At 46.0% G+C, this 57671-nt stretch carries 58 protein-coding genes (2 of these 58 running past the window's edge); 32 read left to right on the top strand and 26 right to left on the bottom strand.

Annotated elements, in window-relative coordinates:
- On the top strand, nt 1–694 hold the 3' portion of the coding sequence (locus tag KNQ18_RS13945; RefSeq protein WP_064300693.1) for a LacI family DNA-binding transcriptional regulator. The gene continues 260 nt to the left of window position 1, outside the view; 694 of the gene's 954 nt are visible here — the last part of the coding sequence; its start codon lies off the left edge, out of view; its stop codon occupies nt 692–694.
- Nucleotides 695–748: 54 nt separating this feature from the next.
- On the opposite strand, the gene KNQ18_RS13940 is transcribed toward KNQ18_RS13945, so the two are convergent.
- The 5 genes from KNQ18_RS13940 to cbpA all read right to left on the bottom strand — a co-directional run bounded on the left by KNQ18_RS13940 (nt 749) and on the right by cbpA (nt 7098).
- Nucleotides 749–1402 carry a C40 family peptidase gene (locus KNQ18_RS13940; RefSeq protein ID WP_050678422.1) on the bottom strand — a complete coding sequence of 218 codons (654 nt, stop codon included), beginning with the start codon at nt 1400–1402 and terminating at the stop codon, nt 749–751.
- A gap of 219 nt (nt 1403–1621) precedes the next feature.
- Nucleotides 1622–4846, bottom strand: a complete 3225-nt coding sequence (locus KNQ18_RS13935; RefSeq protein WP_215085208.1) for an efflux RND transporter permease subunit — start codon at nt 4844–4846, stop codon at nt 1622–1624.
- A gap of 14 nt (nt 4847–4860) precedes the next feature.
- A complete protein-coding gene (locus tag KNQ18_RS13930; protein WP_087681646.1) occupies nt 4861–5418 on the bottom strand; it encodes a TetR/AcrR family transcriptional regulator in 558 nt (185 codons plus the stop codon).
- 210 nt (nt 5419–5628) lie between these two features.
- Nucleotides 5629–6399, bottom strand: a complete 771-nt coding sequence (locus tag KNQ18_RS13925; protein WP_215085206.1) for a pyrroline-5-carboxylate reductase family protein — start codon at nt 6397–6399, stop codon at nt 5629–5631.
- 60 nt (nt 6400–6459) lie between these two features.
- Nucleotides 6460–7098 carry a cyclic di-AMP binding protein CbpA gene (gene cbpA, locus KNQ18_RS13920; protein ID WP_023469717.1) on the bottom strand — a complete coding sequence of 213 codons (639 nt, stop codon included), beginning with the start codon at nt 7096–7098 and terminating at the stop codon, nt 6460–6462.
- A 341-nt stretch (nt 7099–7439) separates the two neighbouring features.
- Here cbpA and KNQ18_RS13915 point away from each other — a divergent pair, with 341 nt between their 5' ends.
- The 9 genes from KNQ18_RS13915 to queF all read left to right on the top strand — a co-directional run bounded on the left by KNQ18_RS13915 (nt 7440) and on the right by queF (nt 13597).
- Nucleotides 7440–8057 (top strand): DUF47 domain-containing protein, encoded by a 618-nt coding sequence (locus KNQ18_RS13915; RefSeq protein WP_023469718.1) that lies wholly within the window; start codon nt 7440–7442, stop codon nt 8055–8057.
- 16 nt (nt 8058–8073) lie between these two features.
- Nucleotides 8074–9078: an inorganic phosphate transporter gene (locus KNQ18_RS13910; protein WP_023469719.1), complete on the top strand. Its 1005-nt coding sequence runs from the start codon at nt 8074–8076 to the stop codon at nt 9076–9078.
- A gap of 131 nt (nt 9079–9209) precedes the next feature.
- Complete coding sequence (gene pdxK / locus KNQ18_RS13905; protein WP_023469720.1) at nt 9210–10025, top strand: pyridoxine/pyridoxal/pyridoxamine kinase; 816 nt, start codon at nt 9210–9212, stop codon at nt 10023–10025.
- Nucleotides 10026–10086: 61 nt separating this feature from the next.
- Complete coding sequence (locus KNQ18_RS13900; protein WP_029342921.1) at nt 10087–10455, top strand: YojF family protein; 369 nt, start codon at nt 10087–10089, stop codon at nt 10453–10455.
- Nucleotides 10452–11102 (top strand): bacillithiol biosynthesis deacetylase BshB2, encoded by a 651-nt coding sequence (bshB2, locus tag KNQ18_RS13895; protein WP_215085204.1) that lies wholly within the window; start codon nt 10452–10454, stop codon nt 11100–11102. The genes KNQ18_RS13900 and bshB2 overlap by 4 nt, the downstream gene beginning before the upstream one ends.
- A 171-nt stretch (nt 11103–11273) precedes the next feature.
- Nucleotides 11274–11930: a 7-cyano-7-deazaguanine synthase QueC gene (queC, locus tag KNQ18_RS13890; RefSeq protein WP_023469723.1), complete on the top strand. Its 657-nt coding sequence runs from the start codon at nt 11274–11276 to the stop codon at nt 11928–11930.
- On the top strand, nt 11927–12382 hold the full coding sequence (queD, locus tag KNQ18_RS13885; RefSeq protein WP_023469724.1) for a 6-carboxytetrahydropterin synthase QueD: 456 nt from the start codon (nt 11927–11929) through the stop codon (nt 12380–12382). The genes queC and queD overlap by 4 nt, the downstream gene beginning before the upstream one ends.
- Nucleotides 12379–13095 carry a 7-carboxy-7-deazaguanine synthase QueE gene (gene queE, locus KNQ18_RS13880; RefSeq protein ID WP_023469725.1) on the top strand — a complete coding sequence of 239 codons (717 nt, stop codon included), beginning with the start codon at nt 12379–12381 and terminating at the stop codon, nt 13093–13095. Before queD ends, queE begins: the two co-directional genes overlap by 4 nt.
- A gap of 13 nt (nt 13096–13108) precedes the next feature.
- Nucleotides 13109–13597 (top strand): preQ(1) synthase, encoded by a 489-nt coding sequence (queF, locus tag KNQ18_RS13875; protein ID WP_023469726.1) that lies wholly within the window; start codon nt 13109–13111, stop codon nt 13595–13597.
- 435 nt (nt 13598–14032) lie between these two features.
- Here the strand turns inward: queF and KNQ18_RS13870 are convergent, their stop codons facing one another.
- The gene (locus KNQ18_RS13870; RefSeq protein WP_023469727.1) at nt 14033–14314 is read right to left on the bottom strand and encodes a helix-turn-helix domain-containing protein; all 282 of its coding nucleotides are present in this window, start codon (nt 14312–14314) and stop codon (nt 14033–14035) included.
- Nucleotides 14315–14628: 314 nt separating this feature from the next.
- Here KNQ18_RS13870 and KNQ18_RS13865 point away from each other — a divergent pair, with 314 nt between their 5' ends.
- The 5 genes from KNQ18_RS13865 to KNQ18_RS13845 all read left to right on the top strand — a co-directional run bounded on the left by KNQ18_RS13865 (nt 14629) and on the right by KNQ18_RS13845 (nt 20603).
- On the top strand, nt 14629–16239 hold the full coding sequence (locus KNQ18_RS13865; protein ID WP_244150235.1) for a PTS transporter subunit IIBC: 1611 nt from the start codon (nt 14629–14631) through the stop codon (nt 16237–16239).
- A gap of 86 nt (nt 16240–16325) precedes the next feature.
- Nucleotides 16326–17129, top strand: a complete 804-nt coding sequence (locus KNQ18_RS13860) for an endonuclease/exonuclease/phosphatase family protein (protein WP_215085202.1) — start codon at nt 16326–16328, stop codon at nt 17127–17129.
- A 169-nt stretch (nt 17130–17298) separates the two neighbouring features.
- Nucleotides 17299–18711 carry a sucrose-specific PTS transporter subunit IIBC gene (locus tag KNQ18_RS13855; protein WP_023469730.1) on the top strand — a complete coding sequence of 471 codons (1413 nt, stop codon included), beginning with the start codon at nt 17299–17301 and terminating at the stop codon, nt 18709–18711.
- A gap of 76 nt (nt 18712–18787) precedes the next feature.
- Nucleotides 18788–19681, top strand: a complete 894-nt coding sequence (locus KNQ18_RS13850) for a PRD domain-containing protein (RefSeq protein ID WP_323679827.1) — start codon at nt 18788–18790, stop codon at nt 19679–19681.
- Nucleotides 19668–20603: a carbohydrate kinase family protein gene (locus KNQ18_RS13845; protein ID WP_050677176.1), complete on the top strand. Its 936-nt coding sequence runs from the start codon at nt 19668–19670 to the stop codon at nt 20601–20603. Before KNQ18_RS13850 ends, KNQ18_RS13845 begins: the two co-directional genes overlap by 14 nt.
- Nucleotides 20604–20709: 106 nt before the next feature.
- Here the strand turns inward: KNQ18_RS13845 and KNQ18_RS13840 are convergent, their stop codons facing one another.
- Nucleotides 20710–21405 carry an alpha/beta hydrolase gene (locus KNQ18_RS13840; protein WP_064300700.1) on the bottom strand — a complete coding sequence of 232 codons (696 nt, stop codon included), beginning with the start codon at nt 21403–21405 and terminating at the stop codon, nt 20710–20712.
- 158 nt (nt 21406–21563) lie between these two features.
- On the opposite strand from KNQ18_RS13840, the gene KNQ18_RS13835 reads away from it, so the two are divergent.
- Nucleotides 21564–22835, top strand: coding sequence for a purine/pyrimidine permease (locus tag KNQ18_RS13835; protein ID WP_023469734.1), 1272 nt, complete (start codon nt 21564–21566; stop codon nt 22833–22835).
- 44 nt (nt 22836–22879) lie between these two features.
- On the opposite strand, the gene KNQ18_RS13830 is transcribed toward KNQ18_RS13835, so the two are convergent.
- The 4 genes from KNQ18_RS13830 to KNQ18_RS13815 all read right to left on the bottom strand — a co-directional run bounded on the left by KNQ18_RS13830 (nt 22880) and on the right by KNQ18_RS13815 (nt 26794).
- Complete coding sequence (locus tag KNQ18_RS13830; protein ID WP_215085200.1) at nt 22880–24373, bottom strand: peptide MFS transporter; 1494 nt, start codon at nt 24371–24373, stop codon at nt 22880–22882.
- Between the two features lie 239 nt (nt 24374–24612).
- Nucleotides 24613–25248: a Rossmann-fold NAD(P)-binding domain-containing protein gene (locus KNQ18_RS13825; protein WP_149428020.1), complete on the bottom strand. Its 636-nt coding sequence runs from the start codon at nt 25246–25248 to the stop codon at nt 24613–24615.
- The gene (locus tag KNQ18_RS13820; protein ID WP_149428021.1) at nt 25245–26468 is read right to left on the bottom strand and encodes a glutathionylspermidine synthase family protein; all 1224 of its coding nucleotides are present in this window, start codon (nt 26466–26468) and stop codon (nt 25245–25247) included. The genes KNQ18_RS13825 and KNQ18_RS13820 overlap by 4 nt, the downstream gene beginning before the upstream one ends.
- Nucleotides 26465–26794 carry a hypothetical protein gene (locus KNQ18_RS13815; protein WP_035395686.1) on the bottom strand — a complete coding sequence of 110 codons (330 nt, stop codon included), beginning with the start codon at nt 26792–26794 and terminating at the stop codon, nt 26465–26467. Before KNQ18_RS13815 ends, KNQ18_RS13820 begins: the two co-directional genes overlap by 4 nt.
- A gap of 147 nt (nt 26795–26941) precedes the next feature.
- Here KNQ18_RS13815 and KNQ18_RS13810 point away from each other — a divergent pair, with 147 nt between their 5' ends.
- The 4 genes from KNQ18_RS13810 (at nt 26942) to KNQ18_RS13795 (ending at nt 30151) form a co-directional block, all read left to right on the top strand.
- Nucleotides 26942–27385: a hypothetical protein gene (locus KNQ18_RS13810; protein ID WP_058704372.1), complete on the top strand. Its 444-nt coding sequence runs from the start codon at nt 26942–26944 to the stop codon at nt 27383–27385.
- Between the two features lie 86 nt (nt 27386–27471).
- Nucleotides 27472–27645, top strand: coding sequence for a hypothetical protein (locus KNQ18_RS13805; protein ID WP_023469740.1), 174 nt, complete (start codon nt 27472–27474; stop codon nt 27643–27645).
- A 31-nt stretch (nt 27646–27676) separates the two neighbouring features.
- A complete protein-coding gene (locus tag KNQ18_RS13800) occupies nt 27677–29233 on the top strand; it encodes an ABC-F family ATP-binding cassette domain-containing protein (RefSeq protein ID WP_023469741.1) in 1557 nt (518 codons plus the stop codon).
- 132 nt (nt 29234–29365) lie between these two features.
- Complete coding sequence (locus tag KNQ18_RS13795; protein WP_215085198.1) at nt 29366–30151, top strand: alpha/beta hydrolase family protein; 786 nt, start codon at nt 29366–29368, stop codon at nt 30149–30151.
- A gap of 9 nt (nt 30152–30160) precedes the next feature.
- Here KNQ18_RS13795 and KNQ18_RS13790 read toward each other — a convergent pair whose 3' ends face one another.
- The 3 genes from KNQ18_RS13790 to KNQ18_RS13780 are packed head-to-tail and all read right to left on the bottom strand — an operon-like array spanning nt 30161 to nt 31937.
- Complete coding sequence (locus KNQ18_RS13790; RefSeq protein ID WP_215085196.1) at nt 30161–30739, bottom strand: ferric reductase-like transmembrane domain-containing protein; 579 nt, start codon at nt 30737–30739, stop codon at nt 30161–30163.
- Complete coding sequence (locus KNQ18_RS13785) at nt 30727–31617, bottom strand: FAD:protein FMN transferase (RefSeq protein ID WP_064300705.1); 891 nt, start codon at nt 31615–31617, stop codon at nt 30727–30729. The genes KNQ18_RS13790 and KNQ18_RS13785 overlap by 13 nt, the downstream gene beginning before the upstream one ends.
- 11 nt (nt 31618–31628) lie before the next feature.
- Nucleotides 31629–31937 (bottom strand): hypothetical protein, encoded by a 309-nt coding sequence (locus KNQ18_RS13780; protein ID WP_215085194.1) that lies wholly within the window; start codon nt 31935–31937, stop codon nt 31629–31631.
- Nucleotides 31938–32038: 101 nt separating this feature from the next.
- Here KNQ18_RS13780 and KNQ18_RS13775 point away from each other — a divergent pair, with 101 nt between their 5' ends.
- The 3 genes from KNQ18_RS13775 (at nt 32039) to KNQ18_RS13765 (ending at nt 34371) form a co-directional block, all read left to right on the top strand.
- Entirely contained in the window at nt 32039–32716 is a 678-nt protein-coding gene (locus KNQ18_RS13775; protein WP_149428024.1) for a response regulator transcription factor, read from the top strand.
- On the top strand, nt 32709–33878 hold the full coding sequence (locus KNQ18_RS13770) for a sensor histidine kinase (RefSeq protein WP_215085192.1): 1170 nt from the start codon (nt 32709–32711) through the stop codon (nt 33876–33878). Before KNQ18_RS13775 ends, KNQ18_RS13770 begins: the two co-directional genes overlap by 8 nt.
- Before the next feature lie 79 nt (nt 33879–33957).
- Nucleotides 33958–34371, top strand: a complete 414-nt coding sequence (locus KNQ18_RS13765; RefSeq protein WP_149428026.1) for a DUF2231 domain-containing protein — start codon at nt 33958–33960, stop codon at nt 34369–34371.
- Nucleotides 34372–34438: 67 nt separating this feature from the next.
- Here the strand turns inward: KNQ18_RS13765 and KNQ18_RS13760 are convergent, their stop codons facing one another.
- From KNQ18_RS13760 to KNQ18_RS13740, 5 genes are all read right to left on the bottom strand, one after another.
- On the bottom strand, nt 34439–35671 hold the full coding sequence (locus KNQ18_RS13760) for a DEAD/DEAH box helicase (protein WP_050677187.1): 1233 nt from the start codon (nt 35669–35671) through the stop codon (nt 34439–34441).
- Between the two features lie 105 nt (nt 35672–35776).
- Entirely contained in the window at nt 35777–36076 is a 300-nt protein-coding gene (locus KNQ18_RS13755; RefSeq protein WP_050677188.1) for a DUF3817 domain-containing protein, read from the bottom strand.
- Nucleotides 36077–36154: 78 nt separating this feature from the next.
- Nucleotides 36155–37120 carry a ring-cleaving dioxygenase gene (locus KNQ18_RS13750; RefSeq protein WP_050677189.1) on the bottom strand — a complete coding sequence of 322 codons (966 nt, stop codon included), beginning with the start codon at nt 37118–37120 and terminating at the stop codon, nt 36155–36157.
- Nucleotides 37121–37239: 119 nt separating this feature from the next.
- Nucleotides 37240–37440, bottom strand: a complete 201-nt coding sequence (locus KNQ18_RS13745; protein ID WP_023469752.1) for a cold-shock protein — start codon at nt 37438–37440, stop codon at nt 37240–37242.
- Between the two features lie 275 nt (nt 37441–37715).
- Nucleotides 37716–40106 carry an immune inhibitor A domain-containing protein gene (locus KNQ18_RS13740; protein WP_149428028.1) on the bottom strand — a complete coding sequence of 797 codons (2391 nt, stop codon included), beginning with the start codon at nt 40104–40106 and terminating at the stop codon, nt 37716–37718.
- Between the two features lie 255 nt (nt 40107–40361).
- On the opposite strand from KNQ18_RS13740, the gene KNQ18_RS13735 reads away from it, so the two are divergent.
- The 3 genes from KNQ18_RS13735 (at nt 40362) to KNQ18_RS13725 (ending at nt 43969) form a co-directional block, all read left to right on the top strand.
- On the top strand, nt 40362–41849 hold the full coding sequence (locus KNQ18_RS13735) for an HD domain-containing phosphohydrolase (protein ID WP_215085190.1): 1488 nt from the start codon (nt 40362–40364) through the stop codon (nt 41847–41849).
- An 18-nt stretch (nt 41850–41867) separates the two neighbouring features.
- The gene (locus KNQ18_RS13730) at nt 41868–42299 is read left to right on the top strand and encodes a GyrI-like domain-containing protein (RefSeq protein WP_050677192.1); all 432 of its coding nucleotides are present in this window, start codon (nt 41868–41870) and stop codon (nt 42297–42299) included.
- A 173-nt stretch (nt 42300–42472) separates the two neighbouring features.
- Entirely contained in the window at nt 42473–43969 is a 1497-nt protein-coding gene (locus KNQ18_RS13725) for a M4 family metallopeptidase (RefSeq protein ID WP_149428030.1), read from the top strand.
- Nucleotides 43970–44076: 107 nt separating this feature from the next.
- Here KNQ18_RS13725 and KNQ18_RS13720 read toward each other — a convergent pair whose 3' ends face one another.
- From KNQ18_RS13720 to KNQ18_RS13705, 4 genes are all read right to left on the bottom strand, one after another.
- Nucleotides 44077–44943, bottom strand: a complete 867-nt coding sequence (locus KNQ18_RS13720) for a hypothetical protein (RefSeq protein ID WP_214772281.1) — start codon at nt 44941–44943, stop codon at nt 44077–44079.
- A 68-nt stretch (nt 44944–45011) separates the two neighbouring features.
- Complete coding sequence (locus tag KNQ18_RS13715) at nt 45012–45995, bottom strand: YhdH/YhfP family quinone oxidoreductase (RefSeq protein WP_215085187.1); 984 nt, start codon at nt 45993–45995, stop codon at nt 45012–45014.
- A gap of 256 nt (nt 45996–46251) precedes the next feature.
- Nucleotides 46252–46758 carry a hypothetical protein gene (locus KNQ18_RS13710; RefSeq protein ID WP_149428168.1) on the bottom strand — a complete coding sequence of 169 codons (507 nt, stop codon included), beginning with the start codon at nt 46756–46758 and terminating at the stop codon, nt 46252–46254.
- 49 nt (nt 46759–46807) lie between these two features.
- Nucleotides 46808–47581, bottom strand: a complete 774-nt coding sequence (locus KNQ18_RS13705) for a hypothetical protein (RefSeq protein ID WP_214772286.1) — start codon at nt 47579–47581, stop codon at nt 46808–46810.
- Between the two features lie 141 nt (nt 47582–47722).
- Here KNQ18_RS13705 and KNQ18_RS13700 point away from each other — a divergent pair, with 141 nt between their 5' ends.
- Nucleotides 47723–49360 (top strand): glycosyl hydrolase family 28-related protein, encoded by a 1638-nt coding sequence (locus KNQ18_RS13700; RefSeq protein ID WP_214725153.1) that lies wholly within the window; start codon nt 47723–47725, stop codon nt 49358–49360.
- 41 nt (nt 49361–49401) lie between these two features.
- On the opposite strand, the gene KNQ18_RS13695 is transcribed toward KNQ18_RS13700, so the two are convergent.
- From KNQ18_RS13695 to KNQ18_RS13685, 3 genes are all read right to left on the bottom strand, one after another.
- A complete protein-coding gene (locus tag KNQ18_RS13695) occupies nt 49402–50223 on the bottom strand; it encodes a DUF1028 domain-containing protein (protein ID WP_050677198.1) in 822 nt (273 codons plus the stop codon).
- A 99-nt stretch (nt 50224–50322) separates the two neighbouring features.
- Nucleotides 50323–51726: a YfcC family protein gene (locus KNQ18_RS13690; protein WP_149428035.1), complete on the bottom strand. Its 1404-nt coding sequence runs from the start codon at nt 51724–51726 to the stop codon at nt 50323–50325.
- Nucleotides 51727–51961: 235 nt separating this feature from the next.
- The gene (locus KNQ18_RS13685; RefSeq protein WP_087681678.1) at nt 51962–52243 is read right to left on the bottom strand and encodes a putative quinol monooxygenase; all 282 of its coding nucleotides are present in this window, start codon (nt 52241–52243) and stop codon (nt 51962–51964) included.
- 156 nt (nt 52244–52399) lie between these two features.
- On the opposite strand from KNQ18_RS13685, the gene KNQ18_RS13680 reads away from it, so the two are divergent.
- The 5 genes from KNQ18_RS13680 to KNQ18_RS13660 all read left to right on the top strand — a co-directional run.
- A complete protein-coding gene (locus tag KNQ18_RS13680; protein ID WP_023469764.1) occupies nt 52400–52885 on the top strand; it encodes a cupin domain-containing protein in 486 nt (161 codons plus the stop codon).
- 86 nt (nt 52886–52971) lie between these two features.
- Nucleotides 52972–53862 carry an aldo/keto reductase gene (locus KNQ18_RS13675; protein WP_215085185.1) on the top strand — a complete coding sequence of 297 codons (891 nt, stop codon included), beginning with the start codon at nt 52972–52974 and terminating at the stop codon, nt 53860–53862.
- Nucleotides 53863–53875: 13 nt separating this feature from the next.
- The gene (locus KNQ18_RS13670) at nt 53876–54808 is read left to right on the top strand and encodes an aldo/keto reductase (RefSeq protein WP_133208435.1); all 933 of its coding nucleotides are present in this window, start codon (nt 53876–53878) and stop codon (nt 54806–54808) included.
- A gap of 80 nt (nt 54809–54888) precedes the next feature.
- Entirely contained in the window at nt 54889–55341 is a 453-nt protein-coding gene (locus KNQ18_RS13665) for an OsmC family protein (RefSeq protein ID WP_149428169.1), read from the top strand.
- 127 nt (nt 55342–55468) lie between these two features.
- Nucleotides 55469–57671, top strand: the 5' portion of a protein-coding gene (locus KNQ18_RS13660) for a DEAD/DEAH box helicase (RefSeq protein WP_215085183.1). Its footprint extends 962 nt past the window's final position; the window shows 2203 of its 3165 coding nt (coding positions 1–2203); the start codon lies at nt 55469–55471; the stop codon falls past the right edge of the window.

Raw genomic sequence — 57671 nt, 5'->3', positions numbered from 1 at the left:
CGCGAGCTATCGGTTCTTGACGTGGCAAACGAATTATGTGGAAACGCATGAGCAACTGGCACTGGATGCGCTGGCGCAACAGGAAATCGACGCACTCATCGTCGTGTCGCACAGTCTTCCCTTATCAGCGATTTTATCGTATGAACGTTATGGACCGATCGTCTTTTGTGAACATCATGAAGATGTCGCTGCCGTCTATATCGATCACTATACGGCCTTTCAACAAGGACTTGCACATCTGCGACAACAGGGACATACGAGCATCGGCATCTGTCTCGGACGACCGGACAGTACGAATAGCTTGGCGCGTAAACACGCGTATCAAGAGGTCGTACGTGACGAATTCGTCTATGAACAGACCTTGACGATTGAAGACGGTGCGACCGTCGCAAGACGCTGGATGCAACAAAAACAACGACCGACCGCTATCTTGACCGCAAGTGATCACGTGGCAGCGGGTCTGATCTTGGAACTCCGAAAACAAGGCTATCAGGTTCCTGGAGACCTGTCTGTCATTGGTTTTGATGGAAGTGAACTCGCTGAAGTCTTAGCGATGACGACGATCGCGATCCCTTATGCCACGATCGGGCGACATGCTTTTCAATTAACCGTCCGCGAAGATCTCGTTGCTCGTCCACAAATCGAAGTACCTTCGGCGTTCATTGCTGGAACGACCGTTCTTCCTCATACCTGAATCCATATAAAAAAGCGACGAGTTCATCGATTTGAATTCGTCGCTTCATTTCGTTTACAGAGTTCCTGCCGCTACATAACGTGATCCCCAGTAGCCGCCACGGAACGATTCTTTGACGACTCTTCCATAATACGAGTTCGCATTGATCATCGTACCGCCATCGACAGCGATTCCAACGTGTTGAATTCCACTTCCATGTGTAAAGAAGACGAGATCCCCAGCGCCAGGTGCCGTACGTTTTGTTGCTGAGTATTGAGCCGCTGCCGTACGTGGGAGTGATTTTCCTAGTGCTTGATAGACGTAACGTGTAAATCCAGAGCAATCAAAGCTAACTGGACCCGTCGCACCAAAAACATAAGGACGTCCTTTGAGACCTTCTGCTACCGAAACGATTGTTGATCCTGTTTTACTAAGACCTTTCGTCGCTTTAGCGTTATATGCTTTCGTGTATGTAGAGGCGATGTATGCTGATTTTCCTTGATGACGAATTTGATACCATTCTTTGACCTGACCTACGACGGTTACAGCTTGTCCAAGTTTCAATTGCCCGACTCGTTTACTTGATACAGCAGCTTTTGCACGAATATTCAGCACATCCACTGACACCACTACTTTTTTACTTGTTGCAGCTTGCGTTGATGCTGGGACGAGTGTCCAACTACTGATGAGTAACGTTAAGGTTAACAAAACACGAGTGACAGCTTTCATCGATTCATTCTCCTCTTATGTATGAAGGTATTGTACGTCTGAATTGTCAGATAATTTCTGTATTTATCCTATCATGTTCCAGATTTTCATCATATTACAGTTCTTTAACGCGCATTCTTTTTCGTAATACTTTTGTAACAAAATAAAAAAACAGGTTGTAGAACGGCTTAGGATAGCCATTTCTACATACCTGTCAGTTTGAGTCACTTAATCATTTTTTCAAGAATCAATTGACTTCTTTTTACGGAAACGTGCTAAGAATTCATAGACGATCGGCACGATAAGGAGTGTCAACAACGTCGAACTTGTCAGTCCACCGATGACCGTCACACCTAACCCTTTTGAAATCAATGCGCCACCTTCGAGTCCAAGCGCAAGTGGTGCAAGTGCGCCAATCGTCGCAAGCGCCGTCATCAAGATTGGACGTAAACGTGTACCTGCTGCATCGAGTAGTGCTTCACGCGTCGGTAACCCTTCCGCTTCTTTATGAATGACACGGTCGATCAAGACGATCGCATTCGTCACGACGATTCCGATCAACATCAAAGCACCAATCAAGGATGATACAGAAATCGTCTCTCCTGTAATCAACAGGGCAACCAGTCCACCGATGATGGCGAATGGAAGTGAGAACAAGATGACGAGTGGTGTCAATGCTCCTCCAAACGTAATGACGAGGACAAGATAGACGATCGCTACAGCTGCTGCCATTGCTAGACCAAGTTGTGTGAACGACTCTTGGATCTGCTCTGTGACTCCACCTTGCTCATACGAGACGCCTGTCGGACGATCAATGTTTTTAACGGACTTTTCAATCGCTTGAGAAGCCTCTGTTGCTTTATCCGTTTTTAGTTCTGCTGTAACGGTAGCGACGAGTTTTCCATCACGTTCGTTGAGCGAATCAGGAGTCGTTCCTTTCTTCACTTCAACGAAATCGGACAATTTGCGAACGCCAAGCGGTGTCACGACATCCGTCTCTTCCAAATCTTGAACGGAATCGTATGTCGTTTGTTCGTTTGGAACGATGACATCGAGTTCCTTCCCATCTACCTTAATAGTAGAAAGTGGTTTTTCTTCTCCTTGGACATTAGCAATGCCTTGCGCAAGTTGTGCTGTTGAAACGCCGAATTCAGCCGCTTTTTGCTGATCGACTTCGAACGTATATTGCGTATACGCTTCTTTTAAATCTTTCGTTACTTTTCGAACATACTTCGATTCACCTTCGATCGCATCAACGAATTTCGGTGTTACTGCTTCTAAATCTTCAATATTATTCGCAAAGATCGAGTACGAGACGCCTGACGAAGCTGCGCCACCACTAAAGTCTTGCTCTTTCCATTCTCCTGTCGGAATGTCAGCATTCAGCTGTTTGATGGCTGTCTGTTTAACATCTGCGAAATCTTCCGTGTCTGGATCGTATTGGACGATGAAGACCCCTTGTTTCGTATTCCCTGGATTCAATGGATTTTCTCCACCGACGGTAAACTGAAGATTATCGATATTTTTTTGTTTGTTGAAATAATCTTCTGCTTGATCAGCTGCTTTTAACGAATCATCCAACGTTTGACCTGGTTTTGGATTGTACGTGACGTAGAGTGTCTTTTCTCCTTCTTGATTCAAGAAGTTGACACCAATCGTTGGTACGAGAGCAAAACTACCGATCAACAGCAAGACTGAAAGACCAAAGACGATGAGTTTATGGTTGAGAGACCAATTCAGCATACGGCGATACCCATTCGCCAACTTTCCGCCCTCTTCTTTTTCCGGTTTTGGTGCTTTACCACGCTTAAAGAGCGAATCCGCGAACATCGGAACGACCGTAACCGCAACGATCAAGGACGCGAACAGTGCAAAGACGACTGTCAAAGCGAATGGTAAGAAGAGCTCACCAACGAATCCCGTAACGAATCCGAGTGGCAAGAAGACAGCGATCGTAACGACTGTCGACGAAGCGATTGGAATGAAGACCTCTCGTGTTGCACTGATGATCAGTTCTTTTCCTTTTAATTTTTCCGTCGGATCCGTTAAACGGCGATAAATATTTTCGATGACGACGATGGAATCATCAACGACTCGACCAATCGCGACCGTCATCGCTCCGAGTGTCATGATATTCAAGGAAATATCCATCTGCTTCAGCACAAGAATTGCCATTAGAAGCGATAACGGAATCGAAATAACAGCGATGATCGTTGATTTGATGTTTCGCAAGAACAGCAATATGATGACGATTGCAAATAACGCACCAATCAATGCTTTACTGATCATCGTCGAAACGGATTCCTCAATTGGTTTTCCTTGATCAAGTGTCACAGATGCCTTGACCGAACCGTTTTCTTTTTCAAAGTCTTTGATCGTCTGCTTCACTGCATTGACGACATCGACCGTATTCGCATCTTGCGACTTCGTCACTTGAACACCGATCGATCGTTCACCATTCGAACGCGAGATCGATTCCTCGATCCCTTTATCTTCAATCGTCGCGACTTGCGACAACGTGACAGTTGGTACTTGCGTTGGCGCCGTCTGTGTTGCCTGACTTGACGCCGCACCTGTCGCTGGTGTCGTTTGAGATGCCGCAGGAGCTGACGATGGAGCTTGTCCTGCTTGTCCTGCTTGTCCTGCTTGTCCTGCTTGTCCTGCTTGTCCTGCTTGTCCTGCTTGTCCTGCTTGTCCTGCTTCAGGAGTATTCGATGCTGGTGGTGTATAGGGAAGACGAAGATCTTTTAATTCCTTGACCGTCGTTGCTTTTCCATCTAATACGACCGCTTGTTCTTTATCTCCTAACTCGTACAAGCCAAGCGCTAAACGTGAATCATTAGCTTGAATCAATTGTTTCGCATTCTCTTCGGTTAGACCGTAACGTTCGAGTTTTTTCTCATCGAAACGAATTTCGATCCGGCGAATCTCTTGACCCGCGACTTGAACCGTCTGCGCTCCTTCAATTCCTTCAAGCTTCGGTTGAAGTTCGTTTTCAACGAGTTTCGTCAACTCAGACAGGGAACGTTCCTTATCCGAAACGGCAAAACCGATGACCGGGAATGCATCAAAGGAAATCCGTGATACTTGTGGTTCCTGAACACCTTCCGGTAATTCGACGTTTGAAAGAGCTTCTTTTACTTTTTGCTCGGCTTCTTCCATATCCGTACTGAAGTTATAGTCGATTTGTAGGTTCGATGCATTTTGGAAGGACGTCGAACGTACAGTATCGACTCCTGATAAATTTTCGACCTTACTTTCAAGTTCTCGACTGACTTCATCTAGAACTTGTTCTGGTGTAGCACCTGGATAAATCGTCGTCACCGACACGGTCGGTGTCGTGATGTCTGGCAATGTCTCGAGCTTCATCGATGTTCCCGCATAAATACCGGCAACCGTGATGATGATCGTCATGAGCCAGAGGGCAAACTTATTGTTCACCGAAAACTGGATGATCTTTTTCATCGTATGGTTCTCCCTCACTCTTCAATTTGTTTATCTAGTCGTCGTGCACGTTCTATTAATTGCTGAATTAATCGTTGTCGCACATCTGGAGACGGTGCGCCGAACTGAAAATGCTCCGACAATTTCAAACCGTCTAATGTAAAGCGAATCGACAATACTTCAACCGGATCCATCTGTTCTGTCAGTTGGCGGAAGAACTGCTCCGCTTGTCGCTTTCGTTCCTCGACGAACGTCGCATGATCCTTTAACAAGGACAACAAGTAAAGAAGCGCATCCATGTCGAGATGGAACTCCTCTTGTTGCTGGATTTGCAACGTCACGAACGCTTCCATCGGTCCCATCGTCAACTGATGCTGTTCATATAGTTCAAATTGTCGTGCTTCTTGCGCCTCGATGACCCCCATTAATAAAGCTTCTTTCGAAGCGAAATGATACAATAGTCCACCTTTTGAGACATTCGCTTGTTTCGCTACTTCTTCAAGCGTCAATTGGGTGAATCCTTGTTGCAAAATGATCGTCGTCGTTGCTTCAAGAATCCGACGCCGTGTCTCTTGCGCTTTTGCACTGGCCAATAGTCTCCCCCTTCCCTCATATTTACTGTACCGTCTGGACGGTTTCTTTTTACAGTGTACGAATTCTTATTTCAAGATGCAATCGCTTTGTTTATGTTTCACGTGAAACTTTCGTGAACGAAAAAAAAAGACTGACTCAAATGTCAGTCTCTACAAATAAGGACGTGAAAAGACGCGTCATTCTTTTTGAGTCAGCCTCTTTTGAATCCATTATTCGTCTGCTTCGCGTGCACTCTCTCGTAGTGCCGCTTGCATCGTATCGAATAAGTGATGCTCCCGTAGCACTTGGACGCCACGATCTGTCGGTCCACCAGGTGCCGCAACATCAGCAATCAGACGATCCGTACTTGCGTCGGAGCGCATGAGAATTTCAGCCGAACCTTTCATCGCTTGAGCAACGATTCGGCGTGCATTTTCTTCTTCAAAACCAGAATCCGTCAAAACCGGCACCATGCCAGCTACGATTTCATAGAAGAAAGCAGGACTACATCCAGCTGCCGCCATGAATGCAGGCATCGTCGATTCATTTGCTTCCGCAATTTCTCCGACACGTCCAAATAATGCCTCGACTACACTTCGGATCTCTTCATTCACGCGTGAGCCGAACCATAGTCCAGTCATTCCTAAACGGTGTGCGACTGGGGTATTTGGCATGGCAGCAACTGTCGGACGTTTTGCCAACTGTTCGATTTCATATGGTGTAATATGTGCAGCAATCGAAACGATCGTCTGATTCGTCCATTGTTGATTCGCTACATAGTCGAGTACACCATCGGGTTGCATGCCCAGCATGACGATATCGTATAAGGAGACGTCCTCCTGCTCGACCGTTTGAACACCGTGTCGTGCTGCGACTTCTGTCAAGCGTGCCCCACCACTCCGATTCGTCATCGTGATATCTTCTCGTGCAAATCCAGAAGCGACCCATCCTTGAACGAGTGCCTCACTCATCGCACCGGCTCCTACTATTAATAGTTTCATCATCTATCCTTCCTTTCCCTCAAAAAAAGACCAGTCATGAACTGGTCTTGTGCGGGTCCATTATACACGAACGGCTAAATCTTCGACAGCAACGACACGAAGTCCCTTGTCGTCAAGTTTCTTGACGATTTTTTTCTTCGTCTTCTCGTCACAATCCGTCGGTAATGTAATCAATACACGACGCATGACGCTACTCTTCGCATCGAGTGTCATCAGACTCGCGACCGTTGAATATTTGTTGACGATCTTCGAGATTTTCTCAAGTGCCCCTTTTTGTTCACTTAGGGCTACTGTCAAGACATAACTTCCAGAATCACGGTTCCACGCTTCTTCAAGCATTCCAAGCATTTTTCCGTGAGGTAGGATACCGAAGAAATGACCATCGTCATTTAAGACAGCGATATACGGTAATTCCTTGATTGAGAAGAAGACTTCAAAGAAATTACTTCCTGTATAGATGTATTTGGATGTATTCTTAATCAGCGACATGACGTTGTCGTCTAAGCTGCCACCATTCATCCCATGCCGATAGATGTGCATCTTATAGATGTTGCCCTTGAAGTCCTGTCCTGATTGATCAAGGACCGGGACACAGCGGTATCCGGTTTTTTCAAGTGTGTCGAGTGCTTCACGAATCGTCGCTGTCTCGGAAATCGTGACACATTGATGCTTCGGAATACATAAACTTTGTACGAGCATAATAAAATCCTCCTCTTTTACCTGATTACGCAGACTTAATCATATCATTCGATTTTCATGCGCCATATCCTCTTTTCCCACTTCTGATGCGCTTTTATTCTTACAATCACAAGACAATCTCTTGCAATTACAACGTAATCCAACTCATTTCAATCAAGTACACTTCACTTTTTACATTGTCAGACAATTTATTAAATCTACAATCGCCTTCATATTAAGATTTATTAAGATTTCGTAAAGACGCTTCATAAATGTATTCTTTTACAATACCGTCTGCTACAATCGAACTCGTGAAGTTACTTCACTATTCTATTCTTGTTCTTAATATGGAGGCAGAAGAAATGTTTAGTAAAAAACAAGATCCATTCGCAGTGAAATTATCCGAAATCGCAGGACACTTAAAAACGACTTCGCAATTCTTCGTTGACTTTAAAATCAACGGCATCGCGGATGTAAAAGAATTTGCACATAAAGTAAAAGACTTCGAAACAGCTGGGGACGATTTGATGCACCAGTTGATCATCGACTTGAACAATGCGTTCATCACGCCGATCGACCGTGAAGACTTACTCGCACTTGCTAACGCACTTGATGACGTCTTAGACGGCTTTGAAGAATGTTCAGCGATCTTCGAAATCTACAATATCGTTCAAGCAGACGAGCACATGATCAAGTTCGTCGATGAAATCAACATCGCTGTCACAGAACTCGCGATGTCAATGGATCTTCTTGTTGCACGTAAATTGCAACCGATGCGTGAACACGTCATCAAAATCAAAGAACAAGAGACGATTTGTGACAACCTACGCCGTAAATCGATCAAAGCATTGTTCGCAACAGAAACAGATCCAATCAAAATCATCCAATATAAAGAAATCTATGAATCGCTCGAATCAATCGCGGACTACTGCCAAGATGCAGCTAACGTCATTGAAACGATCATCATGAAAAACGCTTAAGTGAGGAGCTAACGAGATGGATAGCCTGTTTATCATCACCGCCATAATCGTGATTCTCGCACTTAGCTTCGACTTCATCAACGGTTTCCACGATACAGCGAACTCGATCGCGACTTCGGTGTCGACTCGTGCTTTGAAACCACGTCATGCCATCATCTTGGCTGCATCGATGAACTTCCTAGGTGCAATCACGTTCACTGGAGTCGCAAAAACGATCTCTGGTGACATCGTTGACCCGTCAACACTTGAACATGGTAGCTACGTCGTCATCGCTGCCTTGATTTCAGCCATTGCCTGGAACCTTTTGACTTGGTACTTCGGTATTCCGTCAAGTTCTTCGCATACACTGATCGGTTCGATTGCTGGTGCCGCTGTTGCCTCTGTCGGATTCGGAGGAATCGAAGCAAAAGGCTTCTTGAAAATCGTTCAAGCCTTGCTCATTTCACCAGTGCTCGCATTCACACTCGGTTTCATCGTTTATGCAATCTTTAAAGTCATCTTCAAAAAAGGGAACTTGGCGAAGACGAATCGTCGCTTCCGTCATGTTCAAATTGCAACCGCTGCTTTGCAGTCGTATACACACGGTACGAACGACGCACAAAAAGCGATGGGGATCATCACGCTTGCTTTGATCTCATCTGGTTATCAAACAGATCACGAAGTTGCGACTTGGGTTAAACTCTCGTGTGCGATCGCGATGGGTCTCGGAACATCTGTCGGTGGATGGCGGATCATCAAGACCGTCGGTGGTCAAATCATGAAAATCCGTCCAGTCAACGGGGTTGCAGCTGACTTAACATCAGCAGCAATCATCTTTGGAGCGACAGCGATTCATCTTCCGGTTTCGACGACACACGTCATCTCTTCTGCCATCTTGGGTGTAGGTACATCACACCGTAAGAAAGGTGTAAAGTGGGGAACAGCACAACGTATGCTCATTACATGGGTCATCACATTGCCAATTTCGATGGCTTTCGCTGCCTTGATCTACTATATTCTCGACTTCTTATTCATTAAATAAGTACTTGCCCCGCCTACTCAAAAGAGGTGGGGTTTTGTGTACGTCAGAAGCGTCGATAGTTGTTGTTTTTCCCATAATTCGCTATGATGAAGAACAAGAAGGATTGTCTATTTCTTTAGGAGGAATGCCCCATGACAAAACGTAAAGCCTTAACGATTGCTGGTTCCGACACGAGCGGTGGAGCTGGTATTCAAGCTGATTTGAAAACATTCCAAGAACTTGGTGTCTATGGAATGAATGCTTTGACGGTCATCGTCGCCCAAGACCCTGATCACTCTTGGCACCATGCGGTTTACCCAATCGACACAGAACTCGTCCGGACACAAATCCACACGGTCCTTGGAGGTATTGGTGTTGATGCGATGAAGACGGGTATGCTCCCGACTGTCGAAATCATTGAAGCCGTTGCTGAGAAAATCAAATCATCCGGCGTTCAAAACGTCGTCATCGATCCTGTCATGGTCTGTAAAGGCGAAGACGAAGTGCTGAACCCTGATACAGCAAACGCACTTCGTGATGTCTTGACACCACTTGCGACGGTCGTCACACCGAACGTCTTCGAAGCCGGACAACTGTCGGGTCTTGGTAAAACACCAGCAACGATCGACGAGATGAAACTTGCAGCAGCGCGGATTCATGAAAAAGGTGCGCAATACGTTCTTGTCAAAGGTGGCAGCAAGATTGACCATCCACAAGCAGTTGACGTGCTTTATGACGGAAAAGAGTTTATCCTGATTGAGGACGAACGAATCGAGACACCGTACACGCACGGTGCTGGCTGCACGTACTCTGCAGCAATCACGGCCGAACTCGCAAAAGGTGCATCGGTAGAAGCTGCTGTCCGTACAGCAAAATCTTTCATCACTTCCGCGATTCGTCATTCATTCCGTTTGAATGAATACGTCGGACCAACTGACCACGCTGCACATCGTACAGTCCAGTCTTGATCCGCTTAAGAAGTCCGCGATATCCGCGGACTTCTTTCTGTATAGGAGAGGAGAAAAGTTTATGCAAGCCATTGATTTACAAGAAATACAGCGTTATATCGACGAACATGCGAATACACCGTTATATGTACACGTCGAGACGACGAACGGTGCCTACGCGACGCACCAAGATCCAACTTTCCATAGCGCAGGGATGTTTTTCCGTAATGCGGAAATCACTTACGAACGTGGTCTGATCACAGGAAACGGACCTTACCGGATTGGTTTGAAACTTGCACACGGCTGGTTATACGGTGAAGGATTGACTGACTTCGAATTTGCTGGGGATCAATTGTTGATTGCCGGTCACGATATCGAAGGACGTCTTGCGATTGCTTTTGAACTTAGCCCGACACCATTCGCTCAAGGCGCAGAGGAGGTAGACGCATGACACACGAAGATCATTTACTCGTCGTCTTCCCTCACCCGGATGATGAAGCCTTCAGTTCTGCCGGTACGATCATCGAGCACGCTGAAAACCGTGGTCCTGTCACATACGCTTGTTTGACGCTTGGTGAGATGGGACGTAACATGGGACGCCCTGTCTTTACGAACCGGGAACAGCTCGCAACGATTCGTAAACGTGAGTTGATCGATGCTGCTGCAAAAATGAAGATTTCGGATCTCCAAATGTGGGGACTTCGTGATAAGACCGTTGAATTCGAGGATGAAGCGGCACTTGCTGACCGTATTCTTTCCTTGATTCAACAGACACGACCAACTCGTTTGATTTCGTTCTATCCGGGTTACGCGGTCCATCCCGATCATGAAGCGACAGCTCGTGCCGTCGTTCGTGCCCTTCGGATGATGGATCCTGCTGATCGCCCAGAGTTTCTTGCGGTCGCTTTCGCGAACAATACGAAAGAAGAGCTCGGGGAAGGAACGTTCATTCATGATGTCAGTGCCTATACGGATCAAAAGATCAAGGCACTCGAAGCGCACGCTTCACAAACAGGTGGTCTGATGAAAGTCATCTCGGAAGATTCGAACATTCGAGATCTACTCGTCAAAGAACGCTACTATCACTATCCACTTTAATCTTCTTACAAGAGATGCGTACCGTCCGATCGACGATACGCATCTCTTTTTTTGTCTTCATCAGAAAACGTCGACTTTTTCAATGGCTTCTGCTAGTGTGAATAGTTGAGACTATGTCTCCGGAGTTCGTAACCTCCTCCGTTACAAAAACTAGGAATGGAAGTGTACATTATGAAAAACGAACGTGCTCTTGTCGTCTTTAGTGGCGGCCAAGACTCAACGACTTGTTTGTTTCAGGCACTGAAACAATACGAAGAAGTCGAAGTCGTGACGTTTAATTACGGACAACGTCATGCACAAGAACTCGAAGTCGCACGCGACATCGCCTCTGAGCTTGGTGTCAAACACCATGAGCTTGATCTCTCTCTTCTCAGTCAACTGACGAGTAACGCTTTGACTGACCACAGCCAAACCATCACGACGAATGAAGATGGTCTTCCTTCTACTTTTGTAGATGGACGAAATCACCTGTTTCTTTCGTTCGCAGCCGTCCTTGCGAAAGGACGCGGAATCCGTCATATCGTCACTGGCGTATGTGAAACGGACTTTTCCGGTTATCCTGACTGCCGTGATGCCTTCATCAAGTCACTCAACGTGACATTGAACCTTGCGATGGACTATCCATTCGTACTTCATACGCCACTCATGTGGCTCGACAAAAAAGAGACGTGGGCGCTTGCCGATTCGCTCGGTGCGTTTGATTTCGTTCGAAATCGCACGTTGACGTGTTACAACGGCGTCATTGGAGATGGTTGTGGCGAATGCCCAGCCTGTGAATTACGGAAAAATGGCTTAGATGCATACATCAAGGAGGTTCAACACACATGACATTCAATTACGAAGCACCTGAAACGGTCGAGCGCCCGACTGGCGACTCGCTTATCTATACGAAATCTCGCGTCATGATCGTTAAAAAACTGACGTTCGACGCAGCGCACCACCTATATGATTATGATGGAAAATGCCGTGCCCTTCATGGTCACACGTACCATGTCGATATGGGAATCAGCGGTTTTCTGGATCACCGCGGTATGACACTCGATTTTGGTGACCTCAAAAAAATCTTCAAAACACATCTCGAACCACTGTTGGATCACCGCTACCTGAATGAATCGTTACCATACATGAATACGACAGCTGAAAACATGGCAGCCTGGATTTTCGAGACGCTCGGACAACACCTTCCGGACGAGCGTGGACTTCGTGTCGAATTCGTTAAGCTCTATGAGACACCGACTGCTTTTGCTGAAGTCCGTCGTGAGTGGATGAACGAAGCATGAGTGCCTTAACAAAAACACCAAAAATTCCGGTTCTCGAGATTTTCGGACCAACATTTCAAGGAGAAGGACGATCGATTGGTCAAAAGACGATGTTCGTCCGGACCGGTGGTTGCGATTACTCTTGTTCGTGGTGTGATTCCGCCTTCACATGGGATGGTTCTGAAAAACCTGAACTCTTGACGGCAGAGACGATTATAGAACGTCTTGATGCACTCGGCTCTTACGGACATGTCACGATTTCTGGTGGGAACCCGTTACTTCATGCTTCGATCGGCACACTGGTTGCGGCACTAAAAGAACGAAACATCACGATGTCCGTCGAGACACAAGGCTCCTACTGGCAAAATTGGTTGCTTGATATCGATGACGTCACACTTAGCCCTAAACCACCTTCAAGTGGGATGAAGATTGATTTCGATCGCTTGGATGTCTTTTTTAAACGTTTACCGGAACAACAGCGTGCTGTTAAAATCGTCATCTTTAATGAGGAAGACCTCGACTTCGCAGCGATGATTTCAGAACGATATGCGCTAAAGACACTTTATCTATCGCTCGGTAATCCTGATCCGCATGAAGAAGGAACGATCGCTCCACGCATGCTACACGATTTAAAAACACTTTGGGAACGCGTCGCCCGTGATGAACGCTTCAATCATGCGCGCGTCCTACCACAACTACACGCCCTCGTTTTCGCGAACGATCGTGGCGTCTAAGGAGAAATGATTTATGCGCCCTGAAGATTTAAACGACTTATCGTTACTTGGCCAAAAAGCCGTTCCATACATTTTTGAATACCAACCCGAAGTACTCGAAGCATTCCCGAACCGTCACCCGGAAAATGATTACTTCGTGAAATTCAATGCACCAGAATTTACGAGTCTTTGCCCGATCACGAATCAACCGGACTTCGCGACGATTTACATCTCGTACATCCCGGACGAAAAACTCGTCGAATCAAAATCACTGAAGTTGTACTTGTTCAGCTTCCGTAACCACGGTGATTTTCATGAGAACTGCATCAACGTTATCGGAAAGGATCTCGTGAAATTGATGGAACCTCGCTATCTTGAAGTATGGGGCAAATTCACGCCACGCGGTGGAATTTCAATTGATCCGTACTACAATTATGGGAAGCCTGGTACAAAATACGAACAAATGGCAGAGCATCGTCTATTCAATCACGATCTCTATCCTGAAACGATCGATAATCGTTAAGACGACTAAAAGAGGGACAAGGGGAAATCCCTTTGAGACTGAAGGCAAAGTGCAATTTTTCTCTAACGAGAAGGATTGCGCTTTTTTGTTCGTCTCGAATCGTTTTCCTGGGACAAGCATCGCACCGCTTCACTTCGCTGCAGGGTCGCTCTTGCTTGTTTTTCCCAAGGAATCGATGCCGAGTGAACAAAGCGCTTCTCTGATTGTTCTTTCGATATAAAAAAATGACGCGTTACACGCCACTCCTACAGGAAAAAGCGCGATTTTGCGCTGTCAGAGACAAACAAGACCCGTTTTTCTGCTCGAATAGAGCGGGAAAACTGGCTTGTGTCTCGCCTGAGGAAAGGGCGTGAAAAGACGCGTCATTTTTTGAGTCAGCCCATTTGTCTACAATCTACAAGAAGAAATCCCCTTGTTCCTCTTTTTTGATTCTCATCAACTAGATGGAAGGTCGATCAAGGACGGGCTATCATGCTGACGGATGACCTCAGGTGGCCAGATATGCCGAATTAAGTGATCCGAAGGGACATGTAAGACACGGGCCAGTCGCTCAATCATTGAAAATGAGGGATGGGCAATGCTACTTTCAATACGCTGGATCATCTCAGGTGTCGTCTCAGTTAACTCTGCTAATGTATTTTGATCTAACTGATGACGTTCTCGTAATGTACGAATCCGCTGTCCGTACTGTCCGATCGGTTGAATCCCTTCTTTCATCCGCTTCAAACATCCTTTCTTCTTTTAAAACTAAACAACGTTCACTGTAGTCTTATTCCCACTTTTTTAAAATCTGAATACCTTTCCGAACTATCAATTTCTAATCAAAATAAAATTTCAAATATTTTTCTTGTAAAACACTAGCTTTTTAAAAAGTTATCGCTTACAATTCTATATGCAAACGGTTGCATTAATCGCTTACATTATTGCACTGTTCTTACACACATATTAGAGAAAAAGAGATACAAAAGGAGTGAATGATCTTGAAAAATGCTATTTCGTTCGATTTTTGGCAAAAACTCGGTAAAGCCTTGATGGTCGTCATCGCGGTTATGCCTGCTGCAGGAATCATGATCTCGGTCGGGAAACTGATCGGCATGTATGGAGGCGATATCGCGTTAATGCAAACGATTGCTCGAATCGTTGAAGATTTAGGTTGGGCTATCATTACGAACCTTCATGTCTTATTCGCCGTCGCGATTGGTGGGTCATGGGCAAAAGAACGTGCTGGTGGTGCGTTCGCAGCGTTACTCGCCTTCATTTTGATCAACCGTGTCACAGGAGCTATCTTCGGTGTCAACGCTGACATGATCGCGGACCCAAAAGCAACGGTCGATTCATTGCTTGGTTCTGAGCTCATCGTAAAAGATTATTTCACTTCAGTTTTAGGGGCACCTGCTCTCAACATGGGAGTGTTCGTCGGAATCATCTCTGGTTTCCTTGGTGCCGTTCTCTTTAATAAATTTTATAACTTCAGTAAATTGCCAGATGCGCTTGCATTCTTCAACGGAAAACGTTTTGTACCATTCGTCGTCATTGGTGGATCAGTCGTTGCAGCATTCGCCTTATCACTCGTTTGGCCGTTCGTTCAAGGCTTATTGAATGACTTCGGTCGCTGGATTGCCTCTTCACGTGATTCTGCACCGATCATTGCACCGTTCGTATACGGTACACTCGAGCGTCTATTACTTCCGTTCGGTCTTCATCACATGTTGACTGTCCCGATGAACTACACGGAACTCGGTGGAACGTACAAAATCCTGACAGGTGCTGCTCAAGGATCGACGGTTGCTGGTCAAGATCCGCTTTGGTTAGCTTGGATCACTGACCTCGTTAATTTAAAACAAGCCGGTAACACACAAGGATACAATGACTTGATCAACAGTGTCGTTCCTGCTCGTTTTAAAGAAGGACAAGTCGTCACATCACTTGCTTCATTGATCGGTATCGCTGTCGCAATGTACATGTCAGTTGATGAAGATAAGAAGAAAGCATACAAACCTGTCTTCTTATCTGCTGGACTTGCAGTTTTCTTGACAGGTGTCACGGAGCCAATCGAATTCATGTTCATGTTCATCGCTCCTGTTCTTTACGTCATCTATGCTGTGCTCACGGGTGTTGCTTTCGCACTAGCAGATGTCATGCATCTTCGGATTCACGCATTCGGTGCGATCGAACTCTTGACGCGGATTCCATTGATTGCAAAAGCTGGATTAATTGGTGATTTAATTCGTTTCATCGGTGTCTGTGTGTTCTTCTTCTTCTTGAACTTCTTCACGTTCCGTTTCGTCATCAAGAAGTTCAACTATGCGACACCAGGTCGTAACGGGAACTATCTTGACGATATCAACGTATCTACAACTGAAGCTTCAGGTGAGGCTGCTGCGACATCAGCTCCTGCCGACGGTTCGCAAGCTTCACAAATCATCGATTTGCTTGGTGGACAGCAAAACATCGAGGACGTCGATGCCTGCATGACGCGTCTTCGTGTCACTGTCAAAGATCCAGCGCTTGTTGCAAAAGAAGCAGACTGGAAAGCAAACGGTGCACTTGGTCTGATCCTTAAGAACAATGGCGTGCAAGCCATCTACGGTCCAAAAGCCGATATCTTAAAATCAGATATCCAAGACCGGATCGGCGCATAAACCTGCGAGATTAGGGAACTACCTAAAGGTGAAGCTCTTTTATAAGAGTTTCACCTTTCTTATTTGAAAAATCAGGAGGACCACTCATGCGTCTACTCACACTAAACTGTCATTCGTGGCAGGAAGAACAGCCACTCGAAAAATTAAACCAGATCGTTCAACAAATTCTCGCTCAAGATTATGATGTCGTCGCACTGCAAGAAGTGAGTCAATTGATGGATACACCCATCGCCTATGATGATGTGCGCAACGATAACTTTGCCTATTTAATCCAGCAAGCGTTAAAAGAACAAGGTCAAACCTACTCCCTCGTCTGGGATTTTGCTCATATCGGCTATGATAAGTATGAAGAAGGACTCGCTCTTTTGACGAAACACCCAATCTTAAAATCGGACAGTTATTATGTCAGCCGCAGTCAAGATACATTCGATTGGAAATCGCGAAAAATCGTCCGTGCGACGATCCAAGTCGACGGTACACCGATTACGTTCAATACATGCCATCTTGGCTGGTGGGCAGATGAAGTCGAACCGTTCCAGGAACAATTCAATCATTTGATGGCCCGGATGGATCCACTCGAATGGACATTCTTCCTCGGTGATTTCAACAACGATGCCTTAGAACGAAATACAGGTTATGACTATATGATGCAACGAGGATTACACGACGTCTTCCTGCTAGCTAAGGAAACGGTCGGAATTGAGACGATCAATGGCAACATCGATGGATGGGAAGACAATCAACAAGGATTGCGGATCGATCTCGTCTTATCGAATCGGAAAATTGACGTCGAACGCGTCGGGGTCGTATTCGATGGGATTCACGGTCCCGTCGTTTCCGATCACTACGGTGTTGAGGTCGATATTCAGATTCAAAAAAATGAACATTAAGTATTGACAACGCTTTCTTTTCTCCTTTAAGATGAAATCAAATCAATAGTGCGGATTGTGACAGTACGGCTGGCAAGACCGAAATGACACCTCGTTAGGAGAGGTGTTGTTCGGTCTTGCCTTTTTTTGTCTCATTCAGCACGTTTCATGAAAAAGGAGGACTTTTCCGATGGATTATCAACAAACTGCTAAACGTGTGCTCGAACTCGTCGGTGGACGCGAGAACATCATCACTGCTGCTCATTGCGCGACGCGTTTACGTCTTGTCTTGCATGATGAATCAAAGGTCGATCAAGCAGCACTTGAAGACTTAGATGGTGTCAGCGGTGCCTTCTCAAGTTCTGGTCAATACCAAATCATCTTTGGAACCGGTACCGTCAACAAGGTATTTGCTGCGTTTGCACCACTTGCCGGTGTAAAGGTCGATGGAGAAGAACCACTCGACGTTAAAAAGGCTGCATCGCAAAAATTAAATCCGTTCGCCCGTCTTGCCCGCTCGCTCTCGAACGTCTTCGTTCCACTCATTCCGGCAATCGTCGCAGCCGGTCTCTTGATGGGATTACTCGGTATGATCAAGGCCTTCGGTTGGGTTGACGGTGATTCACCGATCGTCCAACTACTGGATATGTTCTCGTCTTCTGCCTTCATCATCCTACCGATCCTGATCGGTTTCTCGGCAGCCCGTGAATTCGGTGCGAACCCGTACCTCGGTGCCGTCATCGGGGGGATCATGACACACCCGTCCCTCTTAAACCCTTGGACGCTCGGTAATAGTGATCCGGAAGTCATGAAGTTCCTCGGAATGAACATCGAGTTGATCGGTTATCAAGGAACGGTCTTCCCGGTTCTCTTAACCGTTTGGGTCATGGCAAAGATTGAACAACAAGTCCGGAAACGGACACCCGAAACGCTTGACTTACTCGTGACACCGTTCGTTACGGTTCTCGTCACTGGATTCCTGGCATTGATCGTCATTGGTCCGATCGGAACGTTACTCGGAAAAGGCATTTCATTCGTACTCGTCTTCTTCTATGAACAGTTCTCAGTCGTCGCCGGTCTTCTCTTCGGTGGACTTTATTCGACAATCGTCATCACAGGGATGCACCATAGTTTCCATGCTATTGAAGCAGGATTACTTGCAGATAAGAGTATCGGAAAGAACTTCCTCTTACCGATTTGGTCGATGGCGAATGTCGCTCAAGGTGGTGCCGGACTTGCCGTTTACTTCTTGACGAAGAACGTTAAACTCAAAGCACTCGCCCTACCGTCTGCGTTCTCAGCATTTCTCGGAATCACAGAACCCGTCATCTACGGTGTCAACTTACGTCTTGGAAAACCATTCATCGGTGGTGCCATTGGTGGTGCGATCGGTGGCGGTTATGTCGTCTTGACACAAGTCGCTGCGAACGCTTATGGATTAACTGGAATTCCGATGATTGCGATCGTCGCGCCACTCGGTGCGTCAAACTTGATCAACTATCTCGTCGGGTTCGCCATTGCAGTCGTCACTGCTTTCATCTCGACTGTCGTCTTGATGCGTCTCGATGCACGGAAACAAAAAGAAACGGACGTTGCTGCTTAATCCTTCATGCGACCAAACCGAGTCCTCGGGCTCGGTGGTCGCATTTGTCGGTTCGCAAAGCGCTGAAGTTCGCTTTATAATAAAAGAAAAGATCGGAAAGGAGGACGTCAGGCTGATTATTCATAAGATCCTCAATAACAACGCTGTTGTCGTCAAAGAAAATGGACAGGAACGCATCGTCATGGGACCAGGCATTGCTTTTGGAAAAAAGAAAAAAGATCCGATTCAAGCGACGAAGATCGAAAAAATGTTCATCCCTTCATTTGAAAATGCAGAACAGTTCAAAGAGATTCTGACAACGACACCACTTGAGATCATTGATTTATCGGAACGCATCATCTCACATGCAGAAGGTGAGCTCCAAACGCCGTTTCATGACTATATTCACGTCAGTCTGACGGACCACCTTGCTCATGCCGTACGATTAGCACGTGAACAACTCGTCGTGCATAATCGATTGGCAGAAGAGATTCGCCTTTTGTATGGACCGGAGTATGCGATTGGAGAATGGGCAGTTCTTGAGATCGAGCGTGCCTTACAGGTCACGCTACCGAAAGAAGAAGCTGCGAACATCGCGCTTCACTTATACAATGCACGCCAAACGCATCCGAATATGGCCACTGCGTTGCAGACGGTTACGTTACTCAATGAACTACGTGAACAGATCGAAGTCTTTTTTGGACAAACGATCGAGACCTCATCGATGACGTATTATCGTTTCTTTACGCACATGAAATTGGTCCTCGCCCGGATTGAACAAGGAGAAACCTTACACGACATGGATGATGTGATTTTATCTGCCGTCAAAACACGTTATGCTGAGGCTTATGCCTGTGCGAGTCAAATGGGCAATTGGTTGACTGTCGAACTCGATACACGTGTACCTGAATCAGAAATCGGCTATATGGCTTTACACATCGAACGGATTCGTCCGGATCTTGAAAGGAGTTCTACGTATGAAAATCTTTAGTTTAGGGGAAGCATTGATTGATTTGATTCCTCTTGATGCTGAAAACATGACGTTTCAAAAAAATCCTGGAGGTGCTCCTGCCAATGTCTCTGTCGGACTCGCTCGATTAGGCGCTGATAGTTATTTTCTTGGAGCTGTCGGTGATGATTCGATGGGACACTTCTTGAAAGATACGTTACATCATTATGGTGTTCGTACCGATCATCTCGTCCACGATTCGACGCAAAAAACAGGACTTGTGCTCGTTACGAACGGTCAGGATGGAGAGCGGTCGTTCGAGTTCATCAACGCGGAGCGCGCTGATATGCAATTCCACGAAACACATGTACCGGAGGATTTCACGTCCGTCGATTTATTACACATCGGTTCGATCTCTTTGATCACTGGAGAATCCGTCAACGCGACACGAAAAGCCATCGCACGTGCAAAAGCGCACCAAGTACCAGTCTCTTACGATCCGAACTTACGAGAGTCGCTATGGCCGAATCTTGACGAAGCGCGGACGACGATCCGGTCTGTCCTACCGGATGCACAAATCGTCAAACTTGCTGAGGAAGAATTGACGTTTCTAACTGGACAAACGAATCTTGATGACGGGGCTGCTGAATTGTTAGCTGAATATCCGATTCGTCTTCTTGCCATCACGCGAGGAAGTGAAGGATCGATTCTCTATACGGATCGTGCGATGGCTGTCATCGATGCGATTACGGTCGACGCAATCGATACGACAGGAGCTGGAGATGCCTTCATGTCCGGTTTACTCTACCAGTGCGCGTTACGCGATTTTTCGTTTGATTGGTCTGAAGATGAACTTCGCGACATCGGTCGATTCGCAGCGATTTCAGGCGGACTTGCTGCTTCCGTCAAAGGAGCGATGGCTGCTTTGCCAACGCTCGACGAAGTCGCTCATCGCTTGAATTGAATCGATGACTCAGTAGAAATAAGGATGGAGAGATTCCGGACCCAGTGCCAGAATCTCTCCATCCTTTTCATTTGATTGATGAGTCGTTTATTCACTAGAGAATTGATTAAGGTGTATCGATAAATCGTTTGATTTCATCTAACGACTCGTCCTGTTGTTCTTTTGGCGTTAATGGGCTGCTGTTATCCCCTTTTTGTCGACCGTACATACCAAAGTTCGCATGGTTCCCTTGCTTGATTTCATGGAATACGGCATCTTTTCGAACGTCCTGTTTACTTTTTTCGATATCAGCGACTGGTAAGACACCATCTCGTCCACCATAAATCGTCAACGAGGGCACATCAATCGAATCAATCGGATAGGACGCGAGGAAAACGATTCCTTTAATTTTCGGATGTTGTTCGACGATCGTCGAAGCTGCGCTTCCACCGAGCGAATGCCCGATCAGATACCACTTTTTGACCTGTGGATACTCCTCGATGACATCGAGTCCTTCGCTTGAGTCAAGCAACGCAATCCGAAACGGTAGCTTCGGGATGACGACGAAGTGCCCGTCTTTCGCTAGTTGCTTGCCGTAATAACTGTAGGCCGCTGCATCGACTTTTGCCCCTTGATAAAAGATGAATCCGACGTCACTCGTCTTTTTTCCAAATGTCACTTCACGTGGTGTAGCTGTCTCCACGTAAGATATCGCTTGGGGAGATGCATCATAATCGAACTGCGCCCAGATCATGAATGCAAATACGAGCAGTGCCAACAGCGCAGCAATCGTTCCAATGATTCTTATACTCCATTTTTTCATTTCATTCCCTCCCGTTACCGTTATACCCCACATTATGTGTTAAATCACATATGAAAACAAATATTAGAATTTTCAGTCATTGTAAGCATCCCTATCGCTTTTTCATGAATTGGTTTAAGATGAAACCAATATTGTTTTTTCGAAAGGAGATTCACGTTTTGCCGCGTACCCTTGTGTCTACGATTCAATGGTTTTTATTCATCATCTGTACTAACATTGCCCCGCCCCTTGCCATCGCAGCATCGTTTGAACTCTCGGGTGCCGAGACGCTTTCCTTCTTATCTCGTTGTCTATTCGTATTTGCCATCTTAAGTCTCTTTCAAGTCCTGCTAGGACACCGTCTACCGATCATGGAAGGTCCTGCTGGAATTTGGTGGGGTGTATTTGCTCTTTATTCGTCGATTGGTGTCACATTGTATGGCAGTTATTCAAACACGTTACAGTCGCTTGGATTCTTACTTCTACTCAGCGGTATCATCTGTATCGTATTGACGATGACAGGTGTCTTACGGCGCTTAGTCCCTCTTTTTACACCGCAAGTCATCGGTGTCTATATGCTGTTGCTGTCGGCACAGCTGTCCGGATCCGTCATGAAAGGATTACTCAATATCGAGGATGGACGAATTCAAGTATTACCTGCCGTCATCTCGATTCTGACGGTCTTGATCTCGCTTTATTTAGAACGAAGTGATCGCTTACGCCAGTACGCTTTATTAATCACGCTACTCGTCGGTTGGAGCATGTTTGCATTGATCGGTCGTGCCGAGATGCCAAGTTTCGATGGTCCACTGTTCACTTTACCGAGTTTATTGCCGTTCGGCGGTATTCATGTCGACTGGAGCTTATTACCGACAGCTCTCATCATCTCGTTGTTGTTAATGACGAACGTCTTAGCGAACATCAAGGTCATCGAACGGATCATCAGTGCCAAGCGTGGTGAAACCGTCAAAGGACAAGTCGGAACAGCTGGTATCACGGCTGGTATCGGACAACTCTTCGCTGGTCTGTTCGGTACGGTGGGTCCTGTCGCCATTTCCGGAACGGCTGGGTTTATTGCTTCAACAGATAACACGGACCGCAAAGCGTTCGTCTATGCGAATATCACGTGTCTCTTCCTCAGTATCGTGACACCATTCGTCGGATTGATCGCTAAAATCCCCGTCGCTGTCGGTTATGCGATGGTCGCACCGATCGTTGCCGGAATGGCAATCATCGGCGTCACGGAAGCAGCCCGCGACTTGAATCGTCAAACGGCGATGATCACGGTCGGTCTCCCGGTCCTTGTCGGCATCGGTGCGTTGTTACTACCAAAAGGAGCAACGGCCGATTTACCGCCACTCGTGACGACCCTGATGTCAAACGGTCTCGTCCTCGGAACATTGGTCGCCTTGCTCGCAGAAGGGTTACGCCATATCCGGACGAATGATTAATAAAAAGACGCTTTCTCGATTGAGAAAGCGTCTTTTTTCATGCATCAGCGAATACCGCGCATGTATTTTTGAAGTTTTGGTGCGAAAGCGAACAAGAGTAATCCGAAGATGACGGCAACGATACCTGTGATACCGAAGTACAAAATCTCCGTGTCATTCGTGTAGTATTTAACGATTTGTGCGTTGACCGCTTGACCTGTTGCGTTCGTCAAGAACCACAGACTCATCGTTTGCGCTGAGAAGGCTGCCGGCGCCAGTTTTGTTGTTGCCGATAGACCTACTGGTGACAAGAAGAGCTCACCGATGACGACGAGGAAGAAGCTCAGTGCAAGCCAGAGTGGACTAACTGACCTCTCCACACCGAACAGGATACCTGGTAGTGTCATGACGATGAACGAAAGTCCTGCGAACAGAAGACCAAACGAGAACTTTTGCATCGTCGTTGGTTGACGGTCACCGAGTTTGACCCAGAAGCTCGCAAACACAGGTGCTAGCACAATGATGAAGAGCGGATTCAACGATTGGAAGAATGCCGGTTGAATCTCGAATCCTAAGAATGAAAGGTTCGTCCGTTCACTTGCGAAGATGGAGAGGACGTATGAACCTTGTTCTTGGATTGCCCAGAAAATCGCTGCTGCGATGAACAACGGAATATACGCAATCAAACGTGAGCGCTCATCATCCGTGATCTTTGGACTACGAAGCATGACTGTGAAGTAAGCGATCGGAATCAAGATCCCGAGAATCGTGACCATTAAAGTAAAACGAGAAATCGTCAACAGTCCTGTCATCGATGCAACGACACCGAGTACAGCAATCACTACGACAACGATTGATGCGATCGTGATGAAACGTTTTTTCTCGTCCCCTTTTAATGGGTTCAAGACGTACGTACCCGCTTGACCAAGGTTTTTCTTTTTCGTCAAGACGAAGACGACAAGTCCTGCGAACATCCCGATGGCAGCGAGTGCGAAACCAGCGTGATATCCACCGCGGTCAGCCACTTCACCAACGACGAGTGGTGAGAGGAATGCACCAGCGTTGATTCCCATGTAGAAGATACTAAAACCAGCATCGCGGCGGTTATCCGTCTTGCTGTACAAATCACCGACGATATTCGATACGTTCGGTTTCAAGAAACCAGTACCGATGACGATGAGTCCCATCGAGATGAAGAGGGCTGTAATGCCTGCTGGTAAAGCAAGGACGATATGTCCTAGCATGATCAAAATACCACCATAGAAGACGGTCCGTGACGTACCGAGTAAACGGTCAGCTACCCATCCCCCAATGATCCCTGACATGTAGACGAGCGAACCATAAACGGCCATGATTGACGCAGCTGTCGTCTTATCGATACCTAGACCACCGTTGGCAACTGAATCGTACATGTAAAAGATAAGGATGGCACGCATGCCATAGTAGGAGAAACGCTCCCAAAACTCAGTGAAGAAGAGGGTGAACAACCCTTTCGGATTCCCGAAGAATCCTTTTTGCGGAACGGTCTTATAGACCTGATCGCGATCAAACTCTGCCATATGATCGGCTCCTTTCATCAATCCTAAATAAGTGCATAATCCATCATCTTTTCCCGCTTTCCCCAAACGATAAGCGTGACGAAACAGATAGGATACGAATACACTGTTTTGCCTGAATTGTCTCACTTCTTTTTTTATATATGAGACAGCACTTTACCATTCAACCGCAAATCATTTGACGAGTCAAATATTATTTACGTTACAAGAATAACAAAAAGAGCAGTCGACTACTCGACTGCTCAGGATTGCATCTGTTTCGATTCGATGATTGTAATTCCAGGCGGTGCATGTAATGTTTCACGGATCATCGCCGCAGCGACTTGACCAGCTTCGATCGGAGCAATGGCGCTCCGCTTCAACAAGGGGCGTAAGACCGTCGAAATTTTCGCAGCCGCTTGTTCGCCTAAGCGGAATTCATCTCGATCCCCTAATAACAAGGATGGTCTAAAAATCAATAACGCGTCATACCCCAGTACACGTAATCCGTTTTCCGTGTCCCCTTTTACGCGATTGTAGAAGGTTTTGGCATTCGGATGGGCACCGAGCGCCGAAATTAAGGCAAATCGTGTCGCCCCGAGGTCTAACAATTCACGGCCAAGTTCAATCGGATATGTGTAGTCAACCTGACGAAATGCCTCTTGTGATCCTGCTTGTTTGATCGTCGTGCCCAGTGCACAATAGACATGGTCAACGACAGGTAGTTCAATTTCTGTCACACGATCAAAATCAATCACCCATTCTTCCAATTTCGGATGAAAACGGCGCATCGGGCGGCGAACGAGAACATGTACCTCGCTATACGTATCTTCTGCCAACAAACGATCGACGAGTTCTTGTCCGACTAGACCAGATGCTCCTAAAATTGCTGCTCTCATACGTTTCTCCCTCCTTCATGCTGTCGACCAATTGGTACGAAATAGGAACGGTTTCCAGTAATCCGTTCTCCGGCACGTACACCAATCGCACTTGGTCTTCCTCCTAAAATAAAGACACCATACATATACGCGACTTCTCCCTCTTCCTGAAGTGAGTACGTCGGTAATTCTTGATACGCTTGATAAACAGCCGGTTGATCACGAAACGTATGCTGTTCATTCTTTAGCATGATATGTCCTTGTCCATCATGGACCGTCACGGTATCTCCTTCACGCCCGAAGATTGGTTTTTTAACGAATAATCGCTGGCTTGAAATGAATGGATCAGCGGATAAGTACGTCGGTAAAAAGTAACGCGTAATCGTCATATGGTCCGTTTCGCTCAAGTACGGATGATTGGCTTCATGCAACATCCAGATCAATGCAAGAACCGACTTAGCTTGCATTAAAAAGGCAGACGGCGGGTTGATGATTTCGAGTCGACCCGTCTCGACGAGTTGCAGGAGTAATTGTCCTAAATTTCTTCCGTCCTCATCCCGGTCAAGTAAGGCCATCTCGATCGGAAAGGTTTGACGATATAAGATATCGATTCTTTTACCAGCCTCATCGTACAGACCTTCTTCCGGACGAATCTCTAATGCATGAAGTGGACAATAGGTCGCATCACTCCAAAACGACTGCAAATACTCAGCCGTCAATCGATCCTCGATGTGGTCACCATGTGAGGTGAAGACGACATGCGGATGCTGTTTCGTCCGATGTATCGCGGCTTCGATCGCACGACGGACAGTTGCCTTCAGCCATTTGTTTTCCCCATCGTTGACCCGTTCAAAACCTTGTTTTTCCGCTACGACATCATTGACTTCAAATACTTCTTTAATGAAAGTCGGCGTATCCGCGTTCCATTCCATGAGTGAGATACGATCTGCCGTCGCAATGAAATCAAAGCGTCCGATGACGGTCAACGGTCGCATCGTCTCGAGTCGCAAAAAAGCGAGACTTTCAACTGGAAAGCCCAGCTCGAGCAGTGCCTCATCATCCATCGATCGAAGAATCGGAAGTACTTTTTCAAATATCTTGTAAACTTCTTGCGCCGCGATATGCAGTTGGTCGATTCGTTCGTCCGAGATGGGCATGATTTCCGTCACAGCGTACGGTTCCCCGTCTAGCACATCCCAAAAACGATCGATGTCTCCGTAAAAGGTTTGTCGTCTATTCATCCGCCGAAAAAGCCGGAAGATGAGCCTGTTCCGAATCCCTTTGTCTTCGTGTTATAACTCTTTACTTCTTTTGATTTCGGCGTATACCCTTTTGTTCGCATCGCACTATGCATCAAGGCACGTGATGCGAAATAACTACCGCCCCAGTAATAGTATCCTGAATGGGTTGATGAACTATCATCACAGTACCAAACGCCTTCATCATTATCATACTCATAGTCATCACAATCCGGATCATCTGGTCGTTCCGCTCGTGCATCATCCGATCCACACCCACTCAGTGTCGTTCCGATCAACAGTGTTGCAGCTAGTGTCGCTTGTTTCATCCAATTCACCGTCTCAGTCCCCTTTCCTTTTACTCTCGTTATGGATAGTATACGCTTTTTTGGAGAGAAAAGTTTCTTTGTTCTGTCGGAACTTTTTTTCCTTCAATGTGGTAATAGTATCTATAGAACGAAAAGGAGGATTTACGCATGTCACTTGCCTACTACGTTGAAGAAAATGGTGAATTCCATCCGATCTATCAATATGATCGTTATGCGATCGAACCGGAAGAGATCATTGCCCACCAACTCTGCGAATTTCATATCATCGAAGGACATCAATACGAGCTTCGTTCCAATGAGATGGCAGGTGAATATGATCAATTGATCGTCGACCACATTAAAGCATCACCACGTGCGACAGAAGAACGCGTTTATCCACCGCATCAAATTCATATCGAGTTCAGACAGTATTTATCTGACAGCGCGCAACCGCTCTTAAAGACATCAACGGTTCCGAATCACGTCCAAGCGATGCGTTTTTTGATCAAGGACAAGATCGAAGTCGAAGGCCACGGTGTGTTTGAGCGTGACAGCTGTGAAATCGATATCGACCGGAATTGTTACGTCGTCTATCTTGCCGATACACTTTGAGATGTAAAATCAGGTCTCTTCATTTCCAAGAGACGTTTTTTTTGGCATACTAGAAAGTAAGAACGAATCAATCGAGGTGAACGAACATGAGTGAACAACCAAAAAAACTATCATTGCAAGAGGCAATGATTGAACGCTTGAAAGCAAAAAAACAAGCGCAAACAAAACGTCCGACTGGCTTACAAGGAACACAAACGAAACAATTGACGAGCCAACAGACGAAAAAAGCAAACAACCAGAAAAAACGGACAGGCGTCTAAGTCACAGGAATTCATGAAATAAGGAGTAATTATGAGTATTTTAACGGTATCTAACTTAAGTCACGGATTCGGTGACCGCGCCATTTTCGAAAATGTCTCCTTCCGCCTGTTAAAAGGCGAGCACATCGGTCTCGTCGGTGCGAACGGTGAAGGAAAATCGACGTTCATGAACATCATTACGTCGCAACTTGAGCCGGATGAAGGAAAAGTCGAATGGGCGAAGCATGTACGCGTTGGTTATTTGGATCAGCACGCTGTCCTTGAAAAAGGATTAACCATCCGCGATGCACTTAAAGGTGCATTCCAGTACATGTTCGACATCGAACAGGAAATCAATGATTTGTACGGTAAAATGGGCGAAGTCGAGCCAGAGGAACTGGAAAAAATGCTCGAAGAAGTCGGCGTCTTGCAGGACATTCTGACGAATAACGACTTCTATACGATCGATGCAAAAGTCGAAGAAATCGCGCGCGGTCTTGGGCTCGATGAGATCGGACTCGACCGGGATGTACAAGAGCTCAGTGGTGGACAGCGGACGAAAATCCTGCTCGCCAAACTCCTTCTTGAAAAACCGGACATTCTCTTACTTGATGAGCCGACCAACTATCTCGATGTCCAGCATATCGAATGGTTGAAACGCTACTTGAATGAATATGAGAATGCGTTCATCTTGATTTCGCACGACATTCCATTCCTCAATAGCGTCATCAACTTGATTTATCATATGGAAAATCAAGAATTGAATCGTTATGTCGGTGATTACGACAACTTCGTTACGATCCATGAAGCGAAGAAAAAGCAACTCGAGTCTGCGTTCAAGCGTCAACAGCAGGAAATCTCTGAGTTGAAGGACTTCGTTGCCCGGAACAAGGCACGTGTCTCGACACGGAACATGGCGATGTCACGTCAGAAGAAGCTCGATAAGATGGATGTCATCGAACTTGCGCAAGAGCGTCCAAAACCAGAGTTCCACTTCCTCCAAGCACGGACACCAAGTAAATTGATGTTCGAAGCAAAAGGTCTCGTCATCGGATACGATGAGCCACTTTCGCGCCCTCTTGATCTGACGATCGAACGTGGGCAGAAGATTGCGTTGCACGGTGCGAACGGAATCGGGAAATCGACGTTGCTCAAGAGTTTGCTCGGTGAAATTCCAGCTGTCTCGGGTGTCGTTGAGCGAGGCGAGAACTTGCATATCGGGTACTTCGAACAAGAAGTTAAAGAGAAGAACTCGAATACGTGTATCGAAGAGATTTGGAATACGTTCCCGTCTCTGACACAACAACAAGTCCGTGCTATGCTCGCGAAGTGTGGTTTGATGACGAAACACATCGAATCGAAAATCGAAGTGCTCAGCGGTGGGGAAAAAGCGAAAGTCCGTCTTTGTAAATTGATGAATACGGAATCGAACATCCTCGTACTCGATGAGCCGACGAACCACTTGGACGTCGAAGCCAAAGAAGAATTAAAACGTGCGTTACAAGAGTACAAAGGAACAGTCCTGTTGATCTCACACGAACCAGAATTCTATGAAGCTGTTGCGACAGACTTATGGAACTGTGAATCATGGACGACAAAAGTATTCTAAGCTACATCATACAAAAGATGGGATGCCCAGAAGGGTATCCCATCTTTTTAGTTCATACACTTAATCATTGCATGATCGTGCATCTTCACGCACACTAAGACTTAGAAAATGATTATGAAGGAGCGTGTTTTTTTGGAAACGATCACGAAAAAGGCAACACTATCCTATCTCCATGTTCCAAGCGGTGGTTCAGAACAGTTGATTGCCCGTCTCTATTCACCTGAACATACAGCGGATGCTCCACTGATTGTACTCTTCCACGGATTTCCCGGGAAACAGTTGAACATGGACTGGGCAGTTCAACTTCAAAGTGCAGGGTACCATGTACTCGTCACGTCGTATCGTGGAACGATCGGTAGTCCTGGAACCTTTCGATTCCAACATGTTTTGGAAGATGCGACCGCGACACTACAGCACGTCTGCTCAGAGCCTTTCACTGCCGAACATGGCATCAAGGCGGATCAGATTACCGTCGTTGGTCATAGCATGGGTGGATTCGCCGGTCTACATGCTTTTGCTGAGACACCGGAGGTTGCACATTATGTCGGGATCTCTCCGTTTAATTTTGGTCTCGTCGGTCAGCTCGTCCTCGAACACCCGGAATACGAAGCTGCGCTACACGGTGTACTCGAACGAGGAGCTGGTTTCCTAAATGGTGCCGTTGCTGACGCGTTACTCGATGAGTTAAAGCACCATCATACGACTTGGAACTTACTGACGCTAAAAGAACGTCTAGCCGATCGCTCGATGTTGCTTATGACGTCAGAACGAGACGAAACTTCGATCAAAGCACTCCATCATGACTTATTGCTATCCGGCAGTCCGTTCGAGGAAGCGATCGTCGATAGTGATCACAACTATATCGAAAATCGGGACGCTGCCTTTAACGAATGGACGTCTTGGCTCGCCCGACAATAAAAAGAGCGCTCAGCGTACGACTGAGCGCTCTTTTGCTGAAGTTCGAGTCCGTTGCACAGGACGGATCCGCATCCGGTATAGGACGAGCGTAAACATCGTCAGTGTTGAGACAGCGTACCAGATCGTCGTAAACAGGGTTCCGGTATCCGTACCGATGAATAGACCGTGTGCCGTCATTAATAGCCAAGCAGGTAAGACGAGCCAGTGTGTCAATTTCCAAAGCGTCTTGCCTAACGTCTCCTTTAAGAAATCCGAAGTCACGAGAACGAACCCGAATAAGTAGAGACTGATCGTTCCTAGCGCATTCCAGAGTGGTTCATAAGAAGCTTGGCCTGGAATCAGGACCTCAAAGATTGTCAGTGGCGCGTATGAATCGACGATGATGAGCGTCGCATGAAGGACGATTGCGAGCAAACCTGCCCAGCCACTATATAAATGCACGTGATACAGTCGTGCTTTTTGTTTTTTGAGTACCGGGTAGGAACCGAGCAATCCCGCTAAGACAGAAATCGTCATGAAGAAGTGCCCACTTAATCCACTCAACCGGATCATCGTCCATGTTGAGAACAACCATTTCATCCAGTCCATGTCTCACTCACTCCTTTCTGTTCACTTCGCCATTCCCCAGCAGTATCCAAAATCAATAATCGTCCTTTTGGAAACCAACGAAACAGCTTTTCTTGACGTTCTGTCTCTGTCATCTGAAAGGCAAGTTTCGTCATGACTTCGGCTTCATAGAGTTGTGGCGCAGATGCGGTTACTTGAAGAATCGGACTTTTCGTCGGACGTCCTGTTCGTCCATCTAACAAATGATGATGCGTCTGTCCGTCCGTCTTCCACGATCGATAGACACGGTTCGATGTCGCGACCGCGCCTTGTCGCAACTGCACATCAGCGACGCGTTGTTCGGTCTCGGGATGCGTGATCGTGATATTCCATGGTTCCTCATCGGACCAGACGATGACGTCGCCTCCCGCTTCAATCAATCCACGATTCCAGCTTTTTCGTAGTCGTTGCGCTGCAATCATCGCGGCAGCTCCTTTTCCGATGCCACCTAGGTCGATAAAACCGCCTCCGACTCGCGTCACGTCACATCCTTCAATGATGAATGGAGCGATCTCTGGTGGAGCAACCTCTTCATAAGCGACAGCTTGTGTGAAAGGAAATGATTGCCGATAGCCATTGGCTTGTTGTTGCGCCAGCAGGAATGGGGAAAAATAACGTTCGGTCTGCTCGAAATATCGAGTAGCGCGGGCAAGCAAGCGGGCTAACGGTAAGGACACCGATAACGTGTCGCCGATCCGTAAGCGATTCAATCGACTGACTTCACTTTGCTCATCAAAGCGTGACCACTGCCGATCCACATAATGAAAGAATCGGACAAGTTCCTCCCATTCTGCTTCATCGATCGGCTGATCCGTTACGAACCGCACCTGATTATGCATCGCATACAATTGTCGCTCCATCTTCCTCCTCCTTACCTCGAATGGCTAGACTGACCGTCACTCGATCCACCGGGTTGACTGAAGCCAGATGATTCATCACCTTGCCATTGATCATCATCGTCTTCTTCGTAATATCCATCATCCCCTTCGTATTCGCCTTCATCATCGCTATATTGATTCCCTTGAGATGGTAATGTCGTATCGTTCGAATACGTATCGCCTGTCGAAACAGGTGTCGTCGAGGGATCGTTCGAACTGACACTCAACTGACCAATGGCGAGTCCGATGAAGACGGAACTACTAAGCCCGACAAGCCATTTCGCAAATGGTTTGGGTTTCATCTGTTTCCTCTCCCTTCTTGTTACGTTTACTGTATCGAAAAAAACTGACAACTAACTGACGGCAACTATGGGATAATGAGAAAAAAAGAGGAGCGATGTGCATGCGCGTTTTGGTAGCAGAAGATGATCAGCGTCTTGCAAAGATGTTACGCCTCCATTTGGAGCGGGCAGGATATCAGGTAGATGTTGCGCAGGATGGAGTGGAAGCGCTCCTCCAATGTCAGACGTATCGCTATGACTTACTCGTTCTCGATTGGATGATGCCTCGCAAGAGCGGAGTCGAAGTCGCCGCTACCTTACGGAAAGAACAGTTTGAAGGCGGCATCTTGATGCTGACTGCTCGCGATACGGAAATCGATCTCGTTCATGGTCTCGATAGTGGAGCCGATGACTATCTCGTTAAACCGTTTCAATCGAATGAATTACTGGCACGTTTGCGCGCGCTCAGTCGTCGTCAACAAAAGGCATTCGTGTCAACGGTCTCTTTCAATGGACTAGTCCTCGATCTGTCCTCACAAACGATTTCCTACAAACATCATCCGATTGATTTAACACGACGTGAATTTGAATTCCTTTCTTTGCTCTTAAGACGACCTGAACAGGTGATGAGTCGTGAATTAATCATCGAAGTCGTATGGGGGATCGGAGCGGATATTACGGATAACGCGCTCGATGCGCTCGTCCGACTCGTTCGGAAAAAATTAGATGCGGTCGGAGCTCCTAATTTGATCCGGACAGTTCGCGGATTCGGTTATCGTTTAGGTGATCCGCATGCTTGAATCGATTCGAAAACGACTAACCTTGTTATTCAGTGGTTCGTTTTTTCTTGTACTAGTCCTCATCCTGATCGGAGTGTATGTCACAAACGCCCAATTGCTGAATCGGATGGAATTGAATCAATTGAAGGGCGTATCTGATCGAGATATCTTCGAACGGATCGAGCATGGGGAAGATCAATTCATTCGAAATCCGATCTACTTCCAGTTACTCGATGGTTCAGGAAACGAACGCTATGAAAGTCTGCCGCCAGACGTCGAGTCTAAAACACTACGCCGTTTTTTAAGCTCGAATGATACGACGAAACAAGTGGAATGGGATGATCGACACTTCTTGCTGTATCAACGGAGTACCGAAGAAGGACGACTACTACTGATGAAGGACATCTCTCCGACCGAAGACACCTTACAGCGATTGATTGCCGTTCTGGCGGGGATCGCGGTGCTCGCAACGATTGTCCTGACGCTAGTCGGATACATTCTTGCTGGTCGAGCCGTCATTCCGGTGCAACAAGCATTCGATCGCCAACGTCGTTTTACGTCCGATGCTTCACATGAACTACGGACACCTCTGACAATCGTCTATAGCGGAATTGAATTGCTAGAAGCGGAATCACTTTCGAATGAAGGGCGTACGATTCTAGAGGACATTAAAGCAGAAACGGCAGGCATGCAGTATTTAGTCTCTGATTTATTATTACTTGCGCGAGAAGGACAACCTTCACCGAAACAGGAAGTTGACCTTAGTTCACTCGTTCAAAAGACCGTCGAACGTTTTCAGCATGCCTACTCGGATCGCGTCATTCACGCCTCGATAATGCCTGACTTACGCATGAAAGGGGATGCCCATCAATTGAACCGCTTATTGACGGTCTTTCTTGAAAATGCTCTTGTCTACAGCGATGAAGCCATTGATGTCTCCCTCGAAGAAACTGCTACAGAACGCCAGTTGACGATACAGGACCGTGGAATCGGTATCGCTTCCAATCAACAAACTAAAATATTCGAGCGTTTTTACCGGGGGGACCATTCGCGTCACGGAACAGGAACCGGTCTTGGGCTATCGATTTCTCAATCCATTGTGGAGCAACATGGCGGAACGATTTCCATTGATTCCACATTAGGTGAGGGCACACGGTTCATCATTCATTTCCCCACTCTTTAAAACGGTGTCAGTTAACCGTCAGATAAGCAGGGTAAAGTGAAATTATGCTTTACCATACTTATCCAAGGAGGTCTTTGATATGTTGGGGAACGTACCGCTTCATCCACTTCTTGTTCATGCACCGATTGCACTTTTATTATTTGCGACGATCTTATTACTCGTCAGTCTGAAATGGACGCAATTCAAACTGTTTGCTCTTTTTACGTTAGTCGTCGGTCTGATTTCCGGAGTCGTCGCCTATTTGTCTGGAGACGGAGCAGAAGAGTATGCGGAAGCGAACTTAAGCAGTGTTACTCATGCTGCTATCGAAAATCATGAACATTTCGCGTTGTTCAGTCTTCTTGCCTTTGGTGTCTCGCTGTTATTTCTGTTATTGGGTTACCGCTCAAACAAAAAAATGTTTTTGTTACTTAGTTTCGTTGTTGCGATCGTCGGTAGCGGGTTGCTTGCTTATACCGGACATCTCGGTGGTCAGATGGTCTATGCCAAATAAAAACAAGAGCCGGTCTATTTTCTCTTTTTATGAGAGAAGTAGACCGGCTCTTTTATCTTGTTTCTGTTTATTTACGATGTGCACGTCCCGGGCGACGGTTATTCGAACGACGTGTGTTTCCACGTCCTTCTGTCGTCTTCCGTGATCCTTTGCTTTGGTCGTGCTGTGCGCGAATCGCTTCTTCAGATAATTCGACGACGATTGGCGTGACCGAGATGTTCAATTCCCGCTCCATATCACGGAACGTCCGACCATCTTTTGGTGTCACGATCGAAACAGCAATTCCGTCGTTCCCGGCACGTCCTGTCCGACCGATCCGGTGAACATAACTTTCCGCATCGTCCGGTAAATCGTAGTTGAAGACGTGTGTCACACCTGTCACATCGAGTCCACGCGAAGCGACGTCTGTTGCGATCAGGAATTGTGTTTTTCCTTGATAGAACTTCGCCATCGCCTTTTCTCGTTTCCCTTGCGTCAACCCACCATGCAATTCATCCGTCGGATACCCTTGCATCTGCATTTCTTCATTCAATTTACTGACGCGACGTTGCGTACGGCAGAAAATGATTGCTGCGTACGGACGCATCTCGTCAAGCATCGTCCGCAGTGTCGCTTGTTTGCGGCGATCCGTCGTCTCGACGACGAACTGTTCGATCGCTTCAACAGTGATGCTTTCCGCTTCCACCTGTACTTCGACTGGATTACGCAAATACGTTTTCGCCAGTTCCTCTACTTTCGGTGGCATCGTTGCAGATAACATGACGAATTGACGATCAACCGGTGCTGCTTCAATGATGTCTTCGATTTCTGGCAAGAAACCGATTTGCAGCATTTGGTCCGCCTCATCCAAGACAAGCGTCCGTAATTCACTTAAATCAAGTGTGCCGCGACCGACATGGTCAAGAATCCGTCCTGGTGTCCCGATGATGATTTGTGGCATCCGACCGAGTCGTTGAATTTGTTTAAAGACGTCTTGTCCACCGTATACAGCGAGTGCACGATACTGTTCCATGTTCCGAATCAGTTTATGCGTCTCATCGGCAATTTGACGCGCAAGTTCACGTGTTGGTGCAACAATCAATGCTTGAACCGTTTGTGATTCGACATCGATTTGCTCAAGGATTGGTAAGAGAAACGCTAACGTTTTTCCTGTTCCCGTTTGCGCCTGCCCAATCAAGTCACGTCCGTCGAGTAATGACGGAATCGCTTGTTCTTGAATCGGTGTTGGCTCCTTGATGCCTTGTTTTTGTAATTTTTTTATCCACAGATCGCTGATGTGTAATGTTTCAAATGTTGACATGATATATCCTCCTAAAAATTATCCACAGAAAAAAAGCTGTGGATAACCTGCTTCGCATAGACAAAAACAGTTATCCACAGCCGTGCTCTATTCAGTATACACAATTTACGCGTTTGTTGCTTCCTGTTTTAGCTTCCAGTCGAGCACGAATGTACCAAACGGGATGAATGATGCGATGAACGCAATCCCAGCCTTGATAATCGACCAATCGTATTTGAATTTCACGACCGCGAGCCAGAGTGCATACATGACGAACAAGACACCATGAAGTGCGCCAACGACCGAAACAGCTTGCGGAATATCCGCCATATACTTTAACGGCATCGCAATCAACAGTAAAACTAAAAACGAGATTCCTTCTAGTATCGCAATCATTCGGAATTGCCCAAGCGTAGTTCTTAACATCCCGTCACTCCTTTTTCTTGATTCCTGTTCTTAGTATACGGGATGGACGATCCTTCTGTGACCTGTGTCACAGGATTGTCAGATTTCGAGTGGACGTAATCGTGCTTCGATGGCAGCTCGCTTTGGTTCAAGAAACGGTGGTAACGCAAGCGTCTCTCCTAATGTTTCAACGGACTCATCCGTCGCGAACCCTGGTGTGTCTGTTGAAAGCTCAAACAAGATATGGTTCGGTTCCCGGAAGTAAAGAGCTTGGAAATAGTGACGATCGACTTTACCGGAGTTCGGTAAGTGATAAGAATTCAAGCGTTCGACCCACTTTTCATATTCATCACTGTTCGGCACTCGGAACGCGACGTGATGCACACCACCACGACCGAGACGTTCTCGGTCGAGATCTGGACGTGCCTCAATATGAACCTCTGCTCCGATACCACCTTCTCCAGTTGCATAGACTTCAATCGGTTCAAAGTCACCTGCTAAAGATGGATAAGAACCTACTTTTCGGAATCCCATGACTTCCGTCAGAACACGAATCGTCAACGTCGGATCGTTGACCGTTAATGTGACAGCTCCCAGTCCAACAATGGCATGCTCCGATGGAATCTCTTCTTGCGGCCATGGTACACCACCTGCGACACCTGCCTCACCATCTTCCGCGACGAGAATCAAGCGTGTTCCTTCCTGATCACGAAAGGCTAGTGTTTGGCGCCCTGCTCGCTCGACGATTTCATCGTGATCCACACCTTTCGCTTCAAAACGTCGTTTCCAAAAATGAAGTGCAGCCGTTGTTTTGACACGAAGCGATGTCGAAGAGATACTCGATGCCCCCGGTACACCCGTTCCAAGATGCGGAATATCAAAAAACGTCAAGTCCGTTCCTGGATTCCCTTCCGCATCTCCATAAAACAGATGATACGATGTCGTGTCATCTTGATTGACAGTCTTTTTGATCAGACGCATGCCAAGTATTTGTGTGTAGAATTGATAATTGCGTTCCGCCATGCCTGTTAAGATCGATACATGATGAATTCCGAGTAATTCCATCTTCCTCACTCCTTATCAATGATTTGGTAATTGGAGTATATCTCACATTTATCTTGAATTCAAGATATTAGTCTAATAAAAAACCGCCCCTCCGAAAAGGGACGATTGAATAGTTGAAATTAAAGTTTTACGACGTTAGCAGCTTGTGCTCCACGTGCGCCTTCAGTGATTTCGAACTCAACTTCTTGACCTTCGTCAAGAGTTTTGAAGCCTTCACCAGTGATTGCTGAGAAATGTACGAATACGTCTTCTCCGCCTTCAACTTCGATGAAACCGAAACCTTTTTCTGCGTTAAACCATTTTACTTTACCTGTGTTCATGGGAACAACCTCCAAAAATAAATTACTTAATACATATGCTGGGCATATGAAAAGAATTCATTATTGTCCCGAAATACATGGAGCAACGAAAAGATTGTTCGTGACACGATGTGAATCCGTAATGACAATAACAATATTAAGCTAACGTAAGTATAGAATGGATGCGCTTTAAAAGTCAAGTTGTCAGACCAATGTTTTTTCCAATTGATTCCACTTCTTCTACATAACTAAAATAAAAAACAGGTTCAGCCGAAACTGAACCTGTTCTTCTGTTTTTAACGGTGGATCCAGACTGCTCCAGCAGAGTTGTCTTTCGCTTCACCGATGACTTGAATCTTCAGCCCGTTGTTCGGAAGCAATTTCCCTGCGTCCGGAATCAACTGGTTGATGTACGATTTCGAATCATCAAACTTCGTCACACCTGGGAGACCTTTGTAGTCATAGAGTCCACGTGATGGCGAATCGATGAGCCATGCAGGTGCTTTATCATAACTGAAAGCAGCATCTGCGATCTGGTAACGTGTGCTTCCTGTCGTAACCGGCTTACCGTTGAGTGTTCCAACGATTGCTTCAGGATGTGAGTCGACGACTCCGAGGAATCCTTCACCTGGGTGTACGCCAACCCAGTTATCGTTGAAGCTTGAATCGCCATACCAGACGACAAGACCTGTGTTGTACTTAACGCCTCGTGCATGCTCGAGTGCTTTATCCGAGCCTGCATAGTTACGCCATTCGAGGTAGTACGCGTTATCGGCATAAGAGAAACCGTCTGAAGCAACGAAACCATCTAGAGTGAACTTAGGAGTACCCTCTGCATCATCTTCAAAGACGACTTTACCGTCAACTGTCAACTTCGCGTTATCAAGTGCAAATCCGTCTAGTGCAAGTCCACCATCTGTCACGTATTCAAATTTCAACGTGACTTTTTTACCCGCAAATTCGCTCAGGTCATATGATTTATCGACCCATGCTCCTTTTGTTGATTCAGCACGCTGATCACCATCTGTATCTTGATCCCCGATTTTATCGATGACTTTCGATTGACCGTCAGCAGTAGCTGTGACTGTCAAGTAATCGTAATCAAATTCAACATCGTAAAAGGCTTTGAAGTCGAACTTCGCTTCTTTTGCATTCGTCAAATCGAACTCTGGTGAAGTCATCGACGTATGAAGATCATCACCTTTCGTACTGTAGTAATACTTCTTACCGTAAGCCGGCGTGATACCTTTCACTGGTTTTTTCGGTAGATTTACTTTGATGATTCCTGGATTTTTTGATTTCGTTACACTCTGGTCGAGGTACGATGCCGTTCCTGCCTTAGTGAGTGAATCAAAATCAATCTGTTGGATGTTCGCCCAGTTTCCACCCATCACGTTTTGGAAGAACTCTTTGTTTTGTGGCGAGAAACTTGTTGGTTCTGTTCCAGCAACTTTACCATTCCAGCTACCACCACTCATGATAGACCAAGATGCAACTGGTTCACCTTGACCTGTGTACTGTGTATCGTACTCATCAGGAAGTCCAAGATCATGACCAAATTCGTGCGCGAAGACGCCGACTGCGCCATCTTCTGGTTGAACTGTGTAATCATAAGCAGCCATTTTTCCGCCCCAGTAATTGACGCTTGCCGTCGTATCCGCTACAGGATACACGCTACCAAGTGTCCAGCGGTGTGACCAGATCGCGTCGTCACCGAGCTTACCGCCGCCTGCTTCTTGTCCTGTACCAGCATGAATGATCATCAAGTGATCGACGAGACCATCTGGCTCATTCAAGTCGCCATCGCCGTCCATATCGTACTGGTCGAACTTATCGTAATCTGCTAAGTTAATGCCGGCTTTAACAGCTGCATTCAAGGAATCCTTGACGAGACCACGTGGTCCTTTTGCGCCAGGCAAGTTATCGTTTCCACCTGCAGGATTATCCGAACCATAATCTTTTGCTGTTCCAGGAACAGTCAACCAATTGGACACCGTACCATCTACCGAGTAACTACCACCTGATTGTTCTTCATAGAACTGTTTGAACGTTTTTACTTTGTCTCCGTTGAAGAGTTCGAACTCTTGATCACCAAACATTAAATCTTGATAATGTTTTTGGTTGAAGTCATCTGAATACATATATCCAGGCTCTTGAACGACGTTGTTGTGCTTGAAGTCGCTGTACTCGACGAGAAGGACGAGGACTTTGTCCGTCCGTGTCGCACCGTTATAGGCTGCCTGTTTTGCTTTATCCACTTTGACGAAGCCATTCGGATTACCTTTTTTGTAGTTGTCGTGTTTTTTCTTTAATTGTTTAGCAAGTTGTTCCTTTTGTTTTGTTAAGAAGTCTTTTGTTTTCTTATCAAACGCGGCTTCTTTACTTGATTCATGATCGTGGTCATGATCGACGGCCGGTTTTCCGTTCGCCTTTTTGTCCAGATACTTTTGAACGGCTTTTTGTTTTGCTTCTGCTGAAGCTGCTTTTGAGATGACCCCACGTTTTTCAAGCACTTTTGCTAATCGATCCTGATCGACCGTGTTCAAATCCATCGGTGCACCAGGTGCTACTTTTTCTGCTGCTTGTACGGACGTTACCTGCCCACCAGGTAAGACCGGACCAACAGCAAATGCAGCTGCCGTAATTCCAGAAAGAACGGCTAGGCTAAGCTGTTTCTTTTTTCCCACGTGAATTGACCCCCTATGTAGTAGTGAAAAGCATCTGATTACTATACTTTTCTGAATATTCAAATCATAGATTATTTTATTTCGTTAATCAATTGCTTTTAAGACAATTAGTGCTTTGTAACCATACCTATTTTTGGGGATTATTTTCAAAAGATTTTCAAAGGATTCTTTCACCTCTTTTTCAAAAAAATACGTTCTTATTATTTTAGAAAACGGTACGCTGAAAGCACTCTAATTCACTTAAGGGAGGATACAATGAGCGCTATACAACGTTTTGAACGTCACTTACTAAGGAACTATCTAATCGGTTCATTCGTCGCTGTCTTCGGCGTCGGATGTCTGTTTATTTTTGAGACCCTCACCTTCACTAGAACCGAACAATTGATGTTGATGGGGCTCATGGCCGTATCTGTCAGTCTGATGTTTTTACTCGAATACACAGTCTATTCGCGACATATTCACCCTTTACGTCGTTTCTTCCAAAACGATATTCCGTCTCTCGTCTCGTTTCAGGAGGCTTATCAAACGGTACATCGTTTTCCGGTACTGACTGTCCAGCGCATCATGGGACCTCATTTTTTAGGACTTTCTGTTCCCGCTTCACTTCTGACAGCACTAGCGATCTCTCAAGGATGGTTACAGATGCCGTACTATTTGATTGGTCTTGCTTGTTTTGGTGCGGTCCTCGTCGCCATTCTGCATGCGCTGATTGAGTTTTTTCTAACCTATCGTGTCACGGAGCACATGCTTCTGACGTTAGAGAAGTATGCTTTTGAACATGGATTTGATTTTCCTAAAAAAACGACAGTTGTCACGCTAAGACAAAAAATGCTCATCAGCATACTCATCATCGGTGTTTTCCCGATCATGCTGTTCGTTCTCGCCTCAGCTGTCCAGTTAACGGAAAATGAGAGCCTTCGCTCTTACTGGAGTTGGGCGACACTTATTTTAATCGTCATCTTATCCGTTGCGACGTTTTGTAGTCTTCTTCTCTATGAAAACATCCGTAAACCAATCGCTACCCTGCAACAAGGGATTCAAGATGTCGAAAGCAATCGACTCGTCTCATTACCGAATCCATATTCAGACGAGTTCTCCCATCTCGTTTCTGGTTTTAACTTGATGATGGAAGGTATTAAAAAGCGTGATGCGGAAAACGAACAGTTACTTGATAGTTTGTTTACCTTGTTTGCTGCGACACTAGATGCCCGTGATCCTTACACAGCCGGTCATTCCGTTCGTGTCGCTGCCTATTCAGTCGAAATCGCTACCGCTGCCAATCTACCGAACGAACAAATCGAACTGTTACGTAAATCCGCGCTGTTACATGACATCGGAAAAATTGGGATTCGAGACGATGTGTTATTGAAAGAAGGACGTCTCACAGACGAAGAATTTCAGATCATTCAGCAACATCCAGTCATCGGTGTGCACATTCTATCGCAAGTTCAGCTACCAAAGACGTTACAACCGATTCTTCCTGGGGTAAAGTACCATCACGAACGCTATGACGGAAAGGGGTATCCGGAAGGTCTCGTAGGAGAGGACATTCCACTCTTCGGTCGAATCATGGCGATTGCTGACGCCTATGATGCGATGACATCCGACCGTCCTTATCGTAAGGGAATGTCCGCAGAAAAAGCCTTGTCGATTTTAGAAGAAGGTATGGGTACACAATGGGACGCCACCTTTACGCGTCTATTTCTAGATTTGAAGCGTTCGCCCGTCGAGGACGTGTCATAAGAAGGAAGGGAGTTTCTGATGCATCCAAAAATCGTTGAACGCCATGAATTTTATTTTGTGGGACTTGGACTGACGTGTGAAGAGAACGAGTTGCATACATTGATGCCGGAACTCTGGCGTGAATTTTCAAGACGTTCGCATGAGATCCCTGCAAAGCTGGACAGCTATCCGCTCGATATCTCGCTCGAACGAAACGGAACCAAATATTCGCAATGTGTCGGGTATCCCGTCTCGTCGCTTGAACAGATTCCTAAAGGTATGAAAGGGCATCGGATTCCTGCTGCGCGTTATGTCTTCTGGAAGCACGAAGGACCGGATATCGAAATTTGGAAATCGTTCGAGAAAATCCAACGCTTCGCTTCAAAACAAGGAATTGAGCTTGACCCACATGATTTTAAAATTGATGAGACCCGAGATGACGTCCACCATCTCTACCAACGCATTCGCTGAACCATTCTCTTGAATGGTTCTTTTTTCGTCTTGAAATATCTTTTACACTTAATAATTCAGTCCAGGTACTACGGACTATATTCAGAAAATTCTATTTAATTCGAATGACTTATTCTCGCTTCTCTGATTCTTTGGCATAGTTAGACTCAACCCAAACAAGGAGGCGATTTATTTTGAAAAAGTTTCTCGCTACATCGCTTGTCGCAAGTGTACTTGTCGTTCCTACGGTAGTAGGTGCAGAAGGTCTTCAGTCTGGTAAGCTCACGAAAGCTTCGTCAGAACCAGCTGCAACGATCGTTAAAGATTTCGTGAACAAAAAGGGTGACTTTGCTGTTCAGAACGTCGAAAAAGACGGATCTTCACAGATCGTACGTCTCCAACAAGAAGTGGATGGCGTCCCTGTCTTTGGTAGTGTCGTCGTCGGGAACGTCGCGAAAGACGGTACTTTGAAAGCAGTCGTAAACGATGCAATCAACGTCAAAGGAAAACCAGGTCTCGCGAAAAAAGCAACGCTCTCTGAAAAGAAAGCCATCAAACTTTATCAAAAAGCAATCAAGGCTTCTAAATTCGAAGTCGCTCCAAAAGCAGAACTCGTCATCTATCCAGTAAAAGATGATGCTGTCTATGCATACAAAGTCACATCGACAGTCCTCGCTGGCAAAGAGCCATCACGTTGGACATACTTCATCGATGCGAACTCAGGTAAAGTACTTAACAAATTCGACCAACTCGCTCATGCAACAGGTACGACTGTACTTGGCACAAGCGCAACGTTCAACACGACGTTGAGTGCTGGGAAATACTATCTTCAAGATACAACGCGTGGAAAAGGTGTCTACACATACGACGCGAAAAACCGGACATCACTCCCGGGAACACTCTGGGCAGATGCAGATAACGTCTTCAACGCGACATATGACCGCGCTGCTGTCAGTGCACACGTCAACGCTGCAAAAACATATGACTTCTATAAAAACACATATGGTCGTAACAGTTACGACAACGCTGGTGCACGCTTGAACTCAACGGTCCACTATTCAACGAACTACAACAACGCATTCTGGGATGGCACGAAGATGGTCTATGGTGACGGAGATGGCACGACATTCGTCGCACTTTCAGGCGCACTTGACGTCGTCGCTCACGAATTGACACACGCTGTCACAGAATACACAGCTGGTCTCGTGTACCAAAACGAATCTGGTGCGATCAACGAAGCCGTCTCAGATATCATGGGTACAGTAGCTGAGTATACAGTCGGATCGAACTTTGACTGGCTCGTAGGAGAAGACATCTACACACCAGGAGTCAGCGGTGACGCACTCCGTTCGATGTCGAACCCAGCTGCTTACGGTGATCCAGATCACTACTCTAAACGTTACACAGGTACGCAAGATAACGGTGGTGTCCACATCAACTCTGGTATCATCAACAAAGCTGCTTACCTCCTCGGTAACGGCGGAACGTTCTACAACGTATCTGTCACAGGAATCGGTGTACCGAAACTCGGTGCGATCTACTACCGTGCCCTCAACGTGTACTTGACTCCAAACTCGAACTTCAGCTCACTCCGTGCAGCAGTCGTTCAATCGGCGAAAGACCTTTACGGTTCAACAAGTGCAGAAGCAACAGCTGCAGCGAAATCATTTGATGCAGTAGGCGTATACTAAGAAAATCTCCTCCCAAAGGATTTTCATATTTCCTCCCGAGTGTCGGACTCGGGAGGTTTTTTGTGCAAAAAAAAGACGAACTCGCTTCAAGCGAATTCGCCGTTCATTCATTCTTGTCCAGGATCACGCGCAAGACGTAGACGCATCTTTCCGTTGTCCGGGAACACTTTTAGTTGTAAGGATTCTCCCTCGTACCACGTACCATAGCTCGTATCGACGACGGGTTCACCCAGTGTCGATAATCCACCAGTCGAAGCATTCGTCCAGTCAATCGCTTCAATGATTCCATCCGAGACGACAAGCAGATATCCAGCATTCGAGAAGTAATACGTATTGACGGCATCCTGTTGTGTATTACCAACAGCACCATACTTCGCTTCGAATTCAGCAATCGGTTTTCCGAGATACTGCTCCGGCTTGTCAATCGGTTGATTAGCGACTGCTTGCGAGAGCGCCGCAAGAACGGCTTCGTCTGACGTCCCTTTTGGTGCTTCCAAACGAACATCACTTTCCGGTAAGTATCCTTCGATGCTGTCATTGAGTTTGAGATGGACCATGCCGTCCTTCGCATCCAGTACCTCATAAACATCACCTAAATCTGCTTTGTAGATGACACTACTACGATTCGTATCACCGTAAACGTTCGCGAACGGACGCGTCACCCAAGCCGCTTGCGCATACTCTGCTGCTTTTTTCTTTGATTTCTTCTTTTCTTTTTTCGCTTCTTTTTTATCATCCGTTGCTGCTGTTTCCTTCTTCGACTCCTCGTTTTGTGTTGCTTGATTGGTCGTTTTCGGTTTTTCAAGTGTAGATGTCGCTTGAGAAGCATCGTTGTTCGTCAACATATACAACCAACCACCGACGATGAATAATGTCGCGAGAATACCACCAAAGGCAATCCCTCGACGATTTCGTTTTTGTTTCCGTCTTTCTTGTCGAGACTGTCGTTCTTGTTCTTGTTGGTGTTCACTCATGTATGGTTCCTCCTGAAAAAGTCGACACAGTTTTTCCCCACTATACCACCAATGTTTACTCGAAATATTTAAATTTCGATGACAGTTCGACCACGATGACGTGAAGTCAGCAAGGCTTCTGCGATTTCAGGTAAATCGTTTAGTGTTTTGATATCGACTTCTGACGAAAGATTGACCTGCCAGTCACTCGCTAAACGTTGCCATAACGCTTGACGATAAGCAATCGGTGTTTGCACCGCATCGATTCCAATCAAGCGGACACCACGTAAGATGAAGGGATAGACTGTCAACGTCATTTCTGCCCCACCGACGTTCCCACACGTCGTGACGACACCACCATATTGCACGAAGCGAATGACGGACGCGAGCAATGGTCCCCCGACCGTATCAATGACACCGGCATAAAGCCCTTTTTTTAGAGGACGATCGGTTTCTTCTAGGAATGTCGTGCGGTCTAGTACCTCAGCCACTCCCTTTTTGAGCAATCGTTCTTGTTCTACTCGTTTTCCGGTCACGGCATATACCGTGTATCCTAATCGAATCAGTAAAGAAATCGCAATCGTACCAACCCCACCTGTCGCTCCCGTCACGAGGATCGGTCCTGCATCCTTCGAGACGATTCGCAACAATTCATCAACCGATTGCGCTGCCGTCAATCCGGCCGTTCCATATTGCATCGCTTCTAATGGACGAATGGATTCTGGAAGTAGCGTCACCCAATCGGCTGGTACACGTATGTATTCTTGAAATCCGCCCGAAGTGTTCATCCCGAAATCAAAGCCATTGACGACGACGGCTTGACCGATGTGAAATCGTTCATCAGTCGTTTGTTCGATGTATCCTGCTGCGTCAACGCCCGGGGTATGCGGATAGGATTTCGTCACCCCACGATTACCCGACATCGATAAAGCATCCTTATAATTGACGCATGAGTGCGTGACACGAATCAGGACGTCTCCTTCTGGTAAATCATCGACGTGCTTTGTCTCGATATTCCCCTCGTATGATCCATCGACTTCTCGAACAACGAATGCTGAAAAAGTGTGTTCCATGATCTCTCTCCTTTCGCTTCTGCTTCTCTATACCCTGTTGTTTCCATCAACACACTAAAAATCCCTGCCGTTTCTCAAAGAAGCGACAGGGAGCGGGGACGGAAAAAAACATCAGGATTCCATAGGTGGTCAAAGGTAACAGGTCAATCTGTCAACGGTTCGTGGTCATCGGTTTGCCATCGCCATTTCTTCTCCACAAAGGAAAATTGAGGTCCGTCCCCTATCCTTGACGGGGAGTCTCACCGCGCCAAGGAAGTTACATATAACGTCCACCATCAAAGTCAATCGTCGTCTGATAGTTTGCCGCATTGATTGCATTCGATACTTTGTGTGCTCGTCGTTCCACTTCCTCCGCTTTTAAACGATAGGCATCTGGATCAAACAAAGCATGACGAATGATCGTCGTCCCTTCGAATCCATATTGGAACTCGCGTTTTGGTCGACTTGCGAGCATCTGATAGTTTTGTGCCTTTGCCCGTAATTGGGTAGCCCACTCGATCGCTTCGACGAGTGGTATGTCTCCTTCATCCGTCTCAATTACGGTGTTTAAATTCGCTGCATAAACGAGACGATCCAAGACCCGCATGTCATGACGTACGATGTCCATGGCGGCTTCGACATCGGTTAAGGTTCGACCTTGTTGCGCGGGGAGTGCTTCTCCCTTTTCTAAATCAATGAACGCAACGCGCTCCATCTCTTCAATCAACTGATCAAGCTGTTTCCTCAGGATACTCTTTAATTTCACAGCATCTGCTAGGTACATCATCATCTCCCCTTTCCTGTTCCATTTACGTCACCTAATTCAAAAAGTTTCAATTGAACTGGTGGACGAAGGCTCCGAATTCTCCCTGGATCGTTTGTTTATCCCTCTCCGATAACGTAGTAGCTTTTTCTGTGTACCGTTCTAAGAGATAGGTTTTTATTAAGAGATGGGAAGGTTGAAATCCGATCCGCAGGAACCACTCCTGAAACGTCTCTGTATCATGCCGCTGTAAACGGACCGGTAGGATCTGATTGAACTGGATGAGCTGTTTGCGAATCCAGGCATCTGGTAAATCAATTTGTTTCTCGATCGAAACATAATCGTTGTGTATAGGCTGCAACGGGATATCCGTTCTTATCAAGTCTTCATCTTGTTTCTTGGTCTTTCGACGTTTCCGCCAAACGATATAGCTTATGATGACTAGCGGGAGAACAAGCAGACTCATCAGTAACATCGATGAGGACGATCCTCCTTTTTCATTCGTACCTCGTTTAGCATTTTCAACTCCTATAGTGAAGATCTTATTCTTTTTCTTTTTCGGTTTGAGGTCTTTCTGCTTCTTCGGCTTTTCCTTGGTATCCCAAGCACGTAAATCTTCATCATTCTTCATTTTCTTTTTAGGTAACCATGAAAAAAATCGAATGTTTAACAATTCGCCTTTTTTCTTGCAGTTCGGTTTACACGATCTATTTGTTTCGATTCCAGACGGCTGAACCGCTTTTGGCTTCATTGCTTGAACAGCCGCTTCTGTCAGTGGCTTACCGATTCCTAAGATTAGCAAAATCAGTCCGATACCAATTACGAGTCGTTTTCGAAGTGACATCAGAAGACCCCCTCTTTTAAATACCATTATAATCCATATTAAAAATTTTTGTGTATTTTTATGGATGTCTTGAAACAAGGAATGATTGTGTAAAGAGAGGGGAAAAGGTAGACAGACCTATTCAGAGAGGGGAACCATTTCATGTTAAAACTCGATCACACGCATGATCCGTATCAAAATGCGGCGTTGATTCAGGAATACGTTGAAACGTCAACCAACGAACAAGCAGTTCGACAAGCGGAACAACTGCTACACGATAGTCCATTCGTCGCACCACGACGCAATCCTAACCTCAGTCGAACGCTTCGTTCGATGATCTCGCCATTATTTTTGACGAACCGTGATAAACATATTCTACCGCTGACACCCGCTTTCGTGACACCACGCGATGAGATTCGACCAAGTTGGTTCGGTCGTCTCAATCATGAGTTCGAACGTTTGATCAGCGATGTCGAAACTGTCGATATCACTGATTTTGGCGCAGTCGGTGATGGACAGACGGATGATACACAAGCATTCATTGAAGCGCTCGGTGATGGACATCGACAAGTCCATGTCCCAGCCGGTACGTACGTCGTTCGGGGAATTCGTTTGCCAAGTTATACGATTTTAACAGGAGCCGGTAAAGGGAAGACAATTTTAAAGATGCACGATGATGCACCAAAAGGACGACGTCTCGTGACGAACCAAAATTATCTTCTCGGCAATCATCATCTACTCGTCGAAAAAATGACGCTTGATTGGAACATTAAACGCATCGGTGACGCGAAAAAAAGTAGCACATGGGGCAACCACTCCAGTTGTCTTACGTATGCGCATGTCACCTATGGCTGGGTCTTTGATGTTGAGGCCGTCAACCCGGGACTTCACTGTTTTGATATCTCGACACCATATTACAATTACAACGGAGATGGAGCTCGAGCAAATTTAAGTAGTTCATTCATCTGGTTCGATGGATTGACCGGTTATGGATTCGGCGATGACGGGATTACGACGCATCATAGTGATCATCTCTTCATCTCGAACTGTTTCATGCATGATCCAAGTGGACGTGCCCATGCAGAAGGCTTTTCCAATTCAAATGGAATCGAAGTCGATGATGGATCACGCGACGTCTGGTTGTTCAATAACGCAACAAGTCGTTGTTTCGGTGGACTTGAGATTAAGGCACATGCAACCTCTTCTGCTGCCTCGACCGTCAAAATCGTCGGACACCTATCGATTGATGATCATCGCGCGTTTAACTTCCGACACATCGGTCACCATCAAGCGACTGATCCGACGTCTCAGACGGCTTATAATATCATCGCAACGCGTTTGATTGCTCAGACTCCTAAATATACAGAACTCTATGCGAATTCAAAACCGCGTGCGCTCGTCGTTTCCGCTTATCGTAATGTCGTCATACATGATTTTACGGTGCTCGGTGATCCTTATTATGACTATCAAGAACAACCGATGATCGGGATTCAATATAAGGCACGGAACGTCACGATCAGTCAGTTGAAGATGAGCGGATTCCGACAAGCGAAAACGGACATCCAAATCTTTGGGGGAGAAAATGGGGCTGAAGACGTACGCCTTCGTGATATCCGCATTGAGGATTCTGCCAAACACGGGATTACGATCGGTCCAGACATCACGCGTGTCAAGCTAACGAACGTGGCATTAAAAGGAGACGGAACAGTTGGCTTAAACGCTAAATCGGAACCGGAAATGGAACGATTCATCGCGACCGGATTCAAAGTACCGATTCGCGCCCAGTCGACACAAGTATGAACAAAATGACAGGATGGACCGCGGTCCATCCTGTCATTTTTTCATTGTGCTCGAATATACGCGAGAACACGTGTATCAATCGCACGCTCCGCTTGTTCGCGCATCTCGAAGTTTTCCGTATGCAGATACGTCCGGAACGCGTCTTCGAAATCACCGCGGTAGCCAAGCGCTAATAATTTATCCATCAACTCTGACTCTAAGGCATCATCGATTGGCTTGATTTCTTCTGGCTTACTCGGTTGCAAATAAAGTGTATGCAGTTGATAGATGCGTTCGAGCTCTTCAATCGGACTCGGATGATCGTCAACGCGTAAATCAATATATCGGTCGTTGAATCCACCGTATCCGCCACCCTCCTTGACGACGAGGAGTGCCGCTGATTGCATTCCGCGTGAATCCCCGCCTGCTGCTTGACCAGCTGCTAACGCACGCAACAAACGTTCTGCGAGCGGACCTTGTGTTGATTCAAAGACACGTGCCATCTCTTTTACCGTGTTACCGTCTACAAGAATATTCCCTTGCGCTGCAAAGTGTTTCCCGGCAATACCGCCTGCCCAGTCGTTACATCCCTCTCCCGTGAATGTCGCACTCTTGCCATTCGCATCAATGATTCCCACTTGACGATCCGCTCGTCCTTCATCTGCTTCCGTCAATCGACGCAACACTTCGTCCGCTGAAGCACCTTGTTCGATCATTCGTAATCCTTCAGGGCCATACGTCGTGTTTGCAAACGATTGTGTCGCTACCGCACCTACTCCCGCCTTCGCAAATGGTACAGCACTCCCGACCGCTAAAAACTTCGACTGAACGGCAACGCCCCATGCTTGTTCTTTTTCACAATACCCAACGATTGAATATGTCACTTCAGTTCCCCCTTTAGTCATTACCTATTCCGTTCGTGATAACGCTTCCCGATTCCTGCAACTGAAAAACCTTCCGGACAGATGTCCGAAAGGTCGACTTCATTGAATACCAAGCGTTACGGCAAGTAATAAGGCAGCACATGCCAAGGCAATCCAAATCGCGAAGAGTTTCCAGACGAAGCGTAACCATTGCTCATACGGAATGCCTGCGATTGCGAGAAATGCCATCAAATGCGCGCTCGTCGGGAAAATCATGTTCGTCAGTCCATCTCCATATTGGAATGCTAGGACAGCCACTTGACGCTCGATCCCAAGTAAATCCGACAATGGTGCCATGATGGGCATCGTCGTCGCCGCTTGTCCACTCCCCGATGGAATGAAGAAGTTCGTAATCAATTGCACGGCGTACATCCCGATGACGGCGAAGAACGTTGGCAAATGTCCTACGGCATTCGATAAGCCGTAAATGACCGTATCGATAACACGTCCTTCTTCAAGAATGACGACGATTGCTCGAGCAAATCCAACAATCAAGGCGCCGAACGTCACGGCTTTTGCGCCGTCAATCAAACTCTCGAACGTACCGTTCACACCAAGCGTAACGATTCCCGCAATCATCCCGATGATCAAGAAGGATGCGGTTAATTCCGTCAAATACCAGCCCCACTCAAAGATTCCGATCACATTGAGCGTAATGCCACCGATTAAAACCAGTAAAACAAAGGCATGACGTTTCGAAAAGCTTGAAATCGTCGTCGCTGCTTCTTCCGAACGACGTTGTTCGAGATCATAAACAAGACTGCGCGCCGGATCATGTTTAACTTTCCGTGCGTAGTTCATCACATAAAGAATCGTCACCGCTAAAAATACGATATACACAGCCGTTCGATACCCGAGACCACTAAAGAGCGGTACTTCCGCAATTGATTGAGCGACACCTACCGTAAACGGATTCAACATCCCGCCGGCAAAACCAACCGCTGCCCCTAGACTGACGATCGCGGCTCCTGTCATCGCATCATATCCAAGGGCACGTGCTAACATGATCCCAATTGGCACGAAGATGATTGTTTCTTCTGCCATACCAATCGTTGCTCCGGCAATTGAAAAGACGAACATCGTCATCGGAATCATGATGTGCCCTTTTTGACCAAATCGACGGATTAATTGATTGATTCCCGCTTCAATAGCACCGGTTTGACGAATGATACCGAAGACACCACCAACTAAGAAAATGTAAAAAATGATCGCAGCACCCGCTTCCATGCCTTGCGGAATTGCTTCAAATAAACCAAAGAGATTGACAGGCGCAGACTCTACCGCGCGATATGTACCATCGATGACGACAGTCTGTCCGTCTTGCTTTTCACGATCGAATTGTCCTGCTGGAAGTGTATACGTCAAGATGACTGAGATGATGAGAATTGCCATGATGATGGCATATGTATGAGGCATCTTGAAGAATGATCGCTTCGACTCTGCTGCATTCGTTCGTTCATTCATGATAAAAGCCTCCTTTTTGTGTCTTTATAAGAATAATGCCCTAATCAGGGAAAAACTAACAGTTTCAGTGAAATGTCATACGATTGTAAAAGAAAAGTGGAACGTGAAACACTCTTATATGAAATCTGAATTGAAAATGAACGTTCTAAACGGTCACATTGAACGAAAAAAGGAGGATATTCTCGGTCATAAAACCGAGGATATCCTCCTTTTTTATTTCGTTACTCTCTTACACTTATGCTTGGAACGATTGAACGTCTAATGGTTTAGCAAGAGCCGTTTGTGCAAACGCAACGAATTGTCCGAAATGAGCACTCGTGTTGTGTGCTTCGATTGCAGCTTGGTCTTCCCATTTTTCAATCATCATGAAGACATTTTCGTCTTCTGTGCTTTGGAACAAGTCGTAGCCAATGTTTCCAGCTTCAGCACGTGATGCTTCTACTAACGTTTTTGTTGCTGCTAAAAACTCTTCTCGTTTTGCGGGTTGTACTTCTAATTTTGCTTCGATGGCGATCATCGGAAAGCCTCCTTTGTAATTTCGTTAACTTAAGCATCTTAGCACCTCCGAATTCGTTACGCCATAAAGATGCTCGGACGATTGATGATATTTAATTACGGGTAATTACAGATGTAATTATTACTTTGTGCCACATCAGAGAAAGGAGCAACGAAGATGCGCGTTGAGGTATTTTACTTTGAGGATGACGGGCACATTCCGAACAACCCGACATTCCCCGTGTTGATTTATCGACATGCATTTGCAGAGCCATCACACATCGAACAGACCTTCCATGCACATGACTGGCGTAACAGCTGGGTGGATGGCATTTTTGACTTTCATCATTATCATAGTATTGCCCATGAAGTGATCGGGATTCTCGAAGGGCATGCAACCGTTCAGTTGGGTGGTCCGCTCGGTAAGACCTTCACTTTGACGAGTGGAGATATTCTTTTACTTCCTGCAGGTACGGGACATAAAGCACTTGATACAAGTCGACACTTTCGAGTAATCGGTGCCTATCCGGATGGTCAAGATTACGATACGCTGACAGGTCAAACAAGTGAACGCCCGGAAAATCTTCAACGTATTCGTCAGGTGATGCGCCCAACTCAAGATCCTGTATTCGGTGATCACGGTCCCTTGTTTGAGCATTGGTGACGTCTCCTTCTATTGAAGAAGACGTTTTTGTTCGGAGTTCGCGTGGTAAACCCTACTATTGTCTCTCTACTAAAGGAGGAAGAACGATGAACGCAACAGAAAAGACGTTGATACTTGCTGCATTAAAGCAAAAAACGGTGACGTTTCCCGATCAGACGCATGTTCGGGCACTCGGACAAGGTACGTGGCGGATGGGAGAAGAGTCGGAGAAGCACGAAGCAGAAATCGAAGCACTCCGTGTCGGTCTCGATAGTGGAATGGAACTCATCGATACGGCAGAGATGTACGGAGAAGGTGCTTCTGAAGAATTGATTCGCGACGCGATCGCAGATCGACGAGAGGAAGTCTTTCTCGTTTCGAAAGTCTATCCGCATCATGCTGGTGGGGAAGCGTTAAAAAAAGCTTGTTCCGAATCACTTGAACGTCTCGGTACGGATTATCTTGATCTCTATCTTCTTCATTGGCGTGGTGACATTCCACTGAAAGAAACCGTTGAAGGACTGGAAGCTTTAAAACAAGAAGGTAAGATTCGTCGTTGGGGTGTGTCGAACTTTGACGTATCAGACATGAAAGAACTGTTGGCACTGCCAAATGGTGATCAATGCGCTGTCAATCAGGTACTCTATCACCTTGGATCACGCGGAATCGAGTATGAACTATTACCGTTACTACGTGAGCATGGTATTCCAGTGATGGCGTATTGCCCACTAGCAGAAGGTGGTTCATTACGCGATCAACTTCTGAATCATCCGACTGTCGAAGAACTCGCTGAGACACACGGTGTGGATCCGGCACAAATTCTACTCGCATGGGCGATTCGTGAAGGTGACGTCATCGCTATTCCTAAAGCCGGACAAGCACATCATGTCGAAGCCAATGGTCGCGCTGCGCTTCTGAATTTAACAGAGGAAGAGTTAGCTGCACTTGATCAAGCGTTCCCAGCACCAACGAAAAAAGAACCACTCGATATCGTTTAAGGAGGTCATTTTCATGACAAAACATGTTCAACTCGGTCAATCTAACTTATTCGTTCACCCCATCGGTCTCGGTACGAATGCTGTCGGTGGACACAACTTGTATCCGAATCTCGATGAGCAAGCCGGACGCGATCTCGTTCGTGTCGCTTTGAAGCAAGGAATCAATTTCCTCGACACAGCTTTCATCTACGGACCAGAACGTTCGGAGGAACTCGTCGGTGAGGTCTGGAACGACACGGTCGCTCGAGAAGATGTCGTCCTCGCGACGAAAGGTGCGCATCAGTTCGTTGACGGAAACGTCGTCATGAACAATTCACCAGACTTTCTCCGTCAATCGGTCGAAGAGAGTTTAAAACGTCTTCAGACAGACTATATCGATTTGTATTACATTCATTTTCCGGATGAATCGACACCAAAGGATGAAGCGGTCGCAGCACTCGCTGAACTGAAAAAAGAAGGAAAGATTCGCGCAATCGGTGTCTCGAATTTCTCACTCGAACAACTGAAGGAAGCGAACAAAGACGGACATGTCGACGTCTATCAAGGGGAATACAACCTATTCAAACGGGATGCGGAAAAAGAATTACTCCCGTATATCGTTGAAAACGGTATGTCCTTCGTCCCGTACTTCCCACTCGCTGCTGGATTATTGGCAGGGAAATATACGAAAGAGACGACGTTTGATGATCTACGAAAAAATGATCCCTTGTTCCAAAAAGATGTCTTCGAACAAAATCTCGCAAAAGTCGATCAACTACGTCCGATCGCAGAAGCACACGATGCGGAAGTCGCACACGTCGTACTCGCGTGGTATTTGGCACAGGACGGCATCGATGCCATCATTCCTGGTGCCAAACGACCAGATCAGGTGACGGATACGTTGCGTACGTTAGACGTTCAGTTGTCGCAAGAGGATATCAAAAAAATCGACCAAATTTTTAGCTAATCGGTCTCTTCCTATGCACATGAGCAGAATAGGCGAAAAATCATACTAAACTTCGTATGATGGAGGCATGGAGGCGATTGATCATGAAGCACCATTTTCATTTAACTGCAGACTGGCCGGGTAATCGCAATGATGTTGGTCAGATCGAGACAGGTGAACTAAAAACAAAAATCTCAATTCCGGACGCCATGGATGGTCCAGGGGTTGGTACGAATCCAGATGAGATGTTACTTGGGGCAGCTGCTACGTGCTATATCATCACGCTTGCCGCGATGCTTGAGCGTAGTCACATTCCAAAAGTCTCGTTAACGATGGAATCTGAAGGCATCGTGGATGTCACGAACGGTGTCTTCACGTACGACGCGATCATTCATCGTCCGAAACTCTTATTGCCATCCGATCTGTCGGATCGTGATCTGGAGAAGGCGCAACGTCTTGCTGAAAAAGCGGAAGGTTCGTGTATGATTACGCGAGCATTGGCTGGTAATGTCAAAGTATCGCTTGAGGCTGTTGTGGAGCGAATCTCAAATTAATAAACAAAAATCATCGTTTAACTTTTTAGTTAAACGATGATTTTTTTACTTTATTTATCTATTTATTGGTATATTATTGATGATTTACTCATTATAAATACCATTTACTATCATTCGGAGGATAACTATGTCTTATTATGAAACACTACGTTCTTCAACTGAAACTAACTCACAATCTGATACAACAAGTGTCTCTGTACCAGCACATGACTACACAACAGAATTACTTACACACCTTAATCAAGTACTATATCAATCTTTAGACCATTTACAAAAACAAGATAAACCTGATCAAATGGTTGAAACGGTCAATGAATGGCTCCTTCATTTAAATCAACCTCCGATCGACTCGCCGCTTCATCGTGAACTCACTACTAACACAACTCATGCTTTACCTACACAATATAAAAATTCTTTGCGTGCTTGGGAACTCATTGCTCCTGGCCAACTTGAACAAGAACAGTTATTGCATCATATCAATCAAGAATTATGGACAGCATCTGCTGCTGATTGGATGGTAAGTTTTACACGACATTCTGGAATCCAGACGCTTGTCCCAGCTTTAAAAGAAGCAGAAGCTCAAAACAAACCAATTCGTATTTTGACTTCATTTTATATGAATATTACAGAAGCGAAGGCTATTCGACAATTGATGGAATTCAGCAATATCGAAGTAAAAATTTATGAACCGATTAAAAAAAATCATGCGTTTCATCCGAAAGCCTATTTATTTTCACGTCCTGATCAGTTGGATAGTGCTATTGTTGGATCTTCTAATTTATCAAAATCAGCTTTAACGCACGGCATGGAATGGAATATTCGTATACCTTCTACACCCGTCACAACATTAGTCACTCAAGCAAAAAACTTGTTTGAACAGCTTTGGAACAGCCACGAAGCGACTATATGTACAGAAGAATTATTAGTTCAATACGAACAGTACCAACAAGAAACACCACCTATAAGATCATTTTCTATCCGCGATACAGTTGCCGAACCCGCTGTCGATTACACCGTTATTGAACCAAACCTCATGCAGATTCCAGCTTTAGAAGAACTGAATCGTTTGCGCGAGCGAAAAGAAACAAAAGCAATGGTCATTGCGGCAACAGGAACGGGGAAAACGTACTTAGCAGCATTTGATGTCCGTCAAGCTCAGGCTAAAAAAGTATTATTTGTTGCACATCGTGGAAAGTTACTATCACAAGCTGAGCATACATTTAGGAAAGTTTTTTCAAATAAAAGTTATACATTTGGTAGATATTCAGGATCACAACAAATTCAAGATGCACAATTTACCTTTGCTACCGTTCAAACACTTTCAAAAGAGGTTCATCTCAAACAATTTTTACAGGATACGTTTGACTACATCATTATTGATGAATTCCATCACGCTTCATCTGCTTCTTACCAAAACATTCTTAACTATTTTACACCTCAATTTTTGCTTGGTGTAACGGCAACACCAGAACGAATGGATGGTCAAAATATCTTCCAGCTTGTTGACTATAATGTCGCTTACGAAGTTCGTCTGTATGATGCCTTAGCACAAGATTTACTTTCACCATTCCATTATTTTGGGATTCAAGATGATGAATCGATTGATTATTCTCTTATTCCTCAGCAAAACGGCTTTTATGTAGAACAAGATCTTGTTGTTGCACTCGAACGATCAACACGAACAGATTATATTGTTGAAATGATTCGTAAATTTGGGTTCAGTGGTAATCAGGCTGTTGGACTAGGATTCTGCGTCAATATTAATCATGCAGAGTTTATGGAGCAGGAATTTAAACGACATCAGATTGAAGCAATGGCTGTTACAAGTAAACAGTCCGAAGATGAACGCGAAGAGGCCATTCGCCGACTAGAGGACGATCAAGATCCACTGCAATATATTTTTACAGTTGACTTGTTTAACGAAGGCGTCGATATTCCAAAAGTCAATCTAATGCTATTTTTACGTCCAACGGAGTCTCCTACTATTTTTATTCAACAATTGGGGAGAGGCTTACGTAAACATAGCTCAAAAGAATTTGTTACGATTTTAGATTTTATCGGAAATAGCCAAAAGGCTTTTGTTGCACCGCTTGTGTTGTCTGGTCAACAATCGTTTCATTCTATTGATCGTTATAAAATTGCTACTGCTGTAAAACAGCATTTTCCGATTTTACCGGAAGGATCTTTAGCCATTCTAGATTCAATTACAGAAAGATTTATTATTGAACAAATGAAAAAAATAGAGTTTTCAGCTAGCAAACAGCTCCGTGAAAGTTATCAAAGGCTGACACGCATGATCGGAAATCCTCCGAGTTTAAATGATTTAGTCA

Origin of the sequence: Exiguobacterium sp. s78 (assembly GCF_018618985.1) — a bacterium.
GTDB lineage: Bacteria > Bacillota > Bacilli > Exiguobacteriales > Exiguobacteriaceae > Exiguobacterium_A > Exiguobacterium_A abrahamii.
This window is presented reverse-complemented; position numbering and strand designations above follow the sequence as displayed.

Excerpts from the sequence above, each read along its gene's own strand:
- KNQ18_RS13940 (WP_050678422.1), bottom strand. The coding sequence starts at position 1,402 with ATGAAAGCTGTCACTCGTGTTTTGTTAACCTTAACGTTACTCATCAGT.
- KNQ18_RS13935 (WP_215085208.1), bottom strand. The coding sequence starts at position 4,846 with ATGAAAAAGATCATCCAGTTTTCGGTGAACAATAAGTTTGCCCTCTGG.
- KNQ18_RS13925 (WP_215085206.1), bottom strand. The coding sequence starts at position 6,399 with ATGAAACTATTAATAGTAGGAGCCGGTGCGATGAGTGAGGCACTCGTT.
- cbpA (WP_023469717.1), bottom strand. The coding sequence starts at position 7,098 with ATGCTCGTACAAAGTTTATGTATTCCGAAGCATCAATGTGTCACGATT.
- KNQ18_RS13915 (WP_023469718.1), top strand. The coding sequence starts at position 7,440 with ATGTTTAGTAAAAAACAAGATCCATTCGCAGTGAAATTATCCGAAATC.
- KNQ18_RS13910 (WP_023469719.1), top strand. The coding sequence starts at position 8,074 with ATGGATAGCCTGTTTATCATCACCGCCATAATCGTGATTCTCGCACTT.
- pdxK (WP_023469720.1), top strand. The coding sequence starts at position 9,210 with ATGACAAAACGTAAAGCCTTAACGATTGCTGGTTCCGACACGAGCGGT.
- KNQ18_RS13900 (WP_029342921.1), top strand. The coding sequence starts at position 10,087 with ATGCAAGCCATTGATTTACAAGAAATACAGCGTTATATCGACGAACAT.
- bshB2 (WP_215085204.1), top strand. The coding sequence starts at position 10,452 with ATGACACACGAAGATCATTTACTCGTCGTCTTCCCTCACCCGGATGAT.
- queC (WP_023469723.1), top strand. The coding sequence starts at position 11,274 with ATGAAAAACGAACGTGCTCTTGTCGTCTTTAGTGGCGGCCAAGACTCA.
- queD (WP_023469724.1), top strand. The coding sequence starts at position 11,927 with ATGACATTCAATTACGAAGCACCTGAAACGGTCGAGCGCCCGACTGGC.
- queE (WP_023469725.1), top strand. The coding sequence starts at position 12,379 with ATGAGTGCCTTAACAAAAACACCAAAAATTCCGGTTCTCGAGATTTTC.
- queF (WP_023469726.1), top strand. The coding sequence starts at position 13,109 with ATGCGCCCTGAAGATTTAAACGACTTATCGTTACTTGGCCAAAAAGCC.
- KNQ18_RS13870 (WP_023469727.1), bottom strand. The coding sequence starts at position 14,314 with ATGAAAGAAGGGATTCAACCGATCGGACAGTACGGACAGCGGATTCGT.
- KNQ18_RS13865 (WP_244150235.1), top strand. The coding sequence starts at position 14,629 with ATGGTCGTCATCGCGGTTATGCCTGCTGCAGGAATCATGATCTCGGTC.
- KNQ18_RS13860 (WP_215085202.1), top strand. The coding sequence starts at position 16,326 with ATGCGTCTACTCACACTAAACTGTCATTCGTGGCAGGAAGAACAGCCA.
- KNQ18_RS13855 (WP_023469730.1), top strand. The coding sequence starts at position 17,299 with ATGGATTATCAACAAACTGCTAAACGTGTGCTCGAACTCGTCGGTGGA.
- KNQ18_RS13845 (WP_050677176.1), top strand. The coding sequence starts at position 19,668 with ATGAAAATCTTTAGTTTAGGGGAAGCATTGATTGATTTGATTCCTCTT.
- KNQ18_RS13840 (WP_064300700.1), bottom strand. The coding sequence starts at position 21,405 with ATGAAAAAATGGAGTATAAGAATCATTGGAACGATTGCTGCGCTGTTG.
- KNQ18_RS13830 (WP_215085200.1), bottom strand. The coding sequence starts at position 24,373 with ATGGCAGAGTTTGATCGCGATCAGGTCTATAAGACCGTTCCGCAAAAA.
- KNQ18_RS13825 (WP_149428020.1), bottom strand. The coding sequence starts at position 25,248 with ATGAGAGCAGCAATTTTAGGAGCATCTGGTCTAGTCGGACAAGAACTC.
- KNQ18_RS13820 (WP_149428021.1), bottom strand. The coding sequence starts at position 26,468 with ATGAATAGACGACAAACCTTTTACGGAGACATCGATCGTTTTTGGGAT.
- KNQ18_RS13815 (WP_035395686.1), bottom strand. The coding sequence starts at position 26,794 with ATGAAACAAGCGACACTAGCTGCAACACTGTTGATCGGAACGACACTG.
- KNQ18_RS13810 (WP_058704372.1), top strand. The coding sequence starts at position 26,942 with ATGTCACTTGCCTACTACGTTGAAGAAAATGGTGAATTCCATCCGATC.
- KNQ18_RS13805 (WP_023469740.1), top strand. The coding sequence starts at position 27,472 with ATGAGTGAACAACCAAAAAAACTATCATTGCAAGAGGCAATGATTGAA.
- KNQ18_RS13800 (WP_023469741.1), top strand. The coding sequence starts at position 27,677 with ATGAGTATTTTAACGGTATCTAACTTAAGTCACGGATTCGGTGACCGC.
- KNQ18_RS13790 (WP_215085196.1), bottom strand. The coding sequence starts at position 30,739 with ATGGACTGGATGAAATGGTTGTTCTCAACATGGACGATGATCCGGTTG.
- KNQ18_RS13785 (WP_064300705.1), bottom strand. The coding sequence starts at position 31,617 with ATGGAGCGACAATTGTATGCGATGCATAATCAGGTGCGGTTCGTAACG.
- KNQ18_RS13780 (WP_215085194.1), bottom strand. The coding sequence starts at position 31,937 with ATGAAACCCAAACCATTTGCGAAATGGCTTGTCGGGCTTAGTAGTTCC.
- KNQ18_RS13775 (WP_149428024.1), top strand. The coding sequence starts at position 32,039 with ATGCGCGTTTTGGTAGCAGAAGATGATCAGCGTCTTGCAAAGATGTTA.
- KNQ18_RS13770 (WP_215085192.1), top strand. The coding sequence starts at position 32,709 with ATGCTTGAATCGATTCGAAAACGACTAACCTTGTTATTCAGTGGTTCG.
- KNQ18_RS13765 (WP_149428026.1), top strand. The coding sequence starts at position 33,958 with ATGTTGGGGAACGTACCGCTTCATCCACTTCTTGTTCATGCACCGATT.
- KNQ18_RS13760 (WP_050677187.1), bottom strand. The coding sequence starts at position 35,671 with ATGTCAACATTTGAAACATTACACATCAGCGATCTGTGGATAAAAAAA.
- KNQ18_RS13755 (WP_050677188.1), bottom strand. The coding sequence starts at position 36,076 with ATGTTAAGAACTACGCTTGGGCAATTCCGAATGATTGCGATACTAGAA.
- KNQ18_RS13750 (WP_050677189.1), bottom strand. The coding sequence starts at position 37,120 with ATGGAATTACTCGGAATTCATCATGTATCGATCTTAACAGGCATGGCG.
- KNQ18_RS13745 (WP_023469752.1), bottom strand. The coding sequence starts at position 37,440 with ATGAACACAGGTAAAGTAAAATGGTTTAACGCAGAAAAAGGTTTCGGT.
- KNQ18_RS13735 (WP_215085190.1), top strand. The coding sequence starts at position 40,362 with ATGAGCGCTATACAACGTTTTGAACGTCACTTACTAAGGAACTATCTA.
- KNQ18_RS13730 (WP_050677192.1), top strand. The coding sequence starts at position 41,868 with ATGCATCCAAAAATCGTTGAACGCCATGAATTTTATTTTGTGGGACTT.
- KNQ18_RS13720 (WP_214772281.1), bottom strand. The coding sequence starts at position 44,943 with ATGAGTGAACACCAACAAGAACAAGAACGACAGTCTCGACAAGAAAGA.
- KNQ18_RS13715 (WP_215085187.1), bottom strand. The coding sequence starts at position 45,995 with ATGGAACACACTTTTTCAGCATTCGTTGTTCGAGAAGTCGATGGATCA.
- KNQ18_RS13710 (WP_149428168.1), bottom strand. The coding sequence starts at position 46,758 with ATGTACCTAGCAGATGCTGTGAAATTAAAGAGTATCCTGAGGAAACAG.
- KNQ18_RS13705 (WP_214772286.1), bottom strand. The coding sequence starts at position 47,581 with ATGTCACTTCGAAAACGACTCGTAATTGGTATCGGACTGATTTTGCTA.
- KNQ18_RS13700 (WP_214725153.1), top strand. The coding sequence starts at position 47,723 with ATGTTAAAACTCGATCACACGCATGATCCGTATCAAAATGCGGCGTTG.
- KNQ18_RS13690 (WP_149428035.1), bottom strand. The coding sequence starts at position 51,726 with ATGAATGAACGAACGAATGCAGCAGAGTCGAAGCGATCATTCTTCAAG.
- KNQ18_RS13685 (WP_087681678.1), bottom strand. The coding sequence starts at position 52,243 with ATGATCGCCATCGAAGCAAAATTAGAAGTACAACCCGCAAAACGAGAA.
- KNQ18_RS13680 (WP_023469764.1), top strand. The coding sequence starts at position 52,400 with ATGCGCGTTGAGGTATTTTACTTTGAGGATGACGGGCACATTCCGAAC.
- KNQ18_RS13675 (WP_215085185.1), top strand. The coding sequence starts at position 52,972 with ATGAACGCAACAGAAAAGACGTTGATACTTGCTGCATTAAAGCAAAAA.
- KNQ18_RS13670 (WP_133208435.1), top strand. The coding sequence starts at position 53,876 with ATGACAAAACATGTTCAACTCGGTCAATCTAACTTATTCGTTCACCCC.